Here is a 56,041-nt window from a genome sequence, read left to right on the forward strand (position 1 = left end):
GGCGCAGCGGGCGGCGCGGCCGCGGCTGCCGCGCCCGCCGGCAACCCGGCCCGGGCCGACGCGCGCCTCGAGGAACTGAGCGACCGCGAAGCCGATGTCGTGCGCCTGCTCGGCCAGGCCCTGCCCAACAAGAAGATTGCGCGCACCCTGGGCCTGTCGCCGGAGACGGTGAAATGGCACTTGCGCAACATCTTCCGCAAGCTGGGCGTGAGCAGCCGCGACGAGGCCGTGGCCCGCGCCCGCGACCGCGAGCTGGACCAGGCGCCGCCTGACGCGCCGCACTGACGGCGCAACCGCCCCCTCTCCCTCCCCCTTCCCCAACGCCGCGCAACCCATGCGCGGCCGCCCCTTTGCTGTCTCCGGCCACCTGACGCGGGTGGTGTTCGCGGCCCCCTCCTCCCCGGTACCTTAGCGCCATACCAACGGCCGCATTGCTGGGCTGAGGCAACCTTCCGCAGACCGACATCCGGAGTACTCAATGGAAATCAACCGCAGCATCTATCGTGACGACCACGAGATGTTCCGCACCACCGTGCGCCGCTTCCTCGAACGCGAATGCCTGCCCAGGCAAGCCGAATGGGACAAGGCCGGCAAGGTCGACCGAGAGACCTGGCTCAAGGCCGGCCGCGAAGGCCTGCTGTGCGTGACGCTGCCGACCGAGTACGGCGGCGGCGGCGGCGACTTCGGCCACTCCGCCATCTATGCCGAAGAGTATGCCCGCGCCGGCCTGAGCGGGGTCGGCTTCGGCGTGCACTCCGACATCATCGCGCCGTATATCGCCCGCATCGGCAACGAGGAACAGAAGCAGCGCTGGCTTCCCAAGGTCTGCTCCGGCGAATACATCCTCGCCATCGGCATGACCGAGCCCGGCACCGGCAGCGACCTCAAGGCGATCCGCACCACTGCCACCCGCGATGGCGACGAGTACGTGATCAACGGCAGCAAGACCTTCATCAGCAACGGCCTGAACGCCGACCTGATCATCATGGTCTGCAAGACCGACCCGACCGCCGGCGCGCGCGGCGTCAGCCTGATCGTGGTCGAAGCCGAGCGCGAGGGCTTCCGCCGCGGCCGCAAGCTGGACAAGGTCGGCCAGCACGCGCAGGACACCGCCGAGCTGTTCTTCGACAACGTGCGCGTGCCGGTGGCCAACCTGCTGGGCGAGGAAGGCAAGGGCTTTGCCTACCTGATGGCCGAACTGCCGCAGGAGCGCCTGTCGATCGCGGTCAGCGCCGCCGCCAAGCTGGAGGTCTGCCTGGAACACACGCTGGCCTACGTCAAGGACCGCAAGGCCTTCAGCCAGACCGTCTGGGACTTCCAGAACACCAAGTTCAAGCTGGCCGACATCAAGACGCAGGCGATCTCGGTGCGGCTGCTGGTCGACCACTACCTCGGCGAGCACATCCGCCGCCGCCTGACGCTGGAAGAAGCGGCCATCGCCAAGCTTCATGCGACCGAAGTGCTGGGCACCGCGCTGGACCAGATGGTGCAGCTGCACGGCGGCTACGGCTACATGATGGAGTACCCGGTGGCGCGCGCCTTTGCCGACATGCGCGTGACCCGCATCTACGGCGGCACCAGCGAAGTGATGCGCGATCTGATCGCGCGCAAGCTGTAAGCACTGACCCCAAGACAAACAATCATCGGAGCACACCTATGACTCGCAAGGTTTTCGTCGCCGGCGCCGGCATGATCCCGTTCAAGAAGCCGGGCAGCAGCGACACCTATGACGTGATGGGCGCAACCGCCGTGCGCCAGGCGCTGGAAGACGCCGGCCTTGGCTATGAGGACGTACAGCAGGCCTACGCCGGCTACGTGTATGGCGACTCGACCTGCGGCCAGAAGGCGCTGTACCAGGTCGGCATGACCGGCATCCCCGTCATCAACGTGAACAACAACTGCGCCACCGGCTCGTCGGCGCTGTTCCTGGCGCGCCAGGCGGTGCAGAGCGGCGCGGTGGACTGCGCGCTCGCGGTCGGCTTCGAGTTCATGCAGCCCGGCGCGCTGAAGTCGCGCTGGGACGACCGCGCCCCGGCGCTTGAGCGCGCCATCGGCCTGGTGGACGAACTGGTCGACCGCAAGGACCTGCCCAATGCCATCCGCCAGTTCTCCGGCGCCGGCAAGGCCCATATGGAAAAGTACGGCACCAGGCTGGAAACCTTCGCCAGGATCCGCGCCAAGGCCAGCCGCCACGCCGCCAACAACCCGCTGGCCGTATTCCGCAACGTGCTGACCACCGAGGACGTGCTGGCCGCGCCGGCGCTGTGGGAAGGCGTGCTCACGCGCCTGATGGCCTGCCCGCCAACCTGCGGCGCCGCTGCCGCCATCGTGGTGTCGGAGGAATTCGCGCGCAGGAAGGGCCTGAAGACCGACGTGCTGATCGCCGGCCAGTCGCTGACCACCGACCGCCCCAGCACCTACGACGCACGCGACATGATCCGCGTGGTCGGCTTCGGCATGACGCGCGAAGGCTCGCAGCAGGTGTATGAGCAGGCCGGCGTCGGCCCGCAGGACCTCGACGTGATCGAGCTGCACGACTGCTTCGCGCAGAACGAGCTGCTGACCTATGAAGGCCTCGGCCTGTGCCCGGAAGGCGGCGCCGAGAAGCTGGTCAACGACGGCGACAACACCTACGGCGGCAAGTGGGTGGTCAACCCGTCAGGCGGCCTGCTGTCCAAGGGCCATCCGCTGGGCGCCACCGGCCTGGCGCAATGCTACGAGATGGTCCAGCAGCTGCGCGGCACCGCCGACCAGCGCCAGGTGGAAGGCGCACGCCTGGCCCTGACGCACAACCTCGGCCTGGGCGGCGCCTGCGTGGTCACGCTGTACCAGAAGCACGCCTGAGCACACTGACACAGGAGTCCATCCATGATCGACAAGAAACACATCGGCAAGGTGGTGGCGGATTTCCGCGCCTGCGCACCGGCCAGCCAGCTGCGCTTCTTCGCCAAGGCCACCGGCCAGACCGATCCGGTCTATCTCGACGAAGCCGCCGCGCGCGACGCCGGCCACCCAGGCCTGCCGTTGCCGCCGACCTTCCTCTTTTCGCTGGAACTGGCCGGGCCGGCGACCGGCTGGCGAGATGAGCTGGGCATCCGCATCGACCGCATCCTGCACGGCGAGCAATCCTTTGCCTACCACCGCATGGCCTACGCCGGCGACACCCTGCACTTCAAGTCCACCATCGCCGACATCTACGACAAGAAGGGGGGCGCGCTTGAATTCGTAGTGCGCGAGACGCGCGTGACCAACCAGGATGGCGAGCACGTGGCAGACCTGCGCAGCGTGCTGGTGCATCGCACTTGAACCGGAGAACCCGCATGAGCAAACTAGGCTTCGACCAGGTCAAGGTAGGCGACACCCTGCCGCCGCTGACGCTGGAGCCGGTCAACCGCACCACGCTGGCGCTGTTCGCCGGCGCGTCGAACGACCACAACCCGATCCACATCGACATCGATTTCGCACGCAAGGCCGGCAACCCCGACGTGTTTGCCCACGGCATGCTGGCGATGGCCTGGCTGGGCCGCTTGCTGACGCAGTGGGTGGACCAGCGCCAGCTGCGCCAGTTCGGCGTGCGCTTTGTCGGCATCACCCACCTGGGCCATCGCATCACCTGCACCGGCCGCGTGGTGGAGAAGCTGGAAGTCGACGGCGAGAAGCGCGTCAGGCTGGAAATCCAGACCGCCAACCAGTATGGCGAAAGCAAGATCCTCGGCGACGCCGTCGTTGCCCTGTAAATCCAATCAAGCACAAGGAGTCTGAAATGGGAGCACTTGAAGGCAAGGTGGCACTGGTCACCGGTTCGGGCCGCGGCATCGGCAACGCCATCGCCATGCGGCTGGCACGCGAAGGCGCGCGCCTGGTCATCAATGACCTGGACGCCGAGCCGGCGCAACAGACCGTCGAGGAACTGAAGGCAATGGGCGTCGAAGCCGTGGCCTGCGTGGGCAACGTGTCCGCACCGGACTTTGCCGACCGCTTCATCAACACGGCGATGAGCAATTTCAAGAGCATCGACATCATCGTCAACAACGCCGGCTTCACCTGGGACGACGTGGTGCAGAAGATGAGCGACGAGCAGTGGTACGCCATCCTGGACTGCCACATGACCGCGCCGTTCCGCATCCTGCGCGCCGCCTACCCGCACATCAAGGCACTGGCCGCCGCCGACAAGGAAGCCGGCCGCGAGGTGTACCGCAAGATCGTCAATATCTCGTCGACCTCGGGCCTGAACGGCAATGCCGGCCAGATCAACTACTCCGGCGCCAAGGCCGGCGTGATCGGCATGACCCGCGCCATGGCGCGCGAGTGGGGCCGCTTCAACGTCAACGTGAATGCGGTGGCGTTTGGGCTGATCCACACCCGCATGACCTCGGCCGACGCCAAGGCCGGCGCCACGGTCAACATCGAAGGCCGTGAAATCCGCGTCGGGCTGAATCCGGAGATGCTGAAGTCGCACGCCCAGCGCAATCCGCTTGGCCGCGGGGGCACCCCGGAAGAAGCCGCGGGCGGCGTGTACCTGTTCTGCTCGCCGGATTCCAACTACATCACCGGCCAGGTGATCGCGGTCGCCGGCAACGTGCAGTAAATCCAGCCGCACTGAAGCGGGGGCTCGCGTTGGCGAGCCCCCCGTTGCTGCAGCAGGCGCCTACCGGCCGCCCGCCGCGATGCTGCCGAAATGACCGCTGCTGAAGTCGCGGAAGGCATCGGCGATCTGCTCTTCAGTGTTCATCACGAACGGGCCATGGCCGACGATCGGCTCGTCGATCGGCTCGCCGCTGAGCAGCAGCACCACCGCGTCGGTGCTGGCTTCGATGTTCACATCCTCGCCGGCACCGTCCAGCACCACCATCTCGGCATCCCGCACCGTCGCCTCCGCGTTGACGGTGATCTTGCCGCGCAGCACCACCAGCGCGGTATGCCAGCCCTCCGGCAGCGCCAGCCGCGCGCTGGCACCCTGGTTCAGGCGCATATCCCACACATGCATCGGCGTGAAGGTGCGCGCCGGACCGGCCTTGCCCGCGTACTCGCCGGCGATCACGCGCACCGTGCCGGCGCCATCGGGCATCGGCACCACCGGGATATCGCGGTCGACGATGGCCTGGTAGCCGGGCGTGGTCATCTTGTCGCGCGCCGGCAGGTTGACCCACAGCTGCACCATTTCCAGCGCGCCGCCGCTTTGCGTAAAGGCCGGCGAGTGGAATTCCTCATGCAGGATGCCGGCGCCCGCCGTCATCCACTGCACGTCGCCGGGGCCGATCACGCCGCCCTGCCCGGTCGAGTCGCGATGCGCGACCTCGCCCTTGTAGACGATGGTCACGGTCTCGAAACCGCGGTGCGGATGCTGGCCAACCCCGCGCGGGCGCTGCGTCGGCGTGAAGTCGGCCGGCCCGGCATAGTCCAAAAGCAGAAACGGGCTCAGTTGCTTGCCGTGGCTCATGTACGAAAACATCGAGCGCACCGGAAAGCCATCTCCGACCCAGTGCTGACGCGGTGCGCTGTAGACGCCCAGAATGCGCTTCATGTCTGATCTCCGAGTATGCCGACCGATAGCGGCAGGCAATGATCCATGGAGCAATGATAGGAGCTGCAGCCGGCGCGCGGTAGACCGTGGGATTGCAATGCAGTGTCCTGTGGCTGGAACGATGCCCGGCCGCCGTCCGTCAGAAGCGGTAGCGCACGTAGCCCATGCTGAAGTTGGTGCCGGGATTGGGCTGCCTGATGCCGGCATTGGACAGGTGCTGGAAGCGGTAGCCGATGGCAAGCCGCTGCGCCTTGCCGAAGGCAATGCCCACGCCGACCATGTCAGAGAACTGGAACGCCGAGCCCATGCGATGGCCGTCGGCGATCTCGGTATGGCTGAGCACGCGCAAACCCACGGAGGCTTCAACAAACGGCGTCGCGTACTCGCCCGCATAGCTGAGGCGGAAGATCGGTGACACGCCGAACTCCGTCAGCTGGCTCGACGGCCGGGACGACAGCGCCCGCCAGTTTGCGAGATTGACCTCGCCGTCCAGGGACAGCGCAAGGCGGCTTGACAGCTGCCACTGCACGATATCGTCCCAGCGCGCGGCCACTTCGTATTTTTCAACGCCGTGGCGGTTGTCGCGGCCATAGCCGCCCTGCATCGAGAAGGTTGCCGCGTCGGCGGCGGCCGGAAGCGCGCACAGGCAGGCCGCAAACGGAACGGCGGCAGCAAGGTGCGCCAGCCGGCTTGATGGGGTTGCTATCTTCACTGACATCCGTGGGTTTCGGGCAGCGTCGACGTGTATCGCGGCGCTGCCACTTTGTTTTGATCACGGCGCTCGAAGATAGCAGCCCTTCAGATTTGCGGAAGCCTGCCCGAAGCAAACACAGTGTTCCAATGCCGAAACAATGCGACGTCATGACCAAGGAATTGGCAAAGCCACAGACAATTGTCGAAACTTGGTAGTACGCGGCTGTCACGGGGCCGCCCCCCACAAGCGCAAGGAGGCCATCATGCGCGCCTGCCGACAAGCCCGCCCTGCCGCCAGGGCCGCCGCAGTCTGGCTGCTGGTGGCGGCCATGGCCACCGCGGCCTGGCTGCTGCCGCGCATCGCGCAGCCGCCGCAATACCATCGTTATGCCGACCCTTACGTCTGCTTCGGCACGCCCCACTGCCTCGACATCGGCTCCAATCTGCTGTTCCTGCTCGCGGGCGCGGCAGGCCTGCGCTATCTGGGCACCACGGCTGCCAGCCGTGCCTTTATCGCGCCGGCCGAGGCCTGGCCTTTCCGGCTGCTTTTCTTCGCCGTCTTCCTGGTTGGCCTGGGCTCCGCCTATTACCACCTTGCGCCGGACAACCAGCGGCTGGTGTGGGACAGGGCCCCGCTGGCGTTCGCGCTGATGTCCTGGCTGGGCGCCAACCTGTGCGAGCGGGTCAGCCTGAAGGCCGGCTTGCGGCTGCTGCCGCTGCTGCTGATCGCAGGGCCGGCCAGCGTCGCCTACTGGGCATGGAGCGAGGCCCGCGGCATCGGCGACCTGCGCCCTTATCTGCTGGTTCAGGCATCGGCCATGCTGGTGGTGCCACTGCTGCTCTGCCTCTATGCGCCGCGCTACACTGGCGACCGGGATGTGCTGGCCATCACCGGCTGCTATGTGCTGGCCCTGGCTTGCGATGTGCTGGATCACCAGATCGCCGCGCTCACGGGGCTGGTCAGCGGGCACACGCTCAAGCACGTGTTCGCGGCGCTGGTCGTCTATGGCGTCTTGCTTCGGCTGAAGCGGCGCCGCATCGTGGAGGAAGGAACATGACCGTGCCCCAACCTGGTGGCCACGCTCGCGAGCCCAGCGAGCCCACTGCCCTGGGCGTCGACGTACGGCCGCGCGAAGTGTGGGCATGGGCCATGTACGACTTTGCCAACTCTGGCTACACCACCGTGGTCATCACCGCGCTGTTCAATGCCTACTTCGTCGCCGTGGTGGCCGGCAATGCGTCCTGGGCCACGCTGGCGTGGACCGCGGCGCTTTCGCTCTCCTATGCGCTGGTGGTGCTAAGCGCGCCGCTGGTCGGTGCCTACGCCGACCTGCGCGCAGCCAAGAAGCCACTGCTTGCGGTGACGACGGCGGGTTGCGTGGTGTTCACCGCCCTGCTCTATTTTGCGCAGCCCGGCACCCTTGGCCTGGCCATCCTGTGCGTGGTCCTGTCCAACTTCTTTTTCGGCAGCGGCGAAAACCTGATCGCAGCCTTCCTGCCGTCGCTTTCCACCACCCGGGCCCTGGGCAGGGTATCGGGCTGGGGCTGGAGCCTTGGCTATATCGGTGGCCTGGCCACGCTGGGCGCATGCCTGCTCTATGTCAACTGGGCCAGCGCACGCGGCCACGTCGCCAGCCAGTTCGTTCCCGTCACCATGCTGATCACGGCGGCCATCTTTGCCCTGGCGAGCCTGCCGACCTTCCTGCTGCTGCGCGACCGCGGCGCGCCACGGATCGCTGCGTCCGCGCCGGCTGGCGAACAGGCCTGGGCCAGGGTATGGCAACGCCTGGGCCAGCTGCGCCAGTTCAGGGACCTGCGCCGCTTCCTGCTGTGCACCCTGTTCTACCAGGCCGGCATCCAGGCAGTGATCACGCTGACCGCCATCTACGCCAACCAGGCCATGGGCTTCACCATGCAGCAGACCCTGACCCTGGTGCTGGTGGTCAACCTGACGGCGGCGGCCGGCGCCTTCCTGTTCGGCCCTGTGCAGGACCGCATCGGCCACGTGCGCGCCATTGCCCTGACGCTGCTGGGCTGGATCCTGACCATCCTGCTGGCGCACGCCGCGCGCGAAGCGCCGCTGTTCTGGCTTGCCGCCAACGTGGCCGGCCTGTGCCTGGGCGCCGCCCAGTCCGCGGGACGGGCCATGGTGGGGCTGCTGGCCCCGCCCTCGCGCGCGGCCGAGTTCTTCGGTCTGTGGGGCCTGGCGGTCAAGCTGGCCTCGATCGCCGGGCCGCTGACCTATGGCATGGCAAGCTGGCTGACGGGCGGCGATCACCGGCAGGCGCTGCTGGTCACCGGCAGCTACTTCGTGGTCGGGCTGGGCCTGCTGTGCGGGGTCAACACCATGCGGGGCCGGCGGGCTGCCTTGCGCGCTGAGCGGATGGTCGGGCTGGAGACCGGGTACGGAGCCGCCACTGCCGGCCCCGCTTGCCATTAGCAGCACGGACGGCAGACTAAAATGAAACTGCCCTTTGGCGATTGGATCGCTCTTTCGGCTTCCGGACGCTGAAGCTCTGGCGACAGCCCATGCCAGCAAACCTCACTCCAGAGTACAAGCAGGCCGAACAAGCCTATCGGCTGGCACGCCAGCCGCGCGAGCAGCTCGAATGCCTGAAGGAGATGCTCCGTGTCATCCCGAAGCACAAGGGGACGGAGCATCTGCAGGCCGATATCAAGTCGCGCATCAGGGAGCTCACGCAGGCATCTGCGGGCCACGGGAAGGCCGCTCACAGAGGGCCGGCACATGCGGTGCATGCCGAAGGCGCGGCCCAGCTCTGTCTGATCGGCCCGCCCGGCGCGGGAAAATCCAGCCTGCACGCAAGGCTGACAGGATCGGGCAGCGAGGTCGGAGCCTCCCCCCACCCTACGCAGGTGCCGGTCCCCGCCATGTTGCCGTTCGACGACATTGCTTTCCAGCTGGTGGACCTGCCACCTGTATCGGTCGAATTCATGCAACCCGGGCTCACTGACATATTGCGGGCGACAGACGGCGTACTGTTGGTGGTCGACCTGAGCGCGCCAGACTGTACCGAACAGTTGGCGTTGATTCTGCGGCGCCTCGCCGAGGCAAAGATCATCCTGTCGGAGCGCTGGCCGGGTCAGGCCGACAGCCCTGGGGCGACGGCGGAACCGGCGGCTGACCCGTTCAGTGTTCACCTCCCTGCGCTGCTGCTGGCCAACAAGACCGATCTCGCCAATCCGGAAGACGCGGCCGTGCTCGAAGACCTGCTCGGTGTAAGCTTTCCGGCGCTCGCAACCTCGGCCATCGACGGGCGCGGACTGGCCGAGGTCGGACCGTTCCTTTTCAGGGCTCTGCGCATCGTGCGTGTCTACACCAAGGCACCCGGGAAACCTGTCGACCAGCGCCGGCCTTTTACGATGCGCCGCGGCGACACCGTGCTGGATGTCGCCTTGCAGGTGCACCCCGATCTCGCAAGTACGTTCAAGTTCGCCCGCATCTGGGGGAGTGGCAAGTTCAGCGGCCAGCAGGTGGGCGCCGATCATCCGGTAGCCGATCGGGACGTGGTGGAACTGCATTCGCAGGCGCATGGATGATCAAAGCCATCGTCGCAGCAGGCGAGCGCCGATGACATAGACTGAAAGACCTGCGGCCGGTTGTTCCCGCATGACTGCCGTGCCGGTTTGCGGAGCAATTTCTTGCACGGAGGTATGCCATGACTACATACGTCATCCTCAGCCGTCTCGCTCCTGATGCGTTCACGGATCCCAAGGACATGAAGCAGCTCGCCGCCACGGTGGCCGAGAAAATCAAGTCTGAGTGCCCTGCCGTCACCTGGAAGGACAGCTATCTGACACTCGGGCGCTTTGACGTCGTGGACATTGTCGAGACGGACGACCTGAAGCAGCTCGAGCGGGCGGCGTTGATCATCCGGGGCTATGGACACGCCGCGACCGAGACGCTGCAAGCGACGCCGTGGGACGAGTTCATCGCGGCCCTGTAGCGCAGATCGATGGATCAGGCGGCTCGCGCACAGCCAGATTCAGGTTGACCTGATCGTCGGCTGCCCTATACTTAAAGTGCTGGCTGAGACACGCTTGAGTAAAGCGAAGGTAGGTCAGCCAAACGATCATGCTTCCTGGATGATCTGCCAGATGAAGCGTGATCGTGCAGGCCACATATGCCTGCAGGTCCGGACCGGATCATAAGTTGCTGACCCGGTTCGGATGCACCCAGATTGAAGTGCTGAGCACCTGTGGAAGGTGCTCTTTTTATTGGCGGCATACGGGGCGACGTTGACCACTCGCCTCGCGCGCCGCCATTGAGCGATTCGGGTAATGCAAAAGTGGACGGATCGGATCAGAGCCGTACCTGATCCGAACTGAAACAAGGAGTCGCATGCGCGCCCGCTCACGCCCTCCCGACGCCGGCTACCGCTGGCTGTGGCAGCTGTCTGCCGCCGGCTGGGGTCACTGCGGCCTGGCCTATGTCAGCGGCGCGCTGCTCGCACCGCGCTGGTGGCCTGCAAGAGAGGCCATGCCCCTGCGCGACCGGTATTCTTCGCGGCGCACGGCGCTGGTGCTGTACACCTTCGCCTATCGTGGCGGTGGAGCACCCGCCGGCACCATGCCACCGCGCGATGGCTTTACCTGGCGGCACCAGTGCTGGTCACAAGGGGTTGGGGTGGCCTGATGCCGGAAACCCGCCACGCGCTTGCCGGGCGCCCTGTTCTGCGCCACAGTGGTCCCACCGGGCCCAGGCTGGAGACCATGATGACAAACCGGCTCGCCACAGAAACCTCGCCTTACCTCCGGCAACACGCGGAGAATCCTGTCGACTGGTATCCCTGGTGCGAAGAGGCGTTTCGCCGCGCGCGCGACGATGACAAGCCGGTCCTGCTTTCCGTCGGCTACGCCACCTGCCATTGGTGCCACGTCATGGCGCACGAATCGTTCGAGAATCCCCGGATCGCCGGCCTGATGAACGATCGGTTCATCAGCATCAAGGTCGACCGGCAGGAGCGTCCCGATCTCGACGATATCTACCAGAAAGTCCCCCAGATGATGGGACAGGGCGGCGGCTGGCCGCTGACGGTATTCCTGACGCCGCAAGGAGAGCCATTCTACGGCGGCACCTACTTTCCGCCCGATGACCGCTATGGCCGCCCCGGGCTCGCGCGCGTGCTGCTGAGCCTGAGCGAAGCCTGGACGCATCGCCGCGAGGCACTGCGCGACACCATCGAGCAGTTTCAGCAGGGGTTCCGGCAGCTGGACGATGCGGTCCTGAGCCGTGAAGACGCGGAAGAAGCCGCGGAAGTCCAGGATCTGCCCGCGCAGACAGCCCTCGCGCTCGCGCGCAATACGGACCCGACCCATGGCGGCCTGGGCGGAGCGCCCAAGTTTCCCAACGCAAGCGCGTACGACCTCGTGCTGCGCATCTGTCAGCGCACGCATGAACCCGCGCTGCTTGATGCGCTGGAGCGCACGCTCGACGGCATGGCGGCCGGCGGCATCCATGACCAGCTCGGCGGTGGCTTCGCCCGCTACAGTGTAGACGAACGCTGGGCCGTGCCCCACTTCGAAAAGATGCTTTACGACAACGGCCAGCTCGTCACGCTCTACGCCAACGCCTATCGCCTGACGGGAAAGCAAGCCTGGCGCCGCGTATTCGAGGGAACGATCGCGTACATTGTGCGGGACATGACGCACCCCGACGGCGGCTTCTATGCCGGCGAAGATGCCGACAGCGAAGGCGAGGAAGGCCGCTTTTATGTCTGGACAGCGGCCGAGGTGAAGGCAGTCCTGGGCGAATCCGAGGGAGCCCTGGCGTGTCGCGCCTACGGCGTGACCGAAGGCGGGAACTTTGAACCCGGCAGATCGGTGCTCCAGCGTGCCGTCACGCTGACTCCCCTGGAGGAGGCACGGCTGGAAGGCTGGCGCGAGCGGCTGTTGGCTGCGCGCGCCCAGCGCGTGCGCCCCGGGCGCGACGACAACATTCTCGCCGGGTGGAACGGTCTCATGATCCAGGGACTCTGCGCCGCTTACCAGGCAACGGGCAACCCCGCACACCTCGCCGCCGCAAGGCGTGCCGCCAGCTTTATCCAGGACAAGCTCACCATGCCGGACGGCGGTGTGTATCGGTACTGGAAGGACGGCACAGTCAAGGTGCCAGGGTTCCTGGAAGACTATGCCTTCCTGGCTAACGCGCTGATCGACCTCTACGAATCCTGCTTCGACAGGCGATACCTTGATCGCGCAGCCGAACTCGTGGCGCTCATCATCGATAACTTCTGGGACGACGGGCTGTATTTCACGCCCAATGATGGCGAGCCATTGATACACAGGCCTCGCGCGCCGCACGACGGCGCCTGGCCGTCCGGCATTTCAGCCAGCGTGTTCTCCTTCCTGCGCTTGCATGAACTCAGCGGCGAGGATCGCTATCGTGACCTCGCCGAGCACGAATTCCAGCGCTACCGGGCTGCCGCCAGCGCGGCCCCGGCCGGCTTCGTGCACTTCCTGGCCGCCGCGGACTTCGCGCAGCGCGGCGCGTTCGGGATCATTCTTGCCGGCGACAAGGCGGCGGCCGCCGCCTTGGTGGAAAGCGTTCACCGCACCTATCTTCCGGCACGCGTGCTGGCATTCGCCGAAGACGTTCCCGTCGGCCAGGGGCGGCTCCCGGTGGACGGCCGGCCGGCAGCCTACGTGTGCCGCCATCGCGCCTGTAGCGCGCCCGTGACCAGCGGCGAGGCACTGCTTGAACGCTGCGCGGGGTTGACGGTGAGCCCTCAGTGAATCTGCATACCACGCATGGCATGAATCCGCTCATGATGCCTGCTGCTACAGGCGTTATCTGCGAGCGCAGGAATTTCGATCAGGACCGGCCTGATGCGTCCGACTCGATACGCGATGTCGCTGCCAGCCTCTCCAGTGCAGCATCGATGGCACCCAGGGACTCATTCAGACCTGCCGCATGCGCCTCGTCCCTGAGCAGCCGTAATCGGGCAAAAAGGGGCGGCGTGGTCCCGGCCCCCTGTTCCCGTCCGGCGCATATCAAGGCGCGGCCCCTGCGGATCAGAAAGTCTCCCCACGGAAACGGCTCATGCTGCATGTAATCCTGCAGCGCTGCCAGGTAGCGTTCGGCTTCCTGCCACCGGCGCGCCGCCAGTGAAACGTCGATCGCAGCTTCGAGCAGATCGACGTGGCAATGGCTCACGCAGCCCTGGGCCAGAATGGCCTCGCCCTGGCGCAGGGCGTCGAGCTGCTTGTCCGGATCGCGCGTAGTGCGCGCCAGGAACGCCAGCACGGTTGGCCCTGAATACCGCACGCCGCTGGCGTGGCTCAGTTGCAGCGCCTCGTCGAGCACGGACTCCGCCTCGTCCACCTGGCCGAGCGCGCCAATGGCGAGGCCAAGCCGCGCCAGCACTTCCGCCTCGAAGCGCCGGGCCCCAAGCCGGCGCGTCAGCGCCAGTGCCAGCCGCGCGTGCGCTTCGGCACCCGGCCAGTCGCCGGCGAGCTGTGCGGTCGACGCCATCACGTCATAGGCCAGCATCTCGCTGCGCGCATCGCTGATCCGCCGCGCCAGGCGCAGCCCTTCCTCGCAGCTGGCCTGCGCGGCCGCAAGTTCGTTGCGGAACAGTTCCACCGCGCCCACCATCGGCAGGTTGGCACATTCGATGCGGATGAAGCCGTGCGCCCGCGCCAGCTCGACGCAGCGGACAAAATGCGCATGCGCGGTCAGCATGCGGCCTTGCTGGTAGTACGCATCACCGAGGCCGCCCAGCGCACGCGCCTCGCCCAGCACCGATCCGGCCGCCCTCGCATGGCTGAGGGCGCGCTGGTGGGCGGCGAGGCACTCTTCCATGTCGCCCTTTGGGAAATAGAGATTGCCGCGCAGCGATTCGATCTCGGCCAGCCGCTCGGGCTGGCCCAGCGCGGCGGCGGCCTGCTCCGCCTCGCGCAGCGCCGCCAGGGCTTCGTCATAGCGGTCGAGCAGGCGCAAGGCGGCCGCCGTGCCAAGCCACACCCGGGCCCGCTGTGCCGCATCGCTCGCCAGCAACTGCGCTTGCCGGAACGCCTGCAGCGATTGCGTCGGCAGGCCCAGGTCAAGTGCCAGCTCGCCGTGCAGGCAGGCAAGCGTGTGCCTGCAGGCGTCGCCGCTATCCAGGCGCTGCGCACGCTCGACCAGGCGCAATGCGCGCTCGCCGCGGAAGTGCGCCGCCTCATGGCGCGCCGCGGCGGCATAGGCCTCGGGCGCGCCGGGATCGCCTGCGGCATCCAGGTGCTCGGCCGCCAGCGCCGGATTCCGGCCTTCGTACCAGGCGGCCGCGCGCCGGTGCAGATTCTGCCGCCGCGACTTGAGCAGCGAGGCGTACACCGCCTCATGGATCAGCGCGTGCATGAACAAATAGTCTTCGCCTTCCGGCCGGGCCATGGCCTCCTGCACCAGGCGCTCGCAAGCGTACGCGGGGTCCTCGAGCAAATGCCGCAGCGCGGCCGGGCCAAAGCGCTGGCCCAGTACGGCAGCGGCCTGCAGCGCCTGGCGGTCGGCGGTAGAGAACCGGTCCATCCGCGCCAGCACAATGCTCTGCAGCGTGCCGGGCAACTCGTCCGCACCCGCCTCCGCGCCGCGCAGCAACTGGTCGAGAAACAGCGGATTGCCCTCAGCCCGGCGAATGCAGGTAGCGGCCACGGCAGGATCGACCTGGCGATGGCAGGCTGCCAGTTCGTGCGCCTCGGCATCGTCGAGCGGCCCGAGGTCGATGGTGGTCAGCGATGCTCCCTGGCTGGTCGCCCGCCAGGCCGCATCGAGCGGGTCATGCTCGGGCCGTACGGTCAGCACCAGGATCAGCGCATGGCTGCGGGTTGCCGCGGCCAGCTGCGCCAGGCAATCGAGCACCGTGCGCTCGGCCCAGTGGACGTCTTCGACCACGATCAACTGCGTGCGCACCACGCTGCGGCGGGTGGCCAGCGTCACCATCAATCGCTGTGCGCCGCGCTGCCGGCTGGCGGCGTCCATCGCGGCCAGTGCAGCGGCCTGCTCCTGGGACTGGGGCTGCTCGAACATGTCGCGGGCGAACCCAAGCTCATCCTCGCCGAGTTGCCAGGCCGCGAGCGCTTGCTCGATGGCCGCGCCTGTCGCTGCTTCGGCGGCGGCGCCATCCGCGCCCGTGCGAGGCGCGACGCCCAGCAGATTGCGCGCGAGCATGCGCAACGGATCGCCGCCGCTGCCGGCGCCGAAGTCGAGCACCAGCGCCCGGTGTGCCTCCAGGCCATGCTCGCGCGCCAGCGCGACGAAGCGGTCGGCGAGCCGGCTTTTGCCGATGCCGGCCTCGCCGCGGATCAGCACGACCCGGCCATGGCCGGAACGCAGGCAGCTGTCGGCAACGCCGGCGAGCTGGGCCAGCTCCGCTTGCCGCCCGACGAACGCGTGCTGCGCCGGCGCCTGTTCCACCCCGAGAAAGCGCCGCACGCGCCAGAGCGGAATCGGTTCGGCCACGCCGGGGAGCACGGCGTGCGCCACGCAGTCCGCTTCCAGGCGTCCGGGCAGCGCCTGGTAGACCCGATTCGACACCATGGTTGCGCCAGGCTCGGCGCGCTCCATCGCCTGCAAGGCCACGCTAACCGGCCCGCCGGTCAGCGTCATGCCGCTTTCGCGGCAGGCGGCCAGCACCTGGCCGCTGGCCAGGCCTACGCACGCCAGCAGCCTGGCGTTGGCGGATTCCGCCAGCCGCGCCAGACCGGCATGCAGCGCCCCGGCGGTATGCAGGGCGCGCTCGGCGTCGTTCCCATGCGCCACCGGAACGCCAAACACGATGGTCAGCCGGGTGCCGATTTCATCGGTGATATGGCCGCCGCAGGCGCTGGCCAGTGCCCTGGCATGCTGGCGCCAGCGCGCAAGGGCATCGTGCAATGGCTCGGGCTCCAGGCCAGCGCTGCTATCGTCCAGGCTGGCTACCAGGACCACTGCGTGGCGCAGTTGCGGCTCGGCAGCCATCACGGCGCAAGCAGGTGGCACCGCGGCACCGTCGTCACCGGCCGCAGCCATGCCAGCCACCGGCTCGCGGCGGGCCCGCAGCATTGCCTGGTACAGCGCCTCGGTCTCGGGCTCAGGCGATACCCCGAGTTCGCGTTGCAGTGCCGCCCGGCACAAGCGGTATTGCTTGAGCGCCAGCGCCTGCCGGCCCTGGCGCTCATACAGCCGGATCAGCGTCCGGTGCACGTCTTCCTGCAACGGGTCGAGGGCAAGGAGCCGGGTGGCAGTGGCGATGGCCCGCTCCGTCTCGCCAGCCTGCTCGTGGTGCGCCAGCAACCTGGCCATGACCGCCAACGCCACGCCGCGCAGACGCTCGCGTTCGATCGCCAGCCAGTGGTCGAACGCCGGCGCGGCGGCATGAAAGCCCTCCAGCAAGTCACCCCGGTACAGCGCCGCGGCGCGCTCCAGCGACGCGGGCGTGGCTTCCCGGGCACACTGCTCGAACTCGCACACGTCGACCTCGATCTCGCCTAGCGTCACGCTGTCGCCTTCTGCCAGCACCACGTGCTGGCCAGCTTCTTCCAGTGCGCGCCGCGCCGCGCTGAGTGCCTGGCGCAGGCTGCTGCGCGCCTGCTCGGTATTGCTTTCGGCCCAGCACAGTGCGGCCAGCTTGTCGCGCGGCTGGGCGCGCCCTTGCGCCAGCGCGAGATAGGCCAGCACGGCGCGCGCCTTGCGGGCAGAAAGCGAAATCGGCGTTCCGTCTGCAGAACTCAGCTGGAAGCCGCCGAACAGGTCAAGACGGGCACGGGCCATGATAGGGAAACCGGAAAACCCATCATTTATAGGCGACGGCACGGGCCAACGCGCGCCTCGCCAGCGCAAAGAGATGAAGCCGGTACTTCCTTGGCCTGCCGCAATTTTCACGCTTCTTTCACGCTGGATTGCCGGGCCCGTTCACGGCGGCTCCCTAGTATGACGACAACCCCGGGCCGCGTGGCTCCGACATAGCGGACGAACAGGGGCTGCCATCGAGGCAAGGGCTGCCTCGGTCACACTGGAAGGATTGCGTCATGACACATACTGACTCGCGCGGTGTTTCGGTCTCGAGCACCAACACCAACTCGCTGGAGCGCTTCGAAGCCGCCCTGGAATTGCTGCATGGCTACTATGGCGACCCGCTTACGGTGATCGACCATGCCCTGGCCGACGATCCGGGCTTCGTGATGGGCCATGCCATGCGCGCGGGGATGATGATCACGGCTGGCGATGGCACCGTGGAGCCGATGCTCAGGCAGAGCGTCGAGGCAGGCGAAGCGCTGTCCGCCAGCGCCAACGAGCGCGAGCGCCGGCATATCGCGGCGGCACGCGCCTGGCTGGATGGCCACTTCGCGCGCTCGATCCAGCTGTACGGCGACATCGTGGTCGACTATCCGCGCGACAGCCTGGCGCTGCAGATCGCCCATATCGGGGATTTCCTGCTCGGGCAGTCCACCCTGCTGCGCGACCGCATCGCCCAGGTGCTGCCCCACTGGACTACGCGCGTACCCGGCTTCGGCTACGTCCTGGGCATGCATGCGTTCGGCCTGGAGGAAACGAACTTGTACGAGCAAGCGGAGGAACGCGGCCGCTTCGCCCTGGAACTGAACCCGCGCGATCCCTGGGCCATTCATGCGGTCGCCCACGTGATGGAAATGCAGGGCCGCCAGGATGAAGGCATCGACTGGCTGAGCGGGCGCGCCGCCGACTGGTCGCAGGACAATATGATGGCCGTGCACAACTGGTGGCACCTGGCGCTGTTCCATCTCGAACTCGGCCATACCAGGCAGGTGCTGGACATCTACGACGCGCATATCCGCGAGAACCACTCCGCGGTGGCGCTGGAGCTGATCGATGCCTGCGCCATGCTGTGGCGCCTGCACCTGCGCGGCATCGACGTGGGCGAGCGCTGGAACGAAGTCGCCGACACCTGGCAGGCACGCGGCGCCGAAGGCTACTACGCCTTCAACGATACCCATGCCGCCATGTCCTATCTCTGCGCCGGGCGCGACAGCGCCCTGGCCGGCCTGCTTGCCGGCATGCGCGCTGCGGCAGGTGGCAGTGGCTCCAACGCGATGATCACCCGCGAGGTCGGCCTGCCGGTGACCGAGGCCCTGCTCTCCTTCTCGCGGCAAGACTACGACCACGCCATCGAGCTGCTGCTGCCGGTGCGCCAGATCGCGCATCGGTTCGGCGGCAGCCATGCCCAGCGCGATCTCATCAACCTGACGCTGATCGAGGCGGCGTTGCGAGGCCAACGCGCCAACCTGGCCTGCGCGCTGGCGGCCGAGCGCATGGAACTCAAGCCGATGAACCCCAGCCTGAGCAAGCTGGTGCAGCGCGCTTCAGCGCTCCAGCGCGAAGCGGCGGACGGCCAGGGGGAGGCAGTCGCGGCGAAGGTGGCGTAGCGGAAACCCGACAGGTCGATATCGCCGTCAAGGTGCAGGTCGCCGTCCGGCGTGGCGCTGACGATCTCGACTCCGGGGCGCAGATGACGCCCAGCTGGCCGCGCTCGGTCTGGGTGAAGCCCGCATAGGCAAGCGTGATCGGCGCGTACTTGAGCGGCACGGTGTCGCCGGCATTGCCCAGGCGCGTGACCTCTTCGTTGTCCTTGAAGTCCACGCCCAGGCTCAGCGTATGCCACCATGCCCCGGTGTCCGGCACGGTATAGGTGCCGCGCAGGCCGACGGCGTGGCCCGTGCCCAGCACGCTGGTGCCGTTCACCGTGGCCACGTTGCTGTCGGAAAGATAGCCCGACGCCTCCACGCTCCAGTTGCTGCCGCGGATCGGCGCCACATAGGAGCCGGACCACACCTGGGTCTGGTTCAAATCCTGTGGCGCGCCGAAGAAGCTCACTGAGGCGCTATGGCCCAGCTGCCAGAGGTTGTCGTGGCCCAGCGAGGCGAAGGCGCGCAGCTCCTTCGTATCGGCGCTGTAGTCGTTGTTCAGGCCAACGCTGGCGCGCCACGGACTGCTGTCGTCGACCTTCAGGTCGACGACCATGGTGCCCGGCATCGCGCCCTGCCACACCAGCGCCACCACCTGGCGCTTGGCACTACGGTTCAACGCAGTCAGCTCTGTCTGCGCCTGCGTGAAATCAGGCACCACGCCTTCCGCCAGCGCCGGCACCTGCTCGCGCACCTCCCGCGGCGAGTTGTACTCGGCACCGACCACGCGCACGCGGCCCACGCGGGGTCATGCATTGGATTGACTCAAGCTTCTTGTTCGAATCGATTGCCGCCGCGCCCCTGCCGCAACGCCCTGACCAAGGGCACGGCAGGCGCGCATCCGGTCGCAGGACATGATGGCGTGCCCTCATGTCAGCATTGCGCAGGGTGCCTAGACGGACGGCACTGGCGCCGCCTGTCGTTTGTCACAAAAGATTCATCGAGGACGAAGGAGGGAGGCGCGGGGACAGAGTCAACGGCAAATCCCTGCGCGAGGATGGTCCCCGCGAGCGCAGCCTGCTGGCTATACTGCAGCGGCTTCGCCGGCGTCCTGCCTGGCGGCCAACGAAGGAGGTATCGGATGCGGACCTGGCTGACGCTATGCGCCGTTGCGGCGCTTGGACTGGTCGACATGGTACCCGCCGCCGCTGCGGGACCCGCGCCCTGCGTCGAGGTCGAGGTCAACGGCGAGCGCGCGCCTTCGTTCCCGTGCCTGACGCAGAAGCTGCAACCTGCCAACGCAGGCAGGCCGGCACGGCCTGACAGCGGACTGGCGGCCGAGGCGATCGCGCAGCGGCCCTCGAACCAGCTCGGCCTTTATAACGAGGCGGCCACCAGCCATCGCATGGGCAACACCTTCGGCACGTCGGTGTATCCGCAGCGCCCGGCCAGTCCGGCGCCGGGGGCGCCGGTCATTCCGCGCGCGCAGCCTTGACTGGTAGGCGGCAACGGCGGCGCAGCGCGCCTCAGCGGCCCATGCGCGCGTCGTAGCTGCGCGAGATGCGCTCCAGCAGACGCGGATCCGACGGGTCGGTGCCGTCGAACTGCACCCGCACCGTGCCGTCGGCCTGGCGGCGCACGCTGGCCCTCACCGGCAGGTTGTTGCGGGTTCCTTCCACCGTGCCGGCCACGGCATCCTCGGTGCTGATCGCCACGCCCTGGTCGCGCATGGCGCCGGCGGCCGCGGCAAAGGCGCGGTCGTAACGGCTGGGCTGCAGCCCCGGGTAGGTGGTCGGGACCACCTCGGCAGGGTAAGGGTAGGGATAGCATGCCGTCAGCACCGGCACTACGGCGAACACGGCGACGCCCGCCAGGAGCCCGAGCCCATGCTTCATGGCGTCACCTTGCTCCAGCCAGGGCCGGGATCGAAGGTCTTGGTCGCCGCGGCCTTGCCGGCGCTGTCGGGCCCCAGGTCGCGCTCATAGACCTGGCCATCGTGGCTGACCATGAAGCTCTTCACGCCGGTATCGCCATACCGCACCGGCCAGGCCAGCACGGCGAAGCCGCCGAACAGCTTGCCATTGACGACATAGTTGTACGCGCCGCCGGGTGCGTTGGGGCCCTGCGCGGTCAGCAGCTTGTAGTGATAGCCGTAGTAGCCGCCCTGCCCGGGGTTGCGCTGGCCGGCCGTGAGGAACGCGGCCCCGAGCGGGCTGGGCGGTGCGCCATCCGATGTCGGCCAGTACAGCCCGTCCTGCTTGCCCGGCGTACTCGCAAGCTTGCCCGCGTAGGCCAGCAGGCCGTCGCCGTCATGGTCGGTCCGGGCGTATTCGCGCTGGGCGTCATAGACCGCGAGCATGGCCTGGATCACCGCGAGTTCATTGCGGCCGATGCGGCGTATGCGCATCTCGTCGACCCCGGCACGCGTATCGAACTGCCAGCCCTTCGATGTCTTCACCAGCGGCACTGGCAGGGTCCAGCCGTCATTGCCTACGGCGATGCGGGCATGGCTGTCGCCCTCTGGCTTGACCGCATGCGAGATCCGCCAGGCCTCGAGAAAGCGGTATCGGATGTCGGCGCCGACTGGCGGGATCAGGTCGTGGAACCTGGCGCCCAGCAGCACCTTCATGGCATCGTCGTCGCTGGTGGCGACCGCCTCGCCAAAGGCGTTCATGGCGGCCTCGGGGGTTTTGAAGGGCTTCTGCGCGTGCGCGGCGTGCATGCCGGCAACGGTCAGCGCGAGCGCAAGCGCCAGCGCGCAGGCCAGGCGGCCAGGCAGGGATCGGGCAAGGCTTAGTGGTGACGTCATGATCGAGGCTCCCTGGTCCGCTAGCGCCTGCCACCGCGTCCGCCACCGCCACGGCCGCCGCCGCCGAAGCCGCCGCCACCACGGCCCCCGCCGCCGCTGAAGCCGCCGCCTGCGCGGCCTCCGGCCGACTGCATGCTGGAGCGTCCGCGATCAAAGTCGCGCTGCGACGCCGCGCCGCCGCCCACGCCCTGGAAGGCGTTGTCCCGCCCGCCACCGCCGCCGCGGTCGGCTACGGTGGTGGCCCGTTCACCGCCGCCCCGCGACCGGTCGGCGGCCCCCGCGCGGTCCGATGCACCGGCCCGGTCAGATACGCCGCCTCGATCGGAAACTCCGGCCCGGTCAGAGACCCCGGCCCGATCACCACCCCGTTCGCCAGCGCGATCTCCGACCCGGTCTCCTGCCCGATCACCCGCCCGGTCTCCGGCCCGATCCCCGGCACCCGGCCGCTCCTGCCCGCCTGCCCGGTCGCGCGCCGCGCGGTCGGACACGCCGGCACCGCCCTCGCGACCGCGGAACTCATTGCGCCGGTCCCCGCCTGGCACATCGCGCGAGAATTTCTCGCGGGTGGCGTTGTCGCGGTAGGCCACGCCCTGGCGGTGACTGGCGTCATGCTGCCAGCGCCCGCCCGCCTGTACCTTGGTGCGGTCAAAGTTGCGGTCGATATTGGTGGCCCGGTTGACATTGATGTTCACGTCGCCGCCGCCCCAGTTGCAGTTGCCGAAGATCGCCCCGGCGGCGGCCAGCCCGATGCCCCAGGCAAAGCCCGTGGCCAGCGCGGCGCCCGGGTAGTAGGCGGGATAAGGCGGCCAGTAGTACGGCGGGTAGGACGGATAACCCCAGGAGCCGTAGACCACGGTGGGGTTGTAGGCCGGGACGTAGATGACCTGCGGGTCGGCCGGTTCGATGCGCACCACGGTCTGCACGCCTGGCGCCGCCGTGGTCGCGGGCTCGACAATGACCTTCTGCTGTTCGGTGGTCTTGAGGTTGCCGGATTGCTGGGCCTTGTTGCGCAGCCGCTGGACCGCGGCCAGCACGTCTTTCTCCTGGGCCAGGAAGGCATCGCCCAGCTTCTGCGTCCAGTCGAGCTTGTCGTTCATCGGCTCAAGCACCTGCGGGAAGGCCACCAGCGACTTCACGCTGACATCCCAGGGCTGGTCGGCCACGGCCTTGACCGCGGCGTCGCCCTTGACCTTGGGATTGGCCTTGACCCAGCGCGCCGCGTGCACGATCTCCAGCGGATAGGTGGAGGCCATCAGCACCTGCGACAACACGGAATCGGGATAGAGCGCGATCGGCGCGACCAGCGCCTCAAGCTCCTCGGGTTTGAAGGTGGGGGGCGGGTTCTGTAAGTCTTGGGCAGCGGCGCCGCCCGCTCCCGCCACCAGCGCGACAAACAGCCATGCGCAGCCGGACCTGAGCAGCCGCCTGACCAGAAAGGCCATGTTCCCTCCTCGCAGCCGGTGACGGAGCCATCCGAGGCGTACTGGGGCAGCGCGCCGGGCTGGAGGATGTTCTCCTGCCGCGCGCCATTGCCAGCCGGCATACAGAGCGGATATTGCTCCATACGCGCTACGAAGGTAGTACGGAAGACATTGAAATTCAACCGAATTCCGGTCGCCGCCCGGCAAGGGTTGCGACAGGAAAACGGATCGGCATGAGGATTTCCCCCGATTTTGTTCCTATCGTAGAAACGAGCCGCCAGCGCGCATGCAAGCGGTACCCCCAGGTTTGAAGGTGCATGACCGGACCCTCAAGGCACCGGTACGTCAGTGGAGGAAGATCATGGCCAAGCGAAAAGGGAAGCGCCACGGCGGCAACGGGAGCCAGGCGGAGCCGCCGCGCGAACCAGGCCCGGCTGACAGCCTCGACGAAAAGCCGGACCAGCAGCAGCGCGAGCGCATGTCGGAGAAGGAATACCAGAAGGCGCTCTTCACCCTTCATGTCGAGCTGGTCAAGCTGCAGCAATGGGTGCAGGCCAGCGGCAGCAAGGTCTGCGTGGTGTTCGAAGGGCGCGACGGTGCCGGCAAGGGCGGCGCTATCAAGGCCATCACGGAACGCGTCAGCCCGCGCATTTTCCGCGTGGTCGCCCTGCCCGCGCCGACCGACCGCGAAAAGAGCCAGATGTACGTGCAGCGCTACCTGCCGCACCTGCCCGCCGCGGGAGAGATCGTCATCTTCGACCGGAGCTGGTACAACCGCGCCGGCGTCGAACGCGTGATGGGATTCTGCACCGAAGCGCAGGCCGACGAGTTTCTGCGCGCCGTCCCGCTGGTCGAACGCGCCATCGTGCATTCCGGCATCATCCTGATCAAGTACTGGCTCGAGGTCAGCCCGGAGGAGCAGACCCGCCGCCTGCAGGGACGCATCAAGGACGGCCGCAAGGTCTGGAAGCTCACTGACATGGACTTGCGCTCGTACAGCCGCTGGTACGACTATTCACGCGCGCGCGACGCCATGTTTGCCGCATCCGATACCGACTATGCCCCGTGGCATGTGGCCAATTCCAATGACAAGCGCCGGGCGCGCCTGAACATCATCACGCACCTGCTGGCACAGATCCCGTACCAGGCGATCGAACGCAAGCCGGTCAAGCTGCCTGCCAGGCAGAAGGCGGGCGGATACCGGGAGCCCGACTATCCCTATCGGTACGTCGAAGACCGGTACTAGCTACTTCGGCAGCTTGCGCGACCTCCAGTTGCCGTCCTTCTCCTTGCAGTACCACCCGGTCCAGGCTTCGGTTTCGCCGGCCCGGCGGAATTCACTGCGCAGTTGCCGGCAGCGGTCGCCGTGGTCGCGCCGGGACTGCAATGGCGTGAAGGAACCTTCGACCTGCCGCTCGCGCGTGTCGGGCGGCAGCCTGAACGTCATGCGGGCGCCGTCGGCGCCCTGCTCCAGGGTCCTGCGGAAGACAGCCGTCAACGCCGTGAGCTGGTCCTGGGTAAGCGTGCCGACGATGGTGCCGCCCAGGTAGTGGTCAAAATAGGCAACGGCCGGCCCCGCCGACATTGCACCCGCCAGCATTGCGGCACTGCATGCCAGCGCGTGCAGGATCGTGTATCGCCTGTTCATCTTGCCTCCTCCGCCATGGCACGCCCCCAATCGGGCAAGCGCGGAAGCACCGGACCCACATGCCCGCCAGCCGCGGCAGCGGCCTATTCGAAGCGCTCGGTCAGCACCATCGCGTCCACCTTGCGCTGCTTCCAGAACAGGTGGTTGATGCGCGGCTGCAGCAGCCGCAGCGCGGCCCCATCGACCGAATTGAAATGCAGCGACACCGCCGGGCGGGTGCCGTCTCCCGGAACGCGCTCGATCTCATCGCAGGCCGGGAAGCCGTAACGACCGATGAACTCCTGGATTTCCTCGTCGGTTGTCGCCGTATCGATATTCACAAGCATCAGCACACTCATTGACGTCTCCTGAAGGCTCGGGATGCCAGACAGCCCGGTTCCGATGCGGCCCTTGAATCCGCGGGCCCATCTCCCCTTCCTATCTTTAAGTCAGGCCGGATCGGAAGGCAAACTTTGATTCCCGATAAGGAGTCCAGGGCAGATTCCGCCACCTGCGGCGGCTTCGATCCGGCTGGCGCCGGACCGTGCGCCGACACTAGCGCCCTGCCGCGCGGTAGCGCATCGCGAATTGCCACCCCAGTTCGGCCAGCGGCGCCGCCTTCCTGCCTGTCTCCACGGCATCCGCCGCGGCGGCGTTGCCGCTCCTGGCTCGCTGCCCGATGCCGTGCATGATCGCCGCGAGCCGGAAGAAGTTGTAGGCAAGATAGAAGTCCCAGTGCTCGAGCGCGTGCGTGCCGTTGGCCTCGCCGTACCAGCGCAGGTAGGTCGCCTCGTCGGGAATGCCCAGCGCCTGCAGGTCGAGCCCGCCGATACCGCGCCACAGGTCGGCCGGGATATGCCAGCTCATGCAGTGCTAGGCCAGGTCCGCCAGCGGGTGGCCGAGCGTGGACAGCTCCCAGTCGAGCACGCCGATGACGCGGGGCTCGGTGGGATGGAAGACGAGGTTGTCCATGCGGTAGTCGCCATGTACCACGCTGGTCTGCTCCGCGTCCGGGACGTACTGCGGCAGCCACTCTGCCAGCGCCGCCAGTCGGAGGCCTCGATCACCGCGCCCAGCCGCTTGGCGGTCGCAATGGCCTGCAGGCCGGCGACGCCGGCAAGAAGGGCAGCAGGTCGCTATGAGCCGGCCAGCCAGAGCTCTCCGGACCAGTTTGCGACGTTCATGGCGGCAGAGCAGAAGAAATGGGCGCTCGCCATCAAGCAGACCGGGTTCCGGCTGGAGTAGCCGGCGCGCGGCGCAACCAGCCTGGACCGTAACGGTTCAGGCTGGCTTGTCGACGTAGTCATCCACCGCACTGCCCACCGTGGGGTGGAAGTTCTTGTCGCCGATCGCTTCCATCAGCTCGAAGCGCTTGAGCTTGTCGCGCACCGGGTCCTTCATCTCGGCAAAATGCAGCGCGATGCCGCGCTCGCGCAGGATGCCGCTCAGTTCACGCAGCATGTCGGCCGAGGTGACGTCGACGCTGGTCACCGGTTCGGCCGCCACCACCACCCTGCGCACGGGTGTCGGCGATTCGTCGATCGCTTCCATCAGCCGCGCCTGGAACAGCTCGGCATTGGCGAAGAACAGCGGCGCATCCCAGCGGAACAGCAGCAGCCCGTCGATGCGCTCGGCATCCGGGTAGCGCTTGGTGTCGTGGTAGCCGCGCAGGCCCTCGACACGGCCGAGCACGGCATAGTGTGGCCGCCAGCCGTCCCAAAGGAATTCGATCACTGCAAGGACCACGGCCAGGATGATCCCCGGGATCGCCCCGAACACGGCAACCGCGGCAAAGCAGACCATCGACAGCCAGAACTCCCACTGCTGGATGCGGTAGATGCGCTTCAGGTCCGCGAACTCGAACAGGCCTATGGCCGCCGCGATCACCACCGCGGCCAGTGCGCTGTTTGGCAGGTACTGCAGCAGGTTGGGCGCGAACATCAGCAGCAGCGCCACGGCCAGTGCGCCCACGACTCCGGTGAGCTGGGTCTTCGCGCCCGCGGCTTCGGCCACCGGCGTACGGGACGCGCTGCTGCTGATCGGAAAGCCCTGGAAGAATCCCGCGGCCAGGTTGGCGGCGCCCAGGCCGACCATCTCCTGGTTCGGGTCGACCCGGGTGTTGGTGCGCGCGGCAAAGGTGCGCGACAGCACGCTGGTATCCGCGAACGAGATCAGCGCGACGGCAATGCCGCCCAGCAGGATCGCAACCAGGTCCGCGCCACTGACCCAGGGCACGACAAAGCCCGGCAGCCCTTGCGGGGTCTTGCCCAGCACTTTCACCCCGTTCTGGTCGAGATCGAACATGCTGACGGCCACCGTCGCGACGATCACGGCAATCAGGATGCCGGGCACGCGCTCGAAGCGCTTCAGCAACAGGATCAGCACCAGGCTGCCCGCGCCGACCGCAAAGCTGTACCAGTTGGTCTCGCCGCCCAGGATCGCCCGGCCGAGGCTGATCATCTCCCGCAGCGGGCCGGCGTCTTCGATCGAGATGGCGAACAGCTTGGGCAACTGGCTGACCAGCACGGTGAGCGCGATCCCGTTCATGTAGCCGTAGCGGATCGGCTTGGACAGCAATTCGGTAATGAACCCCAGCCGCAACAGCCCCATCACGATGCAGACCACGCCCGACACGATCGCCATCATGCTGGCCACCATGACCGCGCGCCCCGGATCGCCGCCGGAGACCTGCAACACCACCGCCAGGATTGGCGCCGCCAGCGCCGAATCCGGCCCCAGCACGAGGATCCGGCTCGGGCCAAGCAGGGCATACACCAGCAGCGGGACCATGGTGGCGTAGAGCCCGTAGACACCGGGCACGCCGGAGGCCTCGGCGTAGGCGATGCCGACCGGCACCAGCATGGTCGTGAGCACCAGACCGGCGGCGAGGTCTTTCGGCAGCCAGGCCGGCTGATAGTTCTTCAACACCAGCAGTCCCGGGAGCCAGCGCAACCATCCGGGTGCCTTGTCGACTTCGCGCTGCGCGGCGGGGGTCAGGTTCTGGGGCTGCATGGGTCGAGTTATGCCCTGGGCAGGCAAGGAGTATGCATCGACTATAGGAGGTCGCGCTTCGACAAATGTGCATCGAAGCAAAGAAAAAAGGATTTTGGATTGCGCTGGCGGCACCAGGCCGAGGCCCCCGCGAGCCGCTCCGATGCTGCATCGCAACACCTCCTCGTGCTGCCATGCTGCCTGCGCAGGTCTGCGCGCTGTCGACAACCATCAGGTTCTGACAATCCCGCGACGGGCACATATGATGGTTGTCTGGCGGGCATGCCCGTTATCCATCACCGGGGAGAGAACGATGCCGATATCCAAGAGATGCCTGGTAGCCGGCCTGGTGGCACTGGGTTGCGCCTCGGCGGCGCTGGCGCAGCGCGCATCGACCGAGGGTGCCGCGAGCGCCATATCGGATGCCGTTCAGGGCGGGACCAATCCGTATCGCCCCCCGTCGGCCGCCACCCAGGATCCCGAAGAGGCCGCACGCGCGAAGTGCGAGGAGCTGAAGGAGCAGTACAACGCCACATCAAAAAGGCGTTCGTACCATTCCGCCCCGGGCACGCAGAACGCGCAGGGCCGGACCATCCCCAAGATCGAACGCGACAAGACGCGCAAGCAACTGCAGCAGGCGTACCGCGACAATTGCACGTAGCCGGGATCTGTCTGAACGGCGTGGTGGAAGTGGCGGACGGTTCGCTGCAGGATGCAAATCGGAGCCTGCGCCCTGCCGGCCAACGTCAGCCCTTCAGTTCGATCAGCAGATCCTTCGCCGCCACGCGATCCCCCTGCTGAACATGGACTGCGGCGATCTCGCAGTCCCGCTCCGCCGCGATATGGGTTTCCATCTTCATCGCCTCCAGCGCCAGCAGCGTCGTGCCCGCGGCCACGCGCTGCCCCGGCTGCACCGCCACCGTCACGATCGAGCCCGGCATGGGCGCGGCGACATGCAGCGGATTGTCGGGTTCGGCAACCGGACGGCCATGGCGCGCTGCCGCCGCTTGCGTGGTGCTGCGCTGCTCGACCAGCGTGGTGCGCGACTGCCCGTTCAGCTCGAACTGGACCTTGATGACACCCTCTTCGGCATCGGGGTGCGTGCCTTGCAGCGAGACCAGCAGGGTCTTGCCGGCAGCGATGTCGATCGCCACTTCTTCCTGCGGCTGCAGGCCGTACAGGTATGCCGGCGTGGGTATCACCGAGGTGTCGCTGTAGTTGCGCACATGCGCGTGGTACTCGCCGGCCTGCTTCGGGTACATCAGGTACGAAGCCAGCTGGCGGTCGTCGAGCGGCTGCTCGCACGCCGCTTCGGCCGCGGCGCGCGCCGCGTCGAGGTCGACCGGCGGGATCTGGTCGCCGGGCCGGTACGGCACGGGCGGCTCGCCGCGCAGCACCTTGCGCGACAGTTCCGCGGGGAAGCCGTCCGGCGGAAAGCCCAGCTCGCCCTTGAACAGCGACACCACCGATTCAGGGAAGGCAGTCTCCCTGGCGGGATCGCACACATCGGCGGCGCTCAGGTCGTTGGCCACCATCATCAAGGCCAGGTCGCCGACCACCTTGGACGTCGGCGTCACCTTGACGATGTCGCCGAACATCTGGTTGACCTCGGCATAGGCCCGCGACACCTCGGTCCAGCGATGCTCGATGCCGAGCGAGCGCGCCTGCTCGCGCAGGTTGGTGTACTGGCCGCCGGGCATCTCGTGGCGGTACACGTCGGCGGTGCCGGCGCGGATTTCGGATTCGAACGGCGCGTAGTAGCGGCGCACCCCTTCCCAGTACATCGACGCCTCGTGCAGGCGCTCCAGGCTGAGGCCGGGATCACGCTCGCTGCCGGCCAGGGCCGCGGCGATGCTCGACAGGTTGGGTTGCGAGGTCAGCCCGCTCATGGCGTCGAGCGCGCCGTCGACCGCATCGCAGCCGGCCTCGATCGCGGCCAGCGCCGAAGCGGCCGAGATGCCGCTGGTATCGTGGGTATGGAAATGCACCGGCAGCCCGGTCTCTTCCTTGAGCGCCCTGACCAGTGCCGCCGCGGCCTGCGGACGGCAGATGCCGGCCATGTCCTTGATGCCCAGCACGTGCACGCCGGCCTGCTTCAGCTCGCGCGCGATGCCTACGTAGTACTTCAGGTCGTATTTGGCGCGCGACTTGTCGAACAGGTCGCCGGTATAGCAGATCGCGCCTTCGCACAGCGCGCCGCTCTCGCCGACAGCATCGATCGCCACGCGCATGTTGCGCACCCAGTTCAGTGAATCGAACACGCGGAACACATCCACGCCGGCGCTGGCCGCCTGGCGCACGAAGAAACGCACCACGTTGTCCGCATAATTGGTGTAACCAACCGCGTTGGAGCCGCGCAGCAGCATCTGGAACAGCACGTTGGGAACGCGCTCGCGCAGTTGCTCAAGGCGCTGCCACGGGTCTTCCTTGAGGAAGCGCAGCGCCACGTCGAAGGTGGCGCCGCCCCAGCACTCCAGCGAGAACAGCTGCGGCAGTTCGCGCGCATAGAACGGCGCGATCGGCAGCATGTCGGCGGTGCGCATGCGCGTGGCGAACAGCGACTGGTGCGCGTCGCGCATGGTGGTATCGGTCAGCAGCACCTGCTTCTGCTCCAGCATCCAGCGCGAGAACTTCTCCGCGCCCAGCTCGCGCAGCCGGTCGCGCGTACCGTAGGGCAGCGCGCCGCTGGTGTCGAAGGCGGGCAGCACCGGTGCGGGCAGCGGCAGCGATGGCAGCGTGCGGCCGCTCATCTCCGGGTGCCCGTTGACGCTGACCTCGCCCAGGTAGCGCAGCAGCTTGGTGGCGCGGTCCAGGCGCTTGGTGAACGCCAGCAGTTCCGGCGTCAGGTCGATAAAGCGCGTGGTGACGTCGCCGGACCGGAACGCGGGATGGTTGATGACGTTCTCGAGGAACTGCAGGTTGGACGCGACGCCGCGGATGCGGAACTCGCGCAGCGCGCGGTCCATGCGCCGGATCGATTCGGGCGCGGTCGGCGCCCAGGTGGTGACCTTGACCAGCAGCGAATCGTAGTACGGCGTGATCACCGCGCCGCCGTAGGCGGTGCCGGCGTCCAGGCGCACGCCGAAGCCGGCCGCGCTGCGGTAGGCAGTGAGGCGGCCGTAGTCCGGCAGGAACCCGTTCTCCGGGTCCTCGGTGGTGATCCGGCATTGCAGCGCGTGACCGTTGAGCGAAATCGCTTCCTGCACCGGCACGCCCGCGGCGCGCACGACGATCTCGCCGTTCTCATTGCGCGTGTTCTCGGTCATGCCGAGATGGCCGCCTTCGGTCACGCGGATCTGCGCCTTGACGATATCGATCCCGGTGACCATCTCCGTGACCGTGTGCTCGACCTGGATGCGCGGATTGACCTCGATGAAGTAGAACTGGCCGGAGTCGGCATCCATCAGGAACTCGACCGTACCGGCATGCGTGTAGCCGACCGCGCGCATCAGCCGCAGGGCCGATTCGCACAGCGCGGCCCGGCCGGCATCGTCGAGGTATGGCGCGGGCGCCCGCTCCACCACCTTCTGGTTGCGCCGCTGCACGGTACAGTCGCGCTCATAGAGATGCACGAGGTTGCCGTGCGTGTCGCCGAGCACCTGCACTTCGACATGGCGCGCGTTGCGCACCAGCTTCTCGACATACACCTCGTCGTTGCCGAACGCAGCCAGCGCCTCGCGCCGCGCCGCGGCGAGCGCCCCCTCAAGGTCCTGCTCGCGTTCCAGGACCCGCATGCCGCGTCCGCCGCCGCCCCAGCTTGCCTTGAGCATCAGCGGATAGCCGATGCCGGCGGCGAGGCGCTTGCACGTGTCCAGGTCATGCGGCAGCGGATCGGTTGCCGGCATCACCGGCACGCCCGCGTCGATCGCCGCGTTGCGCGCCGCCACCTTGTTGCCAAGCTTGCGCATGACCTCGGGCGACGGGCCGATCCAGCGGATACCCGCGTCGATCACGGCCTGCGCGAAGTCCGGGTTCTCTGAAAGGAAGCCATAGCCCGGATGAATGGCGTCGACCTTCGCCTGCCTGGCAATGCGCAGGATATCGTCGATGTCGAGGTAAGCCGCCAGTGGCTTCTTGCCCTCGCCGACCAGGTAGCTCTCATCGGCCTTGAAGCGATGGAGCGCGAGCCGGTCTTCCTTCGAATAGATTGCCACCGTGCGCACGTTCATCTCGGCGGCCGCGCGCATCACGCGGATCGCGATCTCGGAACGGTTGGCAATCAGCAGGGAGCGGATAGGGGCGTAGTCCATGGGATGCAGGGAAGCGAACCAGCCGCGCGCAACCGCCACGGCAGGATCAGGTGATCGGGGATGCAGCACGGGCGCAAGGCTTGCCCGGGCTGCTAGTCGTATTGGGCAAATGGGACGTGCGAGTCCATCCAGTCATAGTGCGCCGATGCAGCGGCCCACGCCCAGTTGGCCCGCTTTGGCGACTGCTGGTCCCGATCGCCATGCTCGCTTCGGTTCTGGCCGGCAAGTGGCTGATCGCCGTCCCCGGCAAGCTCGCGGCTGTGCGCGCGGGCTCCGATTCTTCCGTAGTACATCGTGATGCCTTCCTCATCAAGACCAGGTTCGCCTGCCCACGACGCAGCGCGATGCAGGGCGACGGCAGGTTTGCAGGCACGATGAAATACGCGCCCGTCCCGTCCTGCTGCCGCAAGAACCGGGCCACGGCCGGTTCATGCACCATCCCTTTGATTTGGCAGAAGATTTTCTTCCGAGGCAGGCCTAACGAATTTCAGAAATGAAATTTTTCATTTCATGGGTGCCGCGGCCAATGCGCGATGCAGCACCTGTGCCTCGCGGCAACCGGGAGGGCCGGCGTGGGCAACGTGGCCAGGCTGACGACGCCCGCCCGGCCACGAATGCAGGCCTTCAGCAGGCCGCGGCCTGGGGCGAAGCCAGTGCGCAGTATGCGGGGGCGCCGGCCGTGGCAATGCGGGCGCAGTACGCCGGCTCTTCCGCCCTGGCGATACGTGCGCAATACGCGGGCTCTTCCGCCCTGGCCATGCGCGCGCAGTACGCAGGTTCGTCCGTCCTGGCGATGCGTGCACAGTACGCGGCCTCTTCCGCCTTGGCCATGCGTGCGCAGTACGCGGCCTCTTCCGCCTTGGCCATGCGTGCGCAGTACGCCGGTGCCTCCGTCCTGGCAATGCGTGCGCAGTACGCGGGCTCGTCGGCCGCTGCCCGGGCACAATATGCGGCAGACGTCAGCGGGCTGCCGAATTCGCGCATGCTCAGCGCATCGCTCGCAGCGGCCATTTGCAGGAGGCGGGCCTCGTCCTCCGGACCGTCGATGCCAACGTAGGGGTCATGGTGAAGGACATAGCCGAAGATGCGCTCGCAATCGCTCGCATAGCGCCTGGTGTCCAGGATGTGGGCATGCCAGAAGGCATCCACCTGCTCGCTGGGGACGGCGGGCGTGTCCGGATGCTTCGCCGCCAGCTTGAGGAATTGCCGGTAGCCGCTCTCCGCCTGCTCCAGCGATTCCGGCGACCAATGCGCATGCTTCTGATGCAGCAGCTTGGCCTTCATCCTGGAAAAGTCCAGGGCGTCGATGGCCTGCCACATGATTTCAATAGTACGGTCCTGCATGATCTAGCTCCCTGTTATTGGACTGCTTAAGCACGCACCGGACTGACGGGCAGTCAGGCGCGCATCGGTTGCGGTCCATGCTCGAGAGCGGGACCGTTCTCCATGCGGCTGGCCAGGAAGGCAGTGATCTTCGCCGGCGGCAGCGGATGGCTGAAGTAGTAGCCCTGCACTTCGTCGCAGCCTTCGCGGCGCAGGAACTCGAGTTGCACCTCGTTTTCCACGCCTTCGGCGACCACTTCGAGGCCAAGCCGGTGGCCAAGGCCGATCACCGCGCTGGTAATCTGCGTGTCGCTGCGGCTTTCCGGTATGTAGCGGACGAAGCTGCCGTCGATCTTGACCGTATCGATCGGGAAGCGGCTCAGGTAGGCGAGCGAGGAGTAGCCAGTGCCGAAGTCGTCGATCGCCAGCCGGACACCGGTGCGCTTCAGGCGCGAGAGCCAGCTGGACGCCTGTTCGGCATCGCGCATGACCATGCTCTCGGTGAGTTCAAGCTCCAGCAGGTTGCCGGGCAGCCCGGCTTGCCGCAGGGCATCGATGATGGTCAGCCTGAGCGACTTGTCGGCGAACTGCCGTGCCGAAAGATTGACTGAAACACGCACCGGCGGCAGTCCCTGCGCGCGCCATGCGGCATTCTGCCGGCACGCTTCGCGCAGGGCCCAGGCACCGATCTCGACAATGGCGCCGCTCTGCTCCGCGAAGGGAATGAAATCTCCGGGCATGACCAGGCCGAGTTCCGGGTGGCGCCAGCGGATCAGTGCCTCGACCGCCGTGCACGCTCCCGACGCGAGCGCAATGCGCGGCTGGTAGTAGAGGATGAATTCGTCCTGCTCGAGCGCGCGGTGCAGGTGCGACTCCATGTCGATGCGCCGCTGCAGCGACGCGCTCATGCCCCGGCAGTAGAACTGGTAGCCGTTCTTGCCGAGCTGCTTGGCACCATACATGGCCAGGTCGGCATGCTTGAGCAGGGTCTGCCAGTCGCTGCCGTCCTCGGGGAAGGAACTGATGCCGATGCTTGCCGTCATGCGCAGTTCCGACTCGTTGACGACGAAGCCTGGCGCGAGCGCAGCCTGGATCCGGGCAATGGTCCGGTCCAGGATCGTCGAATCGCCCTTGGGGTCCAGCAGCACGACGAATTCATCGCCGCCGAAGCGGGTGATCAGCTCCACCTCCTCCAGGCTGCCGCGCAACCGGTCGGCCATCTCGCGCAGCACGATGTCGCCGGCATTGTGGCCGATGGTGTCGTTCACGACCTTGAATTCGTCCAGGTCCACGAAGATGACATGCAGGGCCTGGCCGCTGGCGCGGGCACGGGTCAGCGCCTGCTCGAACTCGGCCTTGAACATGAGGCGGTTGGGCAGCCCGGTAAGGGCATCGTGATTGGCGATGAAGCGCAGGTTTTCCTCGGCCTGGCGCCGCAGCAGGAAGTGCCCGGTCTGATTGGCAATGCCGCTCGCCATCGCGAGCGCATGCGTATCGGGGCTGCGCTTGCTGCGGGAATAGAGTTCGACCACGCCGAGGCTCACGTGGCCCCGGCTCAGCGGGAAGGCGAACACCGTCCGGATACCGCCCGCGTCGAGCCACCTGGCTTGCGGATGCCGGGCCATCGCGCTGCGGCTTGCATACCATTGCGGCGCCGGCAAGACCGCGGCGCCGGCCGGCCCTGCAGGGCGCTCGGCGAGCCACGGCTGCAGCGTCTTGACGCGGGCCAGGTAGACCGGCGGCAGCTTCAGCCCCTGGCTGTCATCGCCCGGCCAGAAGGCACCGGCCTCCCAGTCCATGCCTTCGAGCAGCGTGTGGACAATCCCCTCCAACACCTCGATCTCGCTGGTGGCGGTGGCCAGGTGCAGGGCAATCTGGTGTTCCTGCGTCCTAGCCTGCTCGGCGGACCTGCGCTGGCTGATGTCCTGCGCGGTGCCCCGCAGCACTGCGCTGTCCGCCGCTCCATGCGCGTGGCCGATCAGGTGCAGCCAGCCCCGGCGTCCGCGCCGCGACCGGTACGGGCACTCGAACTCGAACGGCTGGCGATCCTGCAGGGCTGTCCGCATCCTTTCCCGCAGCACGGCGCGATGGCCGGCGTCGATCGCCTGGAACAGCGCTTCCGGAGTCGGCTTGTCGCCGCGCAAGCCTAGCAGGCGCGCCATTTCCTGGGAAAAGTGCGCGATGTCCTGGTCCAGGTCGATGCGCCAGTCGCCCAGGTGGGCAATCTGCTGCGCCTCGGCAAGCGCGGCCTGGCTGTCGCGCAGGCTGTGCGTCATCTGGTCGGCCACGGCCACGGCGCGCGCGCGCGAACTCGACAACGCGTAGGCCAGCCACCCCAGCAGCACGCTGATGATCAGGCCGGAAATCACCACCAGCCCCGGCAGGTAGCGCTGCGGACCACTGATGGCCTTGGCATCGGCAGCAAACGCAATCACCCAGCGCCGTCCGCCGAAATTCCGCACCACGCTCTTGGCCAGGTCATGCTGGCCCGGGGCCGCCTGGGCGTCCGCCAGTGCGGTCGCGCCATGCGCGGCACTGGCGTGGACGGTGCTGCCGCCAGCAACCCGGCTGCGTTCCCTGGCCGCCAGGCCGGTCACGCTGTCATAGAGCAGGTTGGCTGCAGAGAGCGGAACCGCCGCCTGCGCGAAGTCTCCGGCATCATGCACGCGGAACCGGATCCGGCGCAGGTTCTCATTGCTGACCAGGTCCTTCAGCAGGTCGTCCACCCGGATCCCCGCGCCAACCGAGCCGACATAGGCGCGCCGGCGCGCTTCCACGGAATCCAGGTCGGGCACCTTGCGGTACACCGGCAGGCGCAGCGCGATGCCCACATGCGGGTTCTTTGCCTCGCTGAAGATCAGGCGCCCGCTGCTGACTGGCTGCCCGGTATCGCGCGCGCGTTCCAGCGCGGCCAGGCGGCGTGGCTCGGCGCCCATGTCGATGCCGATCGACGCCAGGTTGAGGGCGAGCGGTTCGACATAGGTCAGCACGAAATGCCCCGGCCGCTGGCCGGGAGGGCGGACGTTGAACGTCACGCCGGCCTCGCGCAGGATCGGATCGCTGCGCTGCCGGGCGACAAAGGCGTCGATCTCGGCCGCCGGCACGTAGGGCGCGTAGTTCAGCGTCTGGAAACCGGGATAGCGCTGCGGCAGGTTCAAGCCGCTGACGAAATCGCGAAACTCGCCGCGCGAGACATGGTCGCTGGCGCCGAACAGCGCCTGCATGGTCACCAGAACATCGGTATAGAGGCGGATCCGTGTATCGATCTGCTGGATCACGTCGCCGGTATCGTTCTCAAAACGCAGGCGGACGTCCTTCTCAAGCAGGTCGGTGCAGAACGCATAGACGACAGCCGTCGTCATCACGCCAAGCAGCAAGGTGCCCGCGGTGATGGTGCGCGACCCAAGGCGTCCAAGCGGGCGCAGCGCGCGCGCAAGCGTCTGGCGCAAGATTGTTTCCCCCCGGATGTCGATGGCAACCATGCGGCTGAACGGCCGTCACCAACGACTGATGCTAATAGTGCACTTATTGGCTGGGGTTCTATGCGAAACCCACGCTCTTATATGTCTTAACAATCTATAACAAGCGGCGAAAAACGGGCCCTGATTTTCGCGGCGCAAACCCCCAACTTAAGTGGGGTGGCAGTTCTGCGAGATATGGAGATGAACATTCAGGTTCAGCCCCAGGGTGGCAAGTGTCGCGCTGCGGTGCGCGTCATGGCTTGCCAGCCGGCGCGGCAGCGCGTCGGCATGGTCCGGGCAATGGATGATGAAGTACGTGTCGTCCGGGTCCATCGGTGCTGCTCCGCATGCTGCCGTCAAGAGGCTACGGGCACGGGCGGCGCGCTCGCGGCCGGCATCGGCGTCGAGGCCCAGGCCAGCATCTGCCACGTGCCCTGATGGCGCCTCCACACGCTGAGAAAGCGGTTGTCGAGCGTGCGCTCCGTCCCGTCGACCACGGCCCTGAGCAGGGCCTTGCCCTGCATCACGGCCATGTCGCCGTAGACCGCCTGCCCCACCTCCGCCAGGCTCGCTTGCAGGTAGCGCACCCGCCCGCTGCGGATCGAGCCAAGGTACTCCGCCTTGCTCTCGCGCAATGCCGAGGAGTGCGTATAGGAAAGCTCGTCGGCCAGCAGGGCATCGAGCGCAGCCAGGTCGCCGGACAGCATGGCGCGATAGCGCGCCTGATCGGCTTGCGTGAGTGCGGCAAGGTCCGCGGGTTCGCCCAATGCCATCGTCGTGGTCTCCAGGTCAGCCATGAAGGTAAGCCTTCACCAGGGTCTTGTCGTTCAGCAGCGCCTGCCATTCGCCGCGCCGGACTTCATGGATCACGCGCCCCACTGACAGCACGTAGGCGCGATCCGTCATGTCCGCGGCGATCGCCACGCTTTGTTCGACCAGCAAGATGCTCAGCCCGCGCGCGCGCAGCTGGTTCAGCACCGCCAGGATCTCCTTGACGATGCGGGGCGCCAGGCCGGTGGTGAGTTCATCCATGATCAGCAGGTCGGGCTGGAGCAACAGCGCGCGCGCGATCGCCACCATCTGCTGCTGCCCCCCGGACAGCAGCCCGACCGCGCTGTCGGCACGTTCGCGCAGCAGCGCAAACAGATCGCATACATCGTCATAGGTGTAGCGCAGCGCGCCGCCGCGGGCGCGCTTGCCGGCCTGCTCGGCCAGGCGCAGGTTGTCGCGCACCGACAGCTCGGCAAACAGGTTGCGGTTTTCCAGCACTACGCCGATGCCATGCCTGAAGCGGCGATGCCCGGGGACATGGCCGATCTCCGCCCCGTCCTTGACGATGCTGCCGGCCATCGGCCGGATCAGGCCGGCCAGCGTGCGCACCAGCGCGGTCTTGCCGGCGCCGTTGGCGCCCACCACCGCCACCGCCTCGCCCGGCGCGACCGTCATGTCGACATCGTGCAGCACCGGCACCGCGCCGTAACCGGCGCGCAGGCCTTTCACGTTCAGCATGGTCAGACTCCCAGATAGGCTTCACGCACGCGCGGATCGGCCTGCACCTCGTGCAGCGCCCCGCTGGCGATGATTTCACCGTAATAGAGGACATGGGCCGTACCGCAGATCGTCATCAGCCCCATGTCGTGCGAGACCAGCAGGATGGTCATGCCCTCCTGGTGCAGGCGCACGATCCATGCGCGCAGCAGTTCGATCTCTTCGCTGTTCAGCCCCGACGACGGCTCGTCCAGCAACAGCAGTTCCGGATTGCCGATGCAGGCACGCGCCAGTTCGACGATGCGCCGCTGGCCCGCCGGGAGGGTGCCGGCCCGGTGCTGCAGCAAGCGCTCCAGCCCGAATTTGCCGGCGCATGCCAGCGCGGCGTCGTGCATGGCCGCCAGCTCGCGGCGCGACGCCGGCGTGCGCAGCATCGCCTGCAGCACGCCAGCGTGGGTGGCCTTGTGGCAGCCTGCCATCAGGTTCTCGAGCACGGTCATGTGCTCGAACACCTGTGGCGTCTGGAAGGTGCGCACCAGGCCGGCGCGGCTGCGCTGCTGGACGGTGTCGGCGGTGATGTCCCGCCCCGCCAGCGACACCTTGCCCCCCTTCGGGCGCAGAAAGCCGGAGACGATATTGAAGCAGGTGGTCTTGCCGCTGCCGTTCGGACCGATCAGGCCGACGATATGGCCGGCCGGCACGTCGAAGCTGACATTGCGCAGCACCTCCAGCCCGCCGAAGCTGTGCGCGACCGCGTCGAGGCGCAGTAATGCCTGCGCCGGGCGCACGGCTTGTGGCGCCGCGCCAAAAGCAGGAACGGGATGGTTCATCAGACTTGCTCCGAAAAACCTCGCCCTTCAGGGCGGGGAGTGAAAGGAGTGCTGCCGGCAGCAAGCAATCCCAAATTAGAATGACCGGCATGCCTCTGGTCTATCGCTACCGGGTGAAGTCGCTGAACGGCCTGCTCAATCAGCAGAGCCGCGCGGTGAACTACGTCTGGAACTTCTGCAATGACACGCAGAAGCACGCGCTCAAATGGGGCAAGAAGTGGCCCACGGGTTTCGATCTGAACGTGCTGACGACCGGCAGCAGCAAGGAACTCCGTATCCATTCCGGCACAATCAACGCGGTTTGCGAGCAGTACGCCAAGTCGCGTAGCCAGCACCGCCGGCCGTGCCTGCGCTATCGCGGCCGCAAGTCGCTCGGTTGGGCACCGCTCAAGGGCCGGGATCTCAAGCGCTCGGGCGACGGATTCCGCTTTGCCGGCAACACGTTTCGCGTGTTCAGCTTCCGCCCCCTTCCCGAGGGCAAGATCAAGGACGGCACCAATTTCTCCCGCGATGCGCGAGGCAACTGGTTCCTGAACATCGTGATTGAAGTTGCCGACACCCAGGCCCGCCCCCCGGAACGCGGCGTCGGCATCGATCTTGGCTTGAAGGACCTTGCCCCGCTGTCCACCGGCGAAAAGGTCGAGAATCCGCGCCACCTTGGCCGACTCGAGCAAGCGCTGGCCAAGGCGCAGCGTGCGCGCAAGAAACGACAGGCCACGAACCTCGACGCGCGCATCAAAAATGGGCGGCGTGACTTTCTGCACAAGCTCTCGCATCGCATCGTGCGGGACTTCGACTACATCGCGGTGGGGAATGTGAACGCCGCCGGCCTCGCCAAGACCAGCGTGGCGAAGTCCGTCCTCGATGCGGGCTGGTCGTCCTTCCGCACAATGCTCGCGTACAAGGCGATTGTGCATGGCGCGTGGTACGAGGAAGTCGACGAACGTTTCACCACCCAGGTTTGTTCTTCGTGCGACGCGATGCCGCCGGAGACGCCGAAAGGTATCGCAGACCTTGGAATAAGGCAGTGGGTATGCAGTGGATGCGGTGCTGTACATGATCGCGATGTGAACGCTGCGCTAAATGTCCTTGCCCGATCGGGACATCGATCGCCTGCAGAGGGAATCTCCTCCCTTTCGGGAGGGGAGGATGTCAACTTGCCGCCTTCAGTCCGCGCATGCGCTGCAGCGCACCAGCGATGCCGCCCGTCATCCCGCCGGGCATCAGCGTGACCACCAGCACCAGCACCGCGCCGAACAGCACCTGGTGGAAATCCCCCAACCCGCTCAGCAGTTCCGGCACGAGCGAGACGAACAGCGCACCAAGGATCACGCCATAGGTGGAGCGGGCACCCGCCACCACCGGCACCAGCAGAAACACGATGGAGCGCTCCACCGTAAAGCTCTGCACGCTGACGAACGACACATAGTGGGCAAACAAGGTCCCGGCCAGCGAGCCCAGCATGGCCGACAGCACGAACATCGAGGTCTTCAGCCGGTGCATGTCCACGCCCAGCACCTGCGCCGCCGGCGCGGCATCACGCATCGCCCGCATGGCCAGGCCCGGGCGGCCCTTGACCAGGTTGTCGACCAGCCACAGCAGCACCGCGAGCAGCGGCCAGACGAAGTAGTAGTAGCGCTCCGGGGTGTCCAGCACATAGCCGAACCAGGACAGCTTGGGAATGCCGCCGATTCCCAGCGTGCCGCCGGTCAGCCAGTCCCACTCGAAGAACAGCACGTTGGCGATGCTTCCCACCGCCAGCGTCGCCAGCGCCAGGAAGAAGCCGCCCAGGCGCAGCACCGGCACGCCGATGGCCGCAGCCAGCGCGGCGCTAATGACGAGTCCGGCGGCCGCACCGGCCAACGCCGGCCAGCCCAGCGCCGTGGTGCAGTACGCCGAGGCGTATGCGCCGATGCCGTAGAACGAGGCCTGCGCCAGATTGACGATGCCGCACTGCCCCAGCAGCAGGCCCACGCCGAGGCCGCCCACGGCCAGGATGGCGGCGAAGTTGAGCAGGTCGACGTGGTGCCGCGACAGCAGCTGCCCGGCCGCCACCCACAGCAACACGCCAGCCAGGATGAACGCGCGTGACGGGTTCATGGTTATCCTCCCTTGCGCCCGGCCCGGCCCAGCACGCCGTTGGGCAGCAGAATCATGATGACGATCAGGATCGACAGCGCGATCACGTCGCGATAGCCAGACGGGAAACCCACCACCGCCAGCGATTCCGCCAGGCCGAGCAGCAGGCCTCCCGCCACGGCCCCGAGCGGATTGCCCAGGCCGCCGAGAATGGCCGCGGCAAAGCCCTTCAGCGTGAGGCCGATGCCCATCTGGTAGTTCATCGACAGCAGCGGCGTGACCAGCACGCCGGCGATCGCGCCGAACCCGCCGCCGAGCAGGAACGTGTACGTGCGCATGCGGCGCACGTTGATGCCGGTGGTGGTGGCGCCATCCGGATCGAGCGAGGCAGCGGTCATGGCCAGGCCCGCCAGGGTCCTGGTGTAGAACAGGCGCAGCGCACCGACCAGCAGCACCGCAATGCCGGTCAGCGCCAGCGCATGCACGGGCGTGGTAGCGCCGAACAGCTCCACCACCCCCTCCCCGCCGAGCGCCGGCAGCAGGTGCGAATCCCGGCCGCCGAAGTAGAGCGCCGCGGCCGACAGCGCAAAGGCCAGGCCAATGGTCAGCAGCAGGAAGCTCTCTTCGCCGGCGCCGCGGCGCAGCATCGGCCGCACGAACAGCACGTCGATGGCCAGGCCGCTGACGGCACCGGCGGCAATGCCGCCGGCAATCGCCAACGCATATGGCAGGCCCAGCGCCTTCAGCGCGAACACCGCCACCAGCGCGCCGATCACCGCGAACTCGCCCTGCATCGCATTGACGATGCGCGTGCCCTTGAAGATGATGGCCATGCCCACGCCGATCAGCGCGTAGACAAAGCCATTGGTGATCCCGGACAGGATCGCCTGGAATACGAGGGTAGTGGACATACCAGCTCCTTTCCCGCGAGCGTCGCAGGCTATGGTTTGGCCTTGTAGGGCAGCCGCTCGAACCGGCCCTTCTGCAGCTTCGAGTACGTGAAGCCGGCCAGCGTCATGCCGCCCATGTCGGGCGCGGCGAAGTCGTAGCCGCTGGTGACGCCCTGGTAAGGCCGGCGCAACGCGCTGCACAGCTTGTCGCCCGGCGCATCGGCACCGGCCGCCTTCAGGCCTGCGGCCAGGGCCATGACCGCATCCCAGCCCACCGCCGAGAAATGCTTGGGCAGCTTGCCGTACTCCTTGCGGAAGGCCTCGACGAATTCCTTCTGTCCCGGCAGCGGGTCTTCGGACACGATGAACTCGGGATGGATGATGTTGTCCGCGGCCTCGCCCATGGCCTTGACGGTCTCGTAGGTAGCCGTGCCATGCACGGAGATGATGGGAACGCCGACCTTCAGCTGGCGCACGTTGCGGAACGGCGCGGGCGAGGTCGAGATGACGATGATGGCATCCGGCGTGGCCGCCTTGATCTTGGCCGCCTGCGTGGTGACATCGGTGGCGGCGATCTCGAACTTCTCCACCTGTATGAAGCTGACGCCGTACTCGCGATCCAGCGTCTTCAGGCTGGTCCATACCACCTGCCCGTAGCCCGAGTCATGCAGCACGCCGACGCGCTTCAGGCCGTTGTCGCGCGCATAGGCCAGCACGGCACGCGCGTTGAGCTCCTGCGACGGCGTCAGGTGGAACACGCAATGGCGTTCGCGCTCCACCGCGGGCCCCAGTCCCGAGAACGAGAACAGTGGCACCTTCTGCGCCTGTGTGATGCCGCCGATGGCAACCGTCTGGGCAATGCCCGATGGCCCGACGATGGCGCGAACCTTGTGCGTATGGAGCAGCGCGTTCGCCTTGGCGACGGCGGAATCCGGGCTGGAGCCGTCGTCTTCGACAATCATTTCCAGCGGCCGCCCGCCAATACCCCCACGGGCATTGACGACCTTCTGCGCCAGCAGCGCGCCTTCGCGCTCGGCCTGGCCCACGGCGGCAAGGCCGCCGGTGATCGAGAACAGGCCGCCGATGCGGACCGGTTCGGCGCCGGGCTTGCCCTGGGCCAGCACCGGCGGCATCGCCAGGACCAGGGCAAGCCCGGCGGCGGCAAACAGGGCGCGTGGCGCCCGGGTGATCGGGTTGTGGTTCATGTCTCCGTCCTTGTTGTAGGTATCGGGTTGGCCCGATTACACTGCGCCGGGCACGCCTGCCCACTCGAGCACATCGGCCAGCGCGGCGATGTCGAGATGGCCCTGCCGGCGCTGCTGCATCAGCGCCAGGTATTGCCGCACCAGCGACGACATCGGCAGCGCGACCGCGTTGTCGCGGGCCACCGCCAATGCCAGGTCGAGGTCCTTCACCACCAGCGAGATCGGGCCGACGGCGGCGTAGTCGCGCTGCTTGAGCTGCTCTGCCTTGGTGCGGTAGTGGGCGCTGCCGACGATGCTGTCGTTGATCGCATCGACCATCAGCGCGCGGTCCAGCCCGGCGCGCGCGCCGAAGGCCAGCCCTTCGCCGATCACCGCGGTGCTCATGAACACCATCATGTTGATCATCAGCTTGATGACGCGGGCCTCGTCCGCGCCGCCCACGTATGACTGGCGCGCGGTCAGGCACGCGAGGACGGGCTGCACCGCGTCGAAGGCCGGCCGCGGCCCGGACACGAAACAGCTCAGCTGCGCGCTCGCCGCCAGCGATACCGTGCCCGACACCGGCGCGCGCAGAAAAGCGGCGCCGCGCCGCGCGAGCGCGGCAGCCACCTCTGCCGAGGCATCGGGCGAGACCGTGCTCATGTCGACAAAGACCTTGTCCGCCGTCGCGGCGCCGGCAACGCCGCCGGAGGCCAGGAACAGGTCGCGCAGCCCGCCATCGTCGAAGATCGTTGAGAACACCACATCGGATTCCGCCACCAGTGCCTGCGCAGACGGCGCCACCGCGGCCCCCGCAGCGGCCACCGCCTCGCACTGCGCCGGCATGCGGTCAAAGACCGCGAGCCGGTAGCCGGCTTTCAGCAGGTTCAGGCACATCGGCCGGCCCATGGCGCCAACGCCGATCCATCCAAGCCGCGGTGATTGCACCGTGTGTGCGTTGCTTGTGTTGGTCATGGCCCGTCCCCTACTCGACCCTGACGCCGGACAGCTCGACCAGCTTGCGCGTCTGGCGGGTCTGCGTCTCGATGTACTGCGAGAACTGCGCCGGGCTCAGCTTCATCGGCACCATCCCCTGCGCGGCGAAGTGCTTCTCGACGAAGTCCTTGTCGTCCAGGATCTCGCGGATGGTGGCGTTCAGCTTGTCGACCACCGCGCGCGGCACCTTGGCCGGGGCCAGCACGCCGTAGACGGCCGAGATGTCCATGTCCTTGTAGCCGGCCTCGGCAAAGGTGGGCACCTGCGGCAGCGCGCGCGTGCGCTTGTCGCCGCTGACGGCGAGCACCTTGAGTTTCTTTGCCGCAACAAAGCTCTGGATCGTCGGCAGCGCCGGGAAGGTCATCAGGATCTGGCCGCCGACGACGTCTGCCACCGCCGGCGCCGAGCCCTTGTACGGCACGTGGACCAGGTCGGTGCCGGCCAGCTTGTTGAACAGCGCGCCCATCAGGTGCGGCTGGCTGCCGCTGCCGAACGAGCCGTAGCTGAGGGCTTGCGGACGGCCCTTGGCATATGCGGCCAGGTCCTTGACGCTGTCCACCGGCAGGCTGCCCGAGACGGCCATGACGAGCGGCACGTAGCCGATCGTCGCCACCGGGGCAAAGTCGCGCGCGACGTTGTACGACACCGACGGCAGCACCACCGGGTTGAGCACGAAGGTGGCATCGTTGGTCAGCAGCAGCGTGTAGCCGTCGGGCTGCGCCTTGGCCACCGCGTCGGCGCCGATCACGGTATTGGCGCCGCTCTTGTTTTCCACCACCACCGGCTGGCCCAGCTTCTCGGACATGCGCTGCGCCAGTTGCCTGGCGATGATGTCGGTGGTTCCGCCCGGTGCGTAAGGCACCACCATGCGGATCGGCTGCGCGGGATAGGTCTGCGCCAGTGCGGCGCCCGTGCCTGCCAGGCAGGCCAGGCCGAAGGCTGCGGCACGCAGCGCGTGGGTCGTATGAAATTGCCAGGACATAGGGTCTCCATCCATTGTCTGTGTCGACGGTGCCGGCTCGGACGGCCGGCTGCCGTCAGGGGATCATTCAGTCAAAGAGCCAGGGCTCCAATTGCCGCCGCGCCTGCTCGTAATCCCGGATCTGCCCGGCATGGCGCAGCGCCAGCGCGATATCGTCCAGGCCGTTCAGCAGGCAGTGCTGCTTGAACGGATCCAGCGTGAAGGCAATGGCCTCGCGCGACGGCGTCACCACCTGCAGCGCGGCCAGGTCCACCTGCAGCCGGTAGCCCGGCGTGGCCGCGATCTCGGCGAACAGGCGCTCGACCACGTCCGGCGCCGCCACGATCGGCAGCAGGCCGTTCTTCAGGCAGTTGTTGTAGAAGATGTCGGCAAAGCTGGGCGCGATCAGCGCGCGCAGGCCGAAGTCCTCCAGCGCCCACGGCGCATGCTCGCGCGATGAGCCGCAACCGAAGTTCTCGCGCGCCAGCAGGATCGAGGCGCCGCGGTAGCGCGGCTGGTTCAGCACGAAATCCGGGTTGAGGGGCCGGCTGCTGCAGTCCTGCCCGGGCTCGCCGTGGTCCAGGTAGCGCCAGTCGTCGAACAGGTAGGGGCCGAAGCCGCTGCGTCGGATCGACTTCAGGAACTGCTTGGGCAGGATGGCGTCGGTATCGACATTGGCTCGGTCCAGCGGCGCCACCAGGCCATCCAGGGTGGTAAAGGCTCTCATTGCTCGGTTTCCTCCGGTGGTCTACAGCGAGCGCACATCGATGAAGTGGCCCGCCACCGCGGCTGCGGCCGCCATCTGCGGGCTGACCAGGTGGGTGCGCCCGCCCGGCCCCTGCCTGCCTTCGAAGTTGCGGTTGGAAGTGGAAGCGCAGCGTTCGCCGGCCGCCAGGCGGTCATCGTTCATGCCCAGGCACATCGAGCAGCCCGGTTCGCGCCATTCGAAGCCGGCGGCGATGAACACCTGGTCCAGCCCCTCGGCCTCGGCCTGCGACTTGACCAGCCCGGAGCCCGGTACCACCAGCGCCTGCCTGATGCGCGGCGAGACATGGCGCCCGCGCAGCACCGCCGCCGCGGCGCGCAGGTCTTCCAGGCGCGCATTGGTGCATGAGCCGATGAATACCTTGTCCAGCGCGACCGCCTCGATCGGCGTATTCGGCAGCAGGCCCATGTAGTCCAGCGCCTGCTCGATGCTCTTGCGCCGCACCGGGTCGCGCTCGTCGCGCGGATCGGGAATGCGCTCGCCGACGGCCACCACCATTTCCGGCGAGGTGCCCCAGGTCACGTGCGGGCGGATCGCGGTGGCATCCAGCTCCACCACGGCATCGAAGGCGGCGCCCGGATCGCTGCGCAGCGTGCGCCAGTAGCCGGTGGCGGCGTCCCACATCGCACCGGCCGGTGCTTGCGGGCGGCCGTCCAGGTAGGCCAGCGTGGTTTCATCCACCGCCACCATGCCGGCGCGCGCGCCCGCTTCGATCGCCATGTTGCACACGGTCATGCGCGCCTCCATGCTGAGGCCGCGGATCGTGCTGCCGGCAAACTCGATCACGTGGCCGGTGGCGCCGGCGGTGCCGATGCGGCCGATCAGCGCCAGCGCGATGTCCTTGGCGGACACGCCACGGGGCAGCTCGCCGTCCACCCGCACCAGCATCGACCTGGGCTTCTTCATCCACAGGCATTGCGCGGCCAGCACCTGCTCCACTTCGGAGGTGCCGATGCCGAACGCAAACGCTGCGAACGCGCCGTGTGTTGACGTGTGCGAGTCGCCGCAGGCAATGCTCATGCCGGGCAAGGTGGCGCCGCGCTCCGGACCGACCACGTGCAGGATGCCCTGGCGCGGATCGTCCATGCCGAAGTTGACGATGCCGGTGTCTGCGCAGTTCTGGTCCAGGGCCTCGACCTGCGCGCGGCTGACGGGATCGGCAATGCCCAGCTTGCGCGCGGTGGTCGGCACGTTGTGGTCGGCCGTTGCCAGCACGGAAGCGGCGCGCCACACCTTGCGCGCGTTCAGGCGCAGGCCTTCGAAGGCCTGCGGGCTGGTCACCTCGTTGACCAGGTGGCGGTCGATATAGATCAGCGCGGGTCCGTCCGGCTCCTGGTGGATCACGTGGCTGGCCCAGAGCTTGTCGAGCAGGCTCGCCGGGCGGTCGGGTTCAGTCATGGGGGTCTCTCCTTGTATTTCTCGTGGCGGACGCGGGTTACCTTGCGCCCACCCACTCAGGCACCGGATGCAGCTCGGTGGTCTTGCCGGCCTTGACCACCTGCCCGGAAATATCGTGTCCGACCAGCGCCGGCAGCTCGCGCGCCGCGCCGAGCAGCCGGTCCAGGTCGACACCGGTGTCGATGCCGGAAGACTCCAGCATGTGCACCAGGTCTTCCGTGCAGATGTTGCCGGTCGCGCCCGGCGCAAAGGGGCAGCCGCCCAGCCCGCCCAGCGACGCATCGAAACTGTCCACGCCCGCCGCCAGGCCGGCCAGCACATTGGCCAGGCCCATGCCGCGCGTGTTGTGGAAATGCAGGGTCAGCGGCACGCCCGGGAACCAGCGCAGGAACGCCTCGACCAGCTTGCTCACCTGGCGCGGGTCGGCCATGCCGGTGGTATCGGCCAGCGTGATGCTGTCCATGCCCAGTTCCAGGTAGCGGCCCGCGGCCCACTTCACCCGTTCCGGCGCGATCTCGCCTTCGAACGGGCAGCCGAACGCGGTCGCCACGCAGCCGCTGACGGCCAGCTCGGCCGACTGCGCCAGCTGCATCACGCCGCGGAACTGCTCCAGCGACTGGTCGCAGGTCATGCGCATGTTGGCCAGGTTGTGCGTCTCGCTGGCGGACATCACCAGGTTGATCTCGTCGAGGTCGCACTCCAGTGCGCGCTCGCAGCCGCGCGCATTGGGCACCAGCGCGGTGTAGACCACGTCCCGTTGGCGGCGGATGCCTTTCGCGACCGCCTCTGCATCGCGCAGGTTCGGGATCGCCTTGGGCGAGACAAACGAGGTGATCTCGATCCTGGCCAGGCCGCTTTCCGAGAGGCGGTCGATCAGCGCGATCTTCTGTTCGGTGGGGACGAATTCCGGCTCGATCTGGAAGCCGTCGCGCACGGACACTTCATTGATGCGCACGCGCCGGGGGGTGTTAGGAAGCCACATGGTTCTTTCCTTTTCGTTGGGGCGGGCTCAGACCACGCCGGCGGCGCGCAGCGCGCGCAGCTCGTCGCCGGCAATGCCGATGCCCGCCAGGATCTCTTCGGTGTGCTGGCCCAGTTCGGGGCCGATCCACCTGGTGCGCCCCGGGGTCCCGCTGAGCTTGGGCACGATGCCGGACAGCTCCACCGGCGAGCCATCCGGCAACTGGTGCGGCTCGATCATGTCGCGCGCGCGGTAGTGCGCGTCGCTGCTGATCTCCGCTGCGGTGTAGATCTTTCCGCAGGGCACGGCCGCGGCTTCCAGCGTTGCCAGCACTGTGTCGAGGTCATGCGCGGAGGTCCACGCGGTGATGGCGTCGTCGAGCATGGCGTTGTGCTGCACGCGCCCGTCGTTGTGCGCCAGGCGCGGGTCCTGGCCCAGGTCGTCGCGGCCGATGGCGGCCATGAAGCGCCGGAAGATGGCGTCGCCGTTGCCGGCAATGATCACGTACTGGCCATCCTGGCACGGATACGTATTCGACGGCGAGATGCCCGGCAGGCTGGCGCCCGAACGCTCGCGCACATGGCCGAACTTGGCGTACTCCGGCACCAGGCTCTCCATCACGGCAAAGACCGACTCATAGAGCGCCACGTCGACAAACTGCCCTTCGCCCTGGTTGGCGCGCAGGTGGTGCATGGCCAGCAAGGCGCCGATGACGCCATACAGCGATGCCAGCGTGTCGCCGATGCTCACGCCCGAGCGCACCGGCGGCCGGTCGGGATAGCCGCTGACATAGCGCAGCCCGCCCATCGATTCCGCAATCGCGGCAAAGCCGGGGCGGTCCTTGTAGGGTCCGGTCTGGCCGTAGCCGGAGATGCGCACCATGACCAGCGCGGGGTTCACCTTGCGCAGGTCCTCCCAGCCCAGGCCCCATTTCTCGAGCGTGCCGGGGCGGAAGTTCTCGATCACGATATCGGCTTCGGTGACCAGCTTGCGCACGATCTCCTGGCCCTGCGCCGAACGCAGGTCCAGCGTCAGCGACTTCTTGTTGCGGCTCTGGCTATACCACCAGAGCGAGGTGCCTTCATACAGCTTGCGCCACTTGCGCAGCGGGTCGCCGTCCTTGGGCGATTCGATCTTCAGCACTTCGGCGCCGAACTGCGCGAGCAGTCCGCCCGCATACGGGCCTGCGATCAGCGAGCCGAGTTCGATCACGCGGACGCCCTGCAGCGGCATCGTTCCGTTGTTCGCTTCGTTAGCCATGGCGGTTTGCTGCTCCTGTGGATACGGTGGTCTGTGATGCAAGATTGGAAGAACCCGCGCGCGCGGTAAAGCAACCATTGGCGAGCCCGCCATCGCGAAAAACGATGGCAGCGCTGGCGCGCTATTCATCCTCGCGCAGCCGGTCCACCAGCAGCCGCGCCACCGCGGACAGGCCCTCATACGCACGCACGCCGATCACCAGCTGGCGCGCGGCCCACGCTTCATCGAGCGCGACGGTGCGGATGCCAAGGGTCTGCTGGTAAGGCCCGGCACTGGACCTGGGCAGGATTCCCAGGCCCAGTCCCGCCTGCACCATCAGGCACAGCGCGTCGTAGCCGGGCACGTGGATGCGCGGCTTGAACACGCGGCCGGCCTCGCTGGCAGCCTTGGCCAGCTGCAGGTGGATCTGGCTGCCTGCGTGCAGGCTGACGAAGTCGTAGTCGAAGGCCTCGCGGATGGTCACCGAGTGCCGCCCGGCCAGCGGATGCGCGCCGGGCACCACCACGACCAGTTCGTCGCGCCGGTAGGGGAACGTCTCCAGCTCCGCACCCACCGCGCCCGCGGTGAAGATGCCGATGTCCGCGGCGTTCTCGGCCACCGCGCGCACGATGGCGGTGCTGACGCGCTCTTCCAGGTGCACGTCGATCAGCGGGTACTCGGCCAGGAACGACTTGAGCTGCGCCGGCAGGAACTGCGTGATGGCCGAGATATTGGCCATCACCCTCACCTGCCCGCGCAAGCCGCCGCCGTAGTCGCGCATGCGCACCAGGATGTCATCGAGGTTGTGCAGCACGCCGCGCGCCAGGTGCGCCAGCTCCATCCCGGCCATGGTCGGCTGCACGCCCTTGTTGCTGCGCATCAGCAAGGCCGTGCCCAGCCCCTGCTCCAGTTCGCTCACGCGCTTGCTGACCGCGGCCGCGGCAAGGTGCGCGTGCTCCGCCGCCGCGGCGATGGAGCCGGTTTCGGCCACGGCGACAAACAGGCGCAGCGAAGTGGGGTCGAGTCTCATGATGCGATGTCTCCCGGATCCGGTGGCCTGCGATGGCCCCGGCCCTTGTGTTGCATGCGGTCCGTTGCGGCTAAAATACGGCCATGACCTCCGCCGCCAAACCGTCCGCCCCCGTCGACAACGACGCTCCGCCGAAGCTCGAGGAAGGCCACCGCGACTACGTCGCGGCGCTGGCGCGGGGCCTTGCGGTGATCCAGGCCTTTACCGAGACCACGCCGGAACTGACGCTGAGCGAAGTGGCGCAGGCCACCGGCATGACGCCCGCGACCGCGCGCCGCGCGCTGCTGACGCTGCAGGCGCTGGGCTATATCGGCGCCAACGGCCGCCGCTTCGTGCTGCTGCCCAAGGTGCTGTCGCTGGGCGCCGCCTTCCTCAGCTCGATGAACCTGCGCGACATCGTGCAGCCGTTCCTGCAGGAGGTGGCCGAGCGCTTCCGCGATTCGGTCTCGCTTGCCATCCTCGACGGCGACAGCGTGGTCTACCTGGCGCATGTGCCCAGCCGCCGGCGCATCGCCTTCCGGGCTTCGGTGGGTTACCGGCTGCCGGTCCATTGCACCTCCCTTGGCCTGGCCTTGCTGGCGCACGCGCCCAAGGCCCAGCAGAACAAGATCCTCGACAAGGCGCCATTCCAGAAATTCACCCCGCTGACACTCAGCGATGCCGACGCGCTGCGCGCGGCGCTGGCACGCGCGCTCGAGCAGGGCTATGCCATCCAGGACAGCCAGCTGGAGCTGGGCGTGCTGTCGATCGCCGTGCCGGTGCGTGACCCGCAACAGCGCGTGATCGCCGCCATCAACTGCTCCACCGAAACCGAGCGCACCAGCCCGGACGAACTGGTCGCCACCCGGCTGCCGGCGCTGCGCGAAGCCGCCGCGTCGATCGAGGCGGCGATCCGGCGCGCACCGGCGCTGGCGCACTCCATTACCGCCGCCTCCTGAGCGGCCTCGCGCGCCGGCTTACTGCGCCGTTTCAGGCTGCAGCACGATATCCAGGTTGACCAGCTGGTAGCCGTCGCGCTCCGGGTGCGGCAGCGCGTCGACGATGTGGTCGTCGATGGTTGAGAAGATGCAGTCGACCGGATTGGCCGGATCACCGGCGAAATACAGCTGCGACGTCAGGTTCCGGTAGCCTGGCTGCATCACCCGGTAGTGGATGTGCGGCGCGCGCTGCCGGTTGCGGCCCAGCCGCTTCATCAGCACGCCCACTTCGGTATCCTCGCGGCCGATGATGTAGCCACCCGGGCGGATGGTGAACACCTGGAAGCTGCCATCGGCCTCGCAACGCAGCTTGCCGCGCAGGTTGTCTTCCGACTGCGAGTCATCTTCGTTCTCATAGCGGCCGAACTGGTTGGGCTGCCATACGATCATCATCGCGCCCGGTACCGGCTTGCCGGTGGCGGCATCCAGCACGCGGCCGCGCACCTCCAGCCGCTGGCCAGGCTCGTCGTCGGTGGCGATATGGCATGGGTTGGAGCCTTCGGCGATCTCGTCCTTGGGGAACGGACCGGTCACGTTCTGCGGCGTGGCGTGGTCATCGGTGCGTGCCAGGTCCAGCGCGCGCATGGTCAGGCCCATCATGTCGCACAGCATGATCAGTTCATCCTGCTGGGCCACCTTGCCTATCCAGGTGGCGATCCGGTAGAGCTGCCGGTCGGTCAGCTTCAGTTCGTCCAGCATGGCGTGGAAGTGCTTCAGCGCCACGCGGAACTGCGCCTGCAGGACCGGGTCCGCGCCGGGCGCATCGCTGCACATGGCATCGAAGGCGCGTTGCAGGGTGTAGTTGTCGGGGTTGTCCATCGCTGTCTCCGGTGATTCTTTGTCAGTGGCTGGCGGCGGCCATGTCGATGGCGCGGGCGAACAGGGTTCCATCCGCTTTCAGCTTGTGCTTGGCCGGCTTGTGCGTAGGGGTGTGCGGAATGGCATCCACGGCGACGACATAGCGCGGCAGCTTGTGCACGGCCAGCCGGTCCCGAGCCCAGGCGAGCAACTCGCCCGGCTCGACCGACTGCCCGGGGCGGAACTGCACCGCCAGCAGGATCTCTTCTTCGCCCAGGTCCGCCGGCACGCCGATGGCCGCCGCTTCCTCGACTGCGGGGTGCTCGCCGAAGATGCGGTCGAGCTCGGCTCCCGACACGTTCTCGCCCTTGCGGCGGATCACGTCCTTCTTGCGCGCGACGAACACGTAGTAGCCATCGCTGTCCTGGCGCACCAGATCGCCGGTGGCAAACCACCCGTCGCGGAACGCGGCCTCGGTCTGCACGGCGTCGCGGTAGTAGCCCTGCATCAGCGTCGGGGTGCGGATCAGCAGTTCGCCCGCGGCGCCGGGTGCCACGTCGTGGCCGTCGTCATCGACGATGCGCGCCTCGGGCACCGGCACGGCCGGGTCCGGGTGCGGCGAGATCAGGCCCATGGTGCCGAGCTTGTGCGGGCCGTTGAACGGATTGGCGATGACGCCGGGGATTTCCGTCATGCCGTAGCACTCGATCAGGCGCGGCACATGGAATTCCTGCTTCATCACCCGCACCATCTCCTGGGTCTGCGGCGCAATGAACATCTTGGTAATGCGATGGCCCGGCACGAATTCCGCGCGCGGGCGCCGCGCCAGGATGCTGCCGGCGGCGGCCACCAGGTTGACCTCGGTCGCGCCGCTCTCGGCCGCGAAGCGCCAGAACGACGACGCCGAGAAACGGCGCATCAGCACCAGGCAGCCGCCGCAGGCCAGCGCCCCGCCCACCGAATACATCAACGCATTGATATGGAACAGCGGCATCACGCACATCACGCGCTCGTCCGGCTGCAAGTGCAGGCGGCCGACAAAGGCCTCGGCGGTCAGCACGTAGCCACGATGGCTGTGCATGGCGCCCTTGGGAAAGCCGGTGGTGCCTGAGGTGTAGATGATCAGGGCGGTGCTGCGGTCGCTGTCGACGCCCGGGGCAGCGTTGGCCGGCTGCGCCGCATGCGCCGCGATCGATGCGGCCAGCGTCGGCACGCCGTGATCGCCATCCTCGTTGGCGCGCAGCCAGACGTCACCGCCCAGGTCCGCGGCCACGGCGGCGCCGGTCGCCAGCGTGCCGGGCGCGCACACCAGGCCGCACACCTGCGCGTGCCGGAATACGTACAGCGCCTCGTCGAGCCGGTACTCGGGATTGGCCGGCACCATGGTCGCGCCGATACGGGCCAGCGCGAACATCAGCACCACGGTGGACGGATGGTTGGTCGAGAGCACGCCGACACGGTCGCCGGGTCCGACTTGCATCGCCTGCGCCAGCCAGTCCGCGGTGAGGCCGATCCGTTGGTCGAGCTGGCGATAGCTCCAGGTCTCGCCCTCGAACACAAGCGCCGGCTTGTCCGGGTGCGCCGCCACGCGGGCGGCAAGGAAGCCGGTGAGCGTGGCATCGTGGGCGCGGTACTGCCTGAGCACATCGAGCGGCGCCACCAGCGCGTCGCCGGCAGGGAGTGCGGGCGGCTTCATGATGCTTGCGCCGGCGCGGCGCTGTAAGTGATGGCGTGTTCGGCGGCGTCGGCCAGGATAAAGCCGATGGGTTGCGCGCGCTCTTCCTGCAGGTGGGCGATCAGGCTCGCCACGCGGGCCAGCATCGGTACGCCCTTGAGCGCGCTGGCGGGATAGCCGGCGTCGAGCAGCACCGCGGGGATCGCGCCCGACACATTGAGCGGCAAGGCCTTGCTGTAGTGCTCGGGAACCGCCGCGGCCACCGCCTCGAGCGCGGCGACGTGGTCGCCCGAGATGCCGAGTTCACGCGCGAATGTCAGCAGGCGGTGCGCGCGCGGATCGCCCTGCTTGTGCGTGGGGTGGCCGAAGCCCGGCAGCGGCTGTCGCGCCTGCCGCAAGGCCCGCACCACCGCGTGCGCGCTGTCTGCCAGCGTGCCGGCGTCCCGGCCGGCCAGCACTTGCGCCAGCATCTGCCCGGCGGTTTCCGAGGCCCCCAGGATCACCGAGCCGCAGCCCAGCACGCCCGCGGCCACCGCGCCCTGCAGGGCGTCGGGGGCGGCGGCGAGCGTCATGCGCGCGGCCTGCACCGAGGGCACCAGTCCGTGTTCGGCAATGGCGACCAGGCAGGCATCGGTGATGGCCACCAGCTTTTCGTCCGGCTGGCGGCCGGTAAGCAGGAACAGAAAGTAGGCCGTAAAGCCGATCTTGCCGATCAGTTCCTGGCTGAGATCCTTGCCATGCACCGACACCCCGTGGAGGTCCACATGGGCAATGGCGGTGTGGCCGGTGCGTTTGGCATCCGTCACGTTGTCTCCTATTTTTGCGCTACGCGCAATCTAATGCGGTATACGAATTATTCTAGGGCGTGCCACAGTGCATTGCAAGGTCGGGAATACCTGCACCGGGAGCCAGCCGGCACTGCGCCAGGCGCAGCGCCGGCACATCATCAGGCACGGTCCGACGGATCGGTCTCGCCGATCCGGGCGAGCGCGCCATCGGTGAAGGGATCGACCTCGCGTACCGCGCCGTCCAGATACGGATCGGCCTTGCGCGCTGCGACCTTGCGGAACTGCTCGTCCACCAGCCGGCCCGGCTGCGAACGCTGCGCCGACCCGGCCGAGGGGATCGAGCCATGTGCCGCACGTGCGCCATCTGTATAGACATCGGGCGACCGCACCGCGGCCTGGGCCGCCGAAGCCATCACCAGCACCACTGCTGCGCCAAACATTGCCGTTTTCATCACTTGCTCCTGTTAAGCATCGAAGAGAAGAGCGACGGTTCTGGCCGGGGTCTGGGGTCCAGCCCTTCAGCGCGTCGCCCATGGTGGCAAATATAATTAAAACCGTACCGTATGGTATTCTTAAATTCGAAATGAGTCGTTCTGATTTATTGAAGCCATGAGCTTGTCACATGGGGAAACGCAGCAGCCTGCCGGCTTTTGGTAGACTGCGCAGGGCCCCCGGCATGGGGTGCGCCGCCACGCCTGCACCAGATGAACTCTCCAGAAAGCGCTTCCCCCCCTGTGGTCCACCACCCGCCCGTGCGCATCACGCGCCGCGGCGAAGAGAAACGCGCGCTGATCCTGAGCACCGCCGCGGACATGTTCCTGGAACATGGCTATGACGGCGTCAGCCTGGATGACATCGTCAAGGCGTGCGGCGGCTCCAAGACCAACGTGTACAGCTATTTCGGCGGCAAGGACGGACTCTTCGTCGCGGTGGTGGAGCGGCTATGCGACCGCTTCCTGGAGAAGACAGAGAAAGGACTGGACCTGTCGCGCTGCAACGCCGCGCAGGGCCTGCACAGGATTGCGCACAGCTTCCTGCATTCGCTGCTGGAAGAACGGCACCTGGCGTTCCTGCGGCTGATCTTTGCGGAGTCGCGGCGCTTTCCGGCGCTGGGCAATGCCTGGTACACGCGCGGCCCGGAGGCAACGTGCGCCTATATCGCGGCCTTCCTGTCCGCGCAGCAGGCCAACGGCATCCGTCTTGCGGCAAGTCCCGAGGCCAGCGCCCGGCTCTTCCACGGCATGGTGCTGGCCAGCGTGCTGCACCGGACGCTGGCAACCGGCATGCGGCCGGACGAAAGCGAGACCGGTGCGCTGATCAACAACGCCATCGCCGTGATCGTGCCGCAGGACTGAAATCGCAGCGCGGATCGCTCATCGCGCCGGGATGTCCGAGATGCCTTGAATGCGCGATCCTCTGGCACAAGGCATCTGATGGGCCAGAAAAACAAAAACCCCGGAAGACCGCGATCTTCCGGGGTTTCGCCGCCATGACTGGCGGAGACGGAGGGATTCGAACCCTCGAT

Annotated in this window: 51 protein-coding genes, 1 tRNA gene and 2 pseudogenes (1 of these 54 cut by a window edge); 20 read left to right on the top strand and 34 right to left on the bottom strand. The window is 67.5% G+C overall.

All coding sequences use genetic code 11. From position 1 onward, the window contains the following. From C265_RS13785 to C265_RS13810, 6 genes are all read left to right on the top strand, one after another. Positions 1-285: helix-turn-helix transcriptional regulator (locus tag C265_RS13785; protein WP_010808907.1), on the top strand; the 285-nt coding region annotated here is incomplete at its 5' end. 193 nt (positions 286-478) lie between these two features. Then, a complete protein-coding gene (locus C265_RS13790; protein ID WP_010808908.1) occupies positions 479-1,618 on the top strand; it encodes an acyl-CoA dehydrogenase family protein in 1,140 nt (379 codons plus the stop codon). 38 nt (positions 1,619-1,656) lie between these two features. After that, positions 1,657-2,844, top strand: coding sequence for a lipid-transfer protein (locus C265_RS13795; RefSeq protein ID WP_010808909.1), 1,188 nt, complete (start codon positions 1,657-1,659; stop codon positions 2,842-2,844). Positions 2,845-2,868: 24 nt separating this feature from the next. Then, the gene (locus C265_RS13800; protein WP_010808910.1) at positions 2,869-3,306 is read left to right on the top strand and encodes a MaoC family dehydratase N-terminal domain-containing protein; all 438 of its coding nucleotides are present in this window, start codon (positions 2,869-2,871) and stop codon (positions 3,304-3,306) included. Positions 3,307-3,320: 14 nt separating this feature from the next. Next, entirely contained in the window at positions 3,321-3,737 is a 417-nt protein-coding gene (locus C265_RS13805; RefSeq protein WP_010808911.1) for a MaoC family dehydratase, read from the top strand. Between the two features lie 26 nt (positions 3,738-3,763). Beyond that, on the top strand, positions 3,764-4,588 hold the full coding sequence (locus C265_RS13810; RefSeq protein WP_010808912.1) for an SDR family NAD(P)-dependent oxidoreductase: 825 nt from the start codon (positions 3,764-3,766) through the stop codon (positions 4,586-4,588). Positions 4,589-4,648: 60 nt separating this feature from the next. Here C265_RS13810 and C265_RS13815 read toward each other — a convergent pair whose 3' ends face one another. Beyond that, positions 4,649-5,524, bottom strand: a complete 876-nt coding sequence (locus tag C265_RS13815) for a pirin family protein (protein ID WP_010808913.1) — start codon at positions 5,522-5,524, stop codon at positions 4,649-4,651. A 139-nt stretch (positions 5,525-5,663) separates the two neighbouring features. Next, positions 5,664-6,242, bottom strand: coding sequence for an acyloxyacyl hydrolase (locus C265_RS13820; RefSeq protein ID WP_010808914.1), 579 nt, complete (start codon positions 6,240-6,242; stop codon positions 5,664-5,666). A gap of 238 nt (positions 6,243-6,480) precedes the next feature. On the opposite strand from C265_RS13820, the gene C265_RS13825 reads away from it, so the two are divergent. The 6 genes from C265_RS13825 to C265_RS13850 all read left to right on the top strand — a co-directional run bounded on the left by C265_RS13825 (position 6,481) and on the right by C265_RS13850 (position 12,970). After that, positions 6,481-7,275 carry a hypothetical protein gene (locus C265_RS13825; RefSeq protein ID WP_010808915.1) on the top strand — a complete coding sequence of 265 codons (795 nt, stop codon included), beginning with the start codon at positions 6,481-6,483 and terminating at the stop codon, positions 7,273-7,275. Then, entirely contained in the window at positions 7,272-8,657 is a 1,386-nt protein-coding gene (locus C265_RS13830; RefSeq protein WP_037024344.1) for an MFS transporter, read from the top strand. The genes C265_RS13825 and C265_RS13830 overlap by 4 nt, the downstream gene beginning before the upstream one ends. A gap of 89 nt (positions 8,658-8,746) precedes the next feature. Beyond that, on the top strand, positions 8,747-9,775 hold the full coding sequence (locus tag C265_RS13835; RefSeq protein ID WP_010808917.1) for a TGS domain-containing protein: 1,029 nt from the start codon (positions 8,747-8,749) through the stop codon (positions 9,773-9,775). A gap of 119 nt (positions 9,776-9,894) precedes the next feature. Beyond that, positions 9,895-10,182, top strand: coding sequence for a GYD domain-containing protein (locus C265_RS13840; RefSeq protein WP_010808918.1), 288 nt, complete (start codon positions 9,895-9,897; stop codon positions 10,180-10,182). A gap of 395 nt (positions 10,183-10,577) precedes the next feature. Further along, positions 10,578-10,871, top strand: a complete 294-nt coding sequence (locus tag C265_RS13845; protein WP_010808919.1) for a hypothetical protein — start codon at positions 10,578-10,580, stop codon at positions 10,869-10,871. Positions 10,872-10,951: 80 nt separating this feature from the next. Further along, positions 10,952-12,970 (top strand): thioredoxin domain-containing protein, encoded by a 2,019-nt coding sequence (locus tag C265_RS13850; protein ID WP_010808920.1) that lies wholly within the window; start codon positions 10,952-10,954, stop codon positions 12,968-12,970. Positions 12,971-13,049: 79 nt separating this feature from the next. Here the strand turns inward: C265_RS13850 and C265_RS13855 are convergent, their stop codons facing one another. Beyond that, the gene (locus C265_RS13855; protein WP_010808921.1) at positions 13,050-16,964 is read right to left on the bottom strand and encodes a BTAD domain-containing putative transcriptional regulator; all 3,915 of its coding nucleotides are present in this window, start codon (positions 16,962-16,964) and stop codon (positions 13,050-13,052) included. Positions 16,965-17,221: 257 nt separating this feature from the next. On the opposite strand from C265_RS13855, the gene C265_RS13860 reads away from it, so the two are divergent. Then, positions 17,222-18,595: a tetratricopeptide repeat protein gene (locus C265_RS13860; RefSeq protein WP_010808922.1), complete on the top strand. Its 1,374-nt coding sequence runs from the start codon at positions 17,222-17,224 to the stop codon at positions 18,593-18,595. On the opposite strand, the gene C265_RS13865 is transcribed toward C265_RS13860, so the two are convergent. Further along, a complete protein-coding gene (locus C265_RS13865; protein WP_010808923.1) occupies positions 18,489-19,376 on the bottom strand; it encodes a ShlB/FhaC/HecB family hemolysin secretion/activation protein in 888 nt (295 codons plus the stop codon). The two genes, C265_RS13860 and C265_RS13865, sit on opposite strands and share 107 nt — an antisense overlap. Positions 19,377-19,715: 339 nt before the next feature. On the opposite strand from C265_RS13865, the gene C265_RS13870 reads away from it, so the two are divergent. Continuing rightward, positions 19,716-20,069: a hypothetical protein gene (locus tag C265_RS13870; protein WP_010808924.1), complete on the top strand. Its 354-nt coding sequence runs from the start codon at positions 19,716-19,718 to the stop codon at positions 20,067-20,069. Between the two features lie 31 nt (positions 20,070-20,100). On the opposite strand, the gene C265_RS13875 is transcribed toward C265_RS13870, so the two are convergent. Genes C265_RS13875 through C265_RS13885 form a run of 3 tightly spaced genes read right to left on the bottom strand, consistent with a single transcriptional unit; the run spans position 20,101 to position 22,825 of the window. Further along, positions 20,101-20,469 carry a hypothetical protein gene (locus C265_RS13875; RefSeq protein WP_010808925.1) on the bottom strand — a complete coding sequence of 123 codons (369 nt, stop codon included), beginning with the start codon at positions 20,467-20,469 and terminating at the stop codon, positions 20,101-20,103. Continuing rightward, entirely contained in the window at positions 20,466-21,383 is a 918-nt protein-coding gene (locus C265_RS13880; protein WP_010808926.1) for a DUF2950 domain-containing protein, read from the bottom strand. Before C265_RS13880 ends, C265_RS13875 begins: the two co-directional genes overlap by 4 nt. A gap of 20 nt (positions 21,384-21,403) precedes the next feature. Continuing rightward, positions 21,404-22,825 (bottom strand): DUF3300 domain-containing protein, encoded by a 1,422-nt coding sequence (locus tag C265_RS13885; protein WP_010808927.1) that lies wholly within the window; start codon positions 22,823-22,825, stop codon positions 21,404-21,406. Between the two features lie 340 nt (positions 22,826-23,165). Here C265_RS13885 and ppk2 point away from each other — a divergent pair, with 340 nt between their 5' ends. After that, the gene (ppk2, locus tag C265_RS13890) at positions 23,166-24,050 is read left to right on the top strand and encodes a polyphosphate kinase 2 (protein WP_010808928.1); all 885 of its coding nucleotides are present in this window, start codon (positions 23,166-23,168) and stop codon (positions 24,048-24,050) included. On the opposite strand, the gene C265_RS13895 is transcribed toward ppk2, so the two are convergent. The 5 genes and pseudogenes from C265_RS13895 to C265_RS13915 all read right to left on the bottom strand — a co-directional run bounded on the left by C265_RS13895 (position 24,051) and on the right by C265_RS13915 (position 27,443). Then, positions 24,051-24,452 carry a hypothetical protein gene (locus C265_RS13895; protein WP_010808929.1) on the bottom strand — a complete coding sequence of 134 codons (402 nt, stop codon included), beginning with the start codon at positions 24,450-24,452 and terminating at the stop codon, positions 24,051-24,053. An 83-nt stretch (positions 24,453-24,535) separates the two neighbouring features. Further along, on the bottom strand, positions 24,536-24,790 hold the full coding sequence (locus C265_RS13900; protein WP_010808930.1) for a hypothetical protein: 255 nt from the start codon (positions 24,788-24,790) through the stop codon (positions 24,536-24,538). 196 nt (positions 24,791-24,986) lie between these two features. Next, a pseudogene (locus tag C265_RS13905) lies at positions 24,987-25,505 on the bottom strand (phosphotransferase); the annotation flags it as partial. Beyond that, positions 25,475-25,567, bottom strand: a pseudogene (locus C265_RS32195) (hypothetical protein); the annotation flags it as partial. The pseudogenes C265_RS32195 and C265_RS13905, both read right to left, overlap by 31 nt. 145 nt (positions 25,568-25,712) lie before the next feature. Next, a complete protein-coding gene (locus C265_RS13915) occupies positions 25,713-27,443 on the bottom strand; it encodes a SulP family inorganic anion transporter (protein ID WP_010808932.1) in 1,731 nt (576 codons plus the stop codon). A 292-nt stretch (positions 27,444-27,735) separates the two neighbouring features. Here C265_RS13915 and C265_RS13920 point away from each other — a divergent pair, with 292 nt between their 5' ends. Further along, complete coding sequence (locus C265_RS13920) at positions 27,736-28,083, top strand: hypothetical protein (protein ID WP_010808933.1); 348 nt, start codon at positions 27,736-27,738, stop codon at positions 28,081-28,083. Positions 28,084-28,168: 85 nt separating this feature from the next. Here C265_RS13920 and C265_RS13925 read toward each other — a convergent pair whose 3' ends face one another. Then, positions 28,169-31,672: a pyruvate carboxylase gene (locus C265_RS13925; RefSeq protein ID WP_037024380.1), complete on the bottom strand. Its 3,504-nt coding sequence runs from the start codon at positions 31,670-31,672 to the stop codon at positions 28,169-28,171. Positions 31,673-31,872: 200 nt separating this feature from the next. Here C265_RS13925 and C265_RS32510 point away from each other — a divergent pair, with 200 nt between their 5' ends. Beyond that, positions 31,873-32,169, top strand: a complete 297-nt coding sequence (locus C265_RS32510; protein WP_037024347.1) for a hypothetical protein — start codon at positions 31,873-31,875, stop codon at positions 32,167-32,169. Between the two features lie 127 nt (positions 32,170-32,296). Here the strand turns inward: C265_RS32510 and C265_RS13935 are convergent, their stop codons facing one another. From C265_RS13935 to C265_RS13955, 6 genes are all read right to left on the bottom strand, one after another. Beyond that, complete coding sequence (locus C265_RS13935) at positions 32,297-33,016, bottom strand: hypothetical protein (protein WP_010808936.1); 720 nt, start codon at positions 33,014-33,016, stop codon at positions 32,297-32,299. Positions 33,017-33,069: 53 nt separating this feature from the next. Then, the gene (locus C265_RS13940) at positions 33,070-36,477 is read right to left on the bottom strand and encodes an EAL domain-containing protein (protein ID WP_037024349.1); all 3,408 of its coding nucleotides are present in this window, start codon (positions 36,475-36,477) and stop codon (positions 33,070-33,072) included. 147 nt (positions 36,478-36,624) lie between these two features. Then, complete coding sequence (locus tag C265_RS32515) at positions 36,625-36,789, bottom strand: hypothetical protein (protein WP_010808938.1); 165 nt, start codon at positions 36,787-36,789, stop codon at positions 36,625-36,627. 23 nt (positions 36,790-36,812) lie between these two features. Then, positions 36,813-37,253 (bottom strand): nuclear transport factor 2 family protein, encoded by a 441-nt coding sequence (locus C265_RS13945; protein ID WP_010808939.1) that lies wholly within the window; start codon positions 37,251-37,253, stop codon positions 36,813-36,815. Continuing rightward, entirely contained in the window at positions 37,246-37,965 is a 720-nt protein-coding gene (locus tag C265_RS13950; protein WP_010808940.1) for an ABC transporter ATP-binding protein, read from the bottom strand. The genes C265_RS13945 and C265_RS13950 overlap by 8 nt, the downstream gene beginning before the upstream one ends. 2 nt (positions 37,966-37,967) lie before the next feature. After that, a complete protein-coding gene (locus tag C265_RS13955; RefSeq protein WP_010808941.1) occupies positions 37,968-38,774 on the bottom strand; it encodes an ABC transporter ATP-binding protein in 807 nt (268 codons plus the stop codon). An 89-nt stretch (positions 38,775-38,863) separates the two neighbouring features. Here C265_RS13955 and C265_RS13960 point away from each other — a divergent pair, with 89 nt between their 5' ends. Then, a complete protein-coding gene (locus C265_RS13960; protein ID WP_246840210.1) occupies positions 38,864-40,006 on the top strand; it encodes a transposase in 1,143 nt (380 codons plus the stop codon). Here the strand turns inward: C265_RS13960 and C265_RS13965 are convergent. The 10 genes from C265_RS13965 to C265_RS14010 form a co-directional block, all read right to left on the bottom strand. Next, on the bottom strand, positions 39,927-40,874 hold the full coding sequence (locus tag C265_RS13965; protein WP_010808943.1) for a branched-chain amino acid ABC transporter permease: 948 nt from the start codon (positions 40,872-40,874) through the stop codon (positions 39,927-39,929). The genes C265_RS13960 and C265_RS13965 overlap by 80 nt on opposite strands. Positions 40,875-40,876: 2 nt before the next feature. Continuing rightward, positions 40,877-41,764: a branched-chain amino acid ABC transporter permease gene (locus tag C265_RS13970; RefSeq protein ID WP_010808944.1), complete on the bottom strand. Its 888-nt coding sequence runs from the start codon at positions 41,762-41,764 to the stop codon at positions 40,877-40,879. Positions 41,765-41,793: 29 nt separating this feature from the next. Further along, a complete protein-coding gene (locus C265_RS13975; RefSeq protein WP_010808945.1) occupies positions 41,794-42,948 on the bottom strand; it encodes an ABC transporter substrate-binding protein in 1,155 nt (384 codons plus the stop codon). 36 nt (positions 42,949-42,984) lie between these two features. Further along, positions 42,985-43,902: an NAD(P)-dependent oxidoreductase gene (locus C265_RS13980; RefSeq protein WP_010808946.1), complete on the bottom strand. Its 918-nt coding sequence runs from the start codon at positions 43,900-43,902 to the stop codon at positions 42,985-42,987. Positions 43,903-43,912: 10 nt separating this feature from the next. Beyond that, positions 43,913-44,905, bottom strand: coding sequence for a tripartite tricarboxylate transporter substrate binding protein (locus C265_RS13985; RefSeq protein ID WP_010808947.1), 993 nt, complete (start codon positions 44,903-44,905; stop codon positions 43,913-43,915). A gap of 67 nt (positions 44,906-44,972) precedes the next feature. Next, on the bottom strand, positions 44,973-45,611 hold the full coding sequence (gene leuD, locus C265_RS13990; RefSeq protein WP_010808948.1) for a 3-isopropylmalate dehydratase small subunit: 639 nt from the start codon (positions 45,609-45,611) through the stop codon (positions 44,973-44,975). A gap of 21 nt (positions 45,612-45,632) precedes the next feature. Beyond that, on the bottom strand, positions 45,633-47,048 hold the full coding sequence (leuC, locus tag C265_RS13995; RefSeq protein WP_010808949.1) for a 3-isopropylmalate dehydratase large subunit: 1,416 nt from the start codon (positions 47,046-47,048) through the stop codon (positions 45,633-45,635). A gap of 37 nt (positions 47,049-47,085) precedes the next feature. Continuing rightward, a complete protein-coding gene (locus tag C265_RS14000; RefSeq protein WP_010808950.1) occupies positions 47,086-48,030 on the bottom strand; it encodes a hydroxymethylglutaryl-CoA lyase in 945 nt (314 codons plus the stop codon). Between the two features lie 27 nt (positions 48,031-48,057). Continuing rightward, entirely contained in the window at positions 48,058-49,269 is a 1,212-nt protein-coding gene (locus C265_RS14005) for a CaiB/BaiF CoA-transferase family protein (RefSeq protein ID WP_010808951.1), read from the bottom strand. A 121-nt stretch (positions 49,270-49,390) separates the two neighbouring features. Then, positions 49,391-50,278, bottom strand: a complete 888-nt coding sequence (locus C265_RS14010; RefSeq protein ID WP_010808952.1) for a LysR family transcriptional regulator — start codon at positions 50,276-50,278, stop codon at positions 49,391-49,393. Between the two features lie 83 nt (positions 50,279-50,361). On the opposite strand from C265_RS14010, the gene C265_RS14015 reads away from it, so the two are divergent. After that, the gene (locus tag C265_RS14015) at positions 50,362-51,216 is read left to right on the top strand and encodes an IclR family transcriptional regulator C-terminal domain-containing protein (RefSeq protein WP_010808953.1); all 855 of its coding nucleotides are present in this window, start codon (positions 50,362-50,364) and stop codon (positions 51,214-51,216) included. A gap of 18 nt (positions 51,217-51,234) precedes the next feature. Here the strand turns inward: C265_RS14015 and C265_RS14020 are convergent, their stop codons facing one another. The 4 genes from C265_RS14020 to C265_RS14035 all read right to left on the bottom strand — a co-directional run bounded on the left by C265_RS14020 (position 51,235) and on the right by C265_RS14035 (position 54,968). Next, positions 51,235-52,074 carry a protocatechuate 3,4-dioxygenase subunit beta gene (locus C265_RS14020; protein ID WP_010808954.1) on the bottom strand — a complete coding sequence of 280 codons (840 nt, stop codon included), beginning with the start codon at positions 52,072-52,074 and terminating at the stop codon, positions 51,235-51,237. A 22-nt stretch (positions 52,075-52,096) separates the two neighbouring features. After that, positions 52,097-53,749, bottom strand: a complete 1,653-nt coding sequence (locus C265_RS14025; RefSeq protein ID WP_010808955.1) for a class I adenylate-forming enzyme family protein — start codon at positions 53,747-53,749, stop codon at positions 52,097-52,099. Then, positions 53,746-54,534 (bottom strand): citryl-CoA lyase, encoded by a 789-nt coding sequence (locus C265_RS14030; protein ID WP_010808956.1) that lies wholly within the window; start codon positions 54,532-54,534, stop codon positions 53,746-53,748. The genes C265_RS14025 and C265_RS14030 overlap by 4 nt, the downstream gene beginning before the upstream one ends. A gap of 140 nt (positions 54,535-54,674) precedes the next feature. After that, the gene (locus tag C265_RS14035) at positions 54,675-54,968 is read right to left on the bottom strand and encodes a hypothetical protein (RefSeq protein ID WP_011614942.1); all 294 of its coding nucleotides are present in this window, start codon (positions 54,966-54,968) and stop codon (positions 54,675-54,677) included. Positions 54,969-55,220: 252 nt separating this feature from the next. Here C265_RS14035 and C265_RS14040 point away from each other — a divergent pair, with 252 nt between their 5' ends. Next, positions 55,221-55,871, top strand: a complete 651-nt coding sequence (locus tag C265_RS14040) for a TetR/AcrR family transcriptional regulator (protein ID WP_051398466.1) — start codon at positions 55,221-55,223, stop codon at positions 55,869-55,871. A 139-nt stretch (positions 55,872-56,010) separates the two neighbouring features. Here the strand turns inward: C265_RS14040 and C265_RS14045 are convergent. Next, positions 56,011-56,041 (bottom strand) — tRNA-Ser (locus C265_RS14045) (it continues 63 nt past the right edge of the window).

It is taken from the genome of Cupriavidus sp. GA3-3 (assembly GCF_000389805.1).
Classification (GTDB): domain Bacteria; phylum Pseudomonadota; class Gammaproteobacteria; order Burkholderiales; family Burkholderiaceae; genus Cupriavidus; species Cupriavidus necator_D.

Bases quoted from the DNA above. Each gene is read 5' to 3' on its own strand.
- C265_RS13790 (WP_010808908.1), top strand. From the start codon at position 479: ATGGAAATCAACCGCAGCATCTATCGTGACGACCACGAGATGTTCCGC.
- C265_RS13795 (WP_010808909.1), top strand. From the start codon at position 1,657: ATGACTCGCAAGGTTTTCGTCGCCGGCGCCGGCATGATCCCGTTCAAG.
- C265_RS13800 (WP_010808910.1), top strand. From the start codon at position 2,869: ATGATCGACAAGAAACACATCGGCAAGGTGGTGGCGGATTTCCGCGCC.
- C265_RS13805 (WP_010808911.1), top strand. From the start codon at position 3,321: ATGAGCAAACTAGGCTTCGACCAGGTCAAGGTAGGCGACACCCTGCCG.
- C265_RS13810 (WP_010808912.1), top strand. From the start codon at position 3,764: ATGGGAGCACTTGAAGGCAAGGTGGCACTGGTCACCGGTTCGGGCCGC.
- C265_RS13815 (WP_010808913.1), bottom strand. From the start codon at position 5,524: ATGAAGCGCATTCTGGGCGTCTACAGCGCACCGCGTCAGCACTGGGTC.
- C265_RS13820 (WP_010808914.1), bottom strand. From the start codon at position 6,242: ATGTCAGTGAAGATAGCAACCCCATCAAGCCGGCTGGCGCACCTTGCT.
- C265_RS13825 (WP_010808915.1), top strand. From the start codon at position 6,481: ATGCGCGCCTGCCGACAAGCCCGCCCTGCCGCCAGGGCCGCCGCAGTC.
- C265_RS13830 (WP_037024344.1), top strand. From the start codon at position 7,272: ATGACCGTGCCCCAACCTGGTGGCCACGCTCGCGAGCCCAGCGAGCCC.
- C265_RS13835 (WP_010808917.1), top strand. From the start codon at position 8,747: ATGCCAGCAAACCTCACTCCAGAGTACAAGCAGGCCGAACAAGCCTAT.
- C265_RS13840 (WP_010808918.1), top strand. From the start codon at position 9,895: ATGACTACATACGTCATCCTCAGCCGTCTCGCTCCTGATGCGTTCACG.
- C265_RS13845 (WP_010808919.1), top strand. From the start codon at position 10,578: ATGCGCGCCCGCTCACGCCCTCCCGACGCCGGCTACCGCTGGCTGTGG.
- C265_RS13850 (WP_010808920.1), top strand. From the start codon at position 10,952: ATGACAAACCGGCTCGCCACAGAAACCTCGCCTTACCTCCGGCAACAC.
- C265_RS13855 (WP_010808921.1), bottom strand. From the start codon at position 16,964: ATGGCCCGTGCCCGTCTTGACCTGTTCGGCGGCTTCCAGCTGAGTTCT.
- C265_RS13860 (WP_010808922.1), top strand. From the start codon at position 17,222: ATGACACATACTGACTCGCGCGGTGTTTCGGTCTCGAGCACCAACACC.
- C265_RS13870 (WP_010808924.1), top strand. From the start codon at position 19,716: ATGCGGACCTGGCTGACGCTATGCGCCGTTGCGGCGCTTGGACTGGTC.
- C265_RS13875 (WP_010808925.1), bottom strand. From the start codon at position 20,469: ATGAAGCATGGGCTCGGGCTCCTGGCGGGCGTCGCCGTGTTCGCCGTA.
- C265_RS13880 (WP_010808926.1), bottom strand. From the start codon at position 21,383: ATGACGTCACCACTAAGCCTTGCCCGATCCCTGCCTGGCCGCCTGGCC.
- C265_RS13885 (WP_010808927.1), bottom strand. From the start codon at position 22,825: ATGGCCTTTCTGGTCAGGCGGCTGCTCAGGTCCGGCTGCGCATGGCTG.
- ppk2 (WP_010808928.1), top strand. From the start codon at position 23,166: ATGGCCAAGCGAAAAGGGAAGCGCCACGGCGGCAACGGGAGCCAGGCG.
- C265_RS13895 (WP_010808929.1), bottom strand. From the start codon at position 24,452: ATGAACAGGCGATACACGATCCTGCACGCGCTGGCATGCAGTGCCGCA.
- C265_RS13900 (WP_010808930.1), bottom strand. From the start codon at position 24,790: ATGAGTGTGCTGATGCTTGTGAATATCGATACGGCGACAACCGACGAG.
- C265_RS13915 (WP_010808932.1), bottom strand. From the start codon at position 27,443: ATGCAGCCCCAGAACCTGACCCCCGCCGCGCAGCGCGAAGTCGACAAG.
- C265_RS13920 (WP_010808933.1), top strand. From the start codon at position 27,736: ATGCCGATATCCAAGAGATGCCTGGTAGCCGGCCTGGTGGCACTGGGT.
- C265_RS13925 (WP_037024380.1), bottom strand. From the start codon at position 31,672: ATGGACTACGCCCCTATCCGCTCCCTGCTGATTGCCAACCGTTCCGAG.
- C265_RS32510 (WP_037024347.1), top strand. From the start codon at position 31,873: ATGCTCGCTTCGGTTCTGGCCGGCAAGTGGCTGATCGCCGTCCCCGGC.
- C265_RS13935 (WP_010808936.1), bottom strand. From the start codon at position 33,016: ATGCAGGACCGTACTATTGAAATCATGTGGCAGGCCATCGACGCCCTG.
- C265_RS13940 (WP_037024349.1), bottom strand. From the start codon at position 36,477: ATGGTTGCCATCGACATCCGGGGGGAAACAATCTTGCGCCAGACGCTT.
- C265_RS32515 (WP_010808938.1), bottom strand. From the start codon at position 36,789: ATGGACCCGGACGACACGTACTTCATCATCCATTGCCCGGACCATGCC.
- C265_RS13945 (WP_010808939.1), bottom strand. From the start codon at position 37,253: ATGGCTGACCTGGAGACCACGACGATGGCATTGGGCGAACCCGCGGAC.
- C265_RS13950 (WP_010808940.1), bottom strand. From the start codon at position 37,965: ATGCTGAACGTGAAAGGCCTGCGCGCCGGTTACGGCGCGGTGCCGGTG.
- C265_RS13955 (WP_010808941.1), bottom strand. From the start codon at position 38,774: ATGAACCATCCCGTTCCTGCTTTTGGCGCGGCGCCACAAGCCGTGCGC.
- C265_RS13960 (WP_246840210.1), top strand. From the start codon at position 38,864: ATGCCTCTGGTCTATCGCTACCGGGTGAAGTCGCTGAACGGCCTGCTC.
- C265_RS13965 (WP_010808943.1), bottom strand. From the start codon at position 40,874: ATGAACCCGTCACGCGCGTTCATCCTGGCTGGCGTGTTGCTGTGGGTG.
- C265_RS13970 (WP_010808944.1), bottom strand. From the start codon at position 41,764: ATGTCCACTACCCTCGTATTCCAGGCGATCCTGTCCGGGATCACCAAT.
- C265_RS13975 (WP_010808945.1), bottom strand. From the start codon at position 42,948: ATGAACCACAACCCGATCACCCGGGCGCCACGCGCCCTGTTTGCCGCC.
- C265_RS13980 (WP_010808946.1), bottom strand. From the start codon at position 43,902: ATGACCAACACAAGCAACGCACACACGGTGCAATCACCGCGGCTTGGA.
- C265_RS13985 (WP_010808947.1), bottom strand. From the start codon at position 44,905: ATGTCCTGGCAATTTCATACGACCCACGCGCTGCGTGCCGCAGCCTTC.
- leuD (WP_010808948.1), bottom strand. From the start codon at position 45,611: ATGAGAGCCTTTACCACCCTGGATGGCCTGGTGGCGCCGCTGGACCGA.
- leuC (WP_010808949.1), bottom strand. From the start codon at position 47,048: ATGACTGAACCCGACCGCCCGGCGAGCCTGCTCGACAAGCTCTGGGCC.
- C265_RS14000 (WP_010808950.1), bottom strand. From the start codon at position 48,030: ATGTGGCTTCCTAACACCCCCCGGCGCGTGCGCATCAATGAAGTGTCC.
- C265_RS14005 (WP_010808951.1), bottom strand. From the start codon at position 49,269: ATGGCTAACGAAGCGAACAACGGAACGATGCCGCTGCAGGGCGTCCGC.
- C265_RS14010 (WP_010808952.1), bottom strand. From the start codon at position 50,278: ATGAGACTCGACCCCACTTCGCTGCGCCTGTTTGTCGCCGTGGCCGAA.
- C265_RS14015 (WP_010808953.1), top strand. From the start codon at position 50,362: ATGACCTCCGCCGCCAAACCGTCCGCCCCCGTCGACAACGACGCTCCG.
- C265_RS14020 (WP_010808954.1), bottom strand. From the start codon at position 52,074: ATGGACAACCCCGACAACTACACCCTGCAACGCGCCTTCGATGCCATG.
- C265_RS14025 (WP_010808955.1), bottom strand. From the start codon at position 53,749: ATGAAGCCGCCCGCACTCCCTGCCGGCGACGCGCTGGTGGCGCCGCTC.
- C265_RS14035 (WP_011614942.1), bottom strand. From the start codon at position 54,968: ATGAAAACGGCAATGTTTGGCGCAGCAGTGGTGCTGGTGATGGCTTCG.
- C265_RS14040 (WP_051398466.1), top strand. From the start codon at position 55,221: ATGAACTCTCCAGAAAGCGCTTCCCCCCCTGTGGTCCACCACCCGCCC.